67 protein-coding genes and 2 pseudogenes (2 of these 69 running past the window's edge) are annotated in these 53,802 nt (G+C 62.3%); 39 read left to right on the plus strand and 30 right to left on the minus strand.

Going from position 1 to position 53,802, the window contains the following annotated elements; genetic code table 11:
* Both BMX07_RS21025 and BMX07_RS21030 read right to left on the minus strand, forming a co-directional pair.
* Window positions 1–181 carry the start of a VOC family protein gene (locus BMX07_RS21025; protein WP_090621959.1) on the minus strand. It extends 680 nt beyond the left edge of the window, so 181 of the gene's 861 nt are visible here — the first part of the coding sequence; the start codon lies at window positions 179–181; its stop codon lies beyond the left edge, outside the window.
* Between the two features lie 99 nt (window positions 182–280).
* Entirely contained in the window at window positions 281–1,309 is a 1,029-nt protein-coding gene (locus tag BMX07_RS21030) for a Cdc6/Cdc18 family protein (protein WP_090621961.1), read from the minus strand.
* A gap of 1,186 nt (window positions 1,310–2,495) precedes the next feature.
* Between BMX07_RS21030 and BMX07_RS21040 the strand changes: the two genes are divergently transcribed.
* The 12 genes from BMX07_RS21040 (at window position 2,496) to BMX07_RS21090 (ending at window position 9,230) form a co-directional block, all read left to right on the plus strand.
* Window positions 2,496–3,356, plus strand: a complete 861-nt coding sequence (locus BMX07_RS21040; protein WP_090621967.1) for a GNAT family N-acetyltransferase — start codon at window positions 2,496–2,498, stop codon at window positions 3,354–3,356.
* Window positions 3,357–3,442: 86 nt separating this feature from the next.
* Entirely contained in the window at window positions 3,443–3,829 is a 387-nt protein-coding gene (locus tag BMX07_RS21045; protein WP_090622153.1) for a DUF7971 family protein, read from the plus strand.
* 170 nt (window positions 3,830–3,999) lie between these two features.
* The gene (locus tag BMX07_RS21050) at window positions 4,000–4,476 is read left to right on the plus strand and encodes a hypothetical protein (RefSeq protein ID WP_090621969.1); all 477 of its coding nucleotides are present in this window, start codon (window positions 4,000–4,002) and stop codon (window positions 4,474–4,476) included.
* A 64-nt stretch (window positions 4,477–4,540) separates the two neighbouring features.
* Complete coding sequence (locus BMX07_RS21055; protein WP_139210974.1) at window positions 4,541–5,650, plus strand: glycosyltransferase; 1,110 nt, start codon at window positions 4,541–4,543, stop codon at window positions 5,648–5,650.
* A 95-nt stretch (window positions 5,651–5,745) separates the two neighbouring features.
* On the plus strand, window positions 5,746–6,096 hold the full coding sequence (locus BMX07_RS23970; protein ID WP_139210975.1) for a hypothetical protein: 351 nt from the start codon (window positions 5,746–5,748) through the stop codon (window positions 6,094–6,096).
* Window positions 6,097–6,189: 93 nt separating this feature from the next.
* The gene (locus tag BMX07_RS21060; RefSeq protein ID WP_090621972.1) at window positions 6,190–6,468 is read left to right on the plus strand and encodes a ubiquitin-like small modifier protein 1; all 279 of its coding nucleotides are present in this window, start codon (window positions 6,190–6,192) and stop codon (window positions 6,466–6,468) included.
* Between the two features lie 76 nt (window positions 6,469–6,544).
* On the plus strand, window positions 6,545–6,754 hold the full coding sequence (locus BMX07_RS21065) for a hypothetical protein (protein WP_090621974.1): 210 nt from the start codon (window positions 6,545–6,547) through the stop codon (window positions 6,752–6,754).
* Window positions 6,755–6,844: 90 nt separating this feature from the next.
* Window positions 6,845–7,639, plus strand: coding sequence for an AzlC family ABC transporter permease (locus tag BMX07_RS21070; protein WP_090621976.1), 795 nt, complete (start codon window positions 6,845–6,847; stop codon window positions 7,637–7,639).
* Window positions 7,629–7,949 (plus strand): AzlD family protein, encoded by a 321-nt coding sequence (locus BMX07_RS21075; protein WP_090621979.1) that lies wholly within the window; start codon window positions 7,629–7,631, stop codon window positions 7,947–7,949. The genes BMX07_RS21070 and BMX07_RS21075 overlap by 11 nt, the downstream gene beginning before the upstream one ends.
* A 60-nt stretch (window positions 7,950–8,009) precedes the next feature.
* Window positions 8,010–8,270 carry a MoaD-like domain-containing protein gene (locus tag BMX07_RS21080; protein ID WP_090621982.1) on the plus strand — a complete coding sequence of 87 codons (261 nt, stop codon included), beginning with the start codon at window positions 8,010–8,012 and terminating at the stop codon, window positions 8,268–8,270.
* Window positions 8,271–8,681 (plus strand): DUF8048 family protein, encoded by a 411-nt coding sequence (locus BMX07_RS21085; RefSeq protein ID WP_090621985.1) that lies wholly within the window; start codon window positions 8,271–8,273, stop codon window positions 8,679–8,681.
* A gap of 96 nt (window positions 8,682–8,777) precedes the next feature.
* Window positions 8,778–9,230 (plus strand): pyridoxamine 5'-phosphate oxidase family protein, encoded by a 453-nt coding sequence (locus BMX07_RS21090; protein WP_090621988.1) that lies wholly within the window; start codon window positions 8,778–8,780, stop codon window positions 9,228–9,230.
* Window positions 9,231–9,277: 47 nt separating this feature from the next.
* On the opposite strand, the gene BMX07_RS21095 is transcribed toward BMX07_RS21090, so the two are convergent.
* The 3 genes from BMX07_RS21095 to BMX07_RS24760 all read right to left on the minus strand — a co-directional run bounded on the left by BMX07_RS21095 (window position 9,278) and on the right by BMX07_RS24760 (window position 10,410).
* Window positions 9,278–9,427, minus strand: coding sequence for a DUF7560 family zinc ribbon protein (locus BMX07_RS21095; RefSeq protein WP_090621991.1), 150 nt, complete (start codon window positions 9,425–9,427; stop codon window positions 9,278–9,280).
* Window positions 9,428–9,573: 146 nt separating this feature from the next.
* On the minus strand, window positions 9,574–10,233 hold the full coding sequence (locus BMX07_RS21100) for a helix-turn-helix domain-containing protein (protein WP_090621994.1): 660 nt from the start codon (window positions 10,231–10,233) through the stop codon (window positions 9,574–9,576).
* Between the two features lie 3 nt (window positions 10,234–10,236).
* On the minus strand, window positions 10,237–10,410 hold the full coding sequence (locus BMX07_RS24760; RefSeq protein ID WP_175480232.1) for a hypothetical protein: 174 nt from the start codon (window positions 10,408–10,410) through the stop codon (window positions 10,237–10,239).
* 67 nt (window positions 10,411–10,477) lie between these two features.
* Between BMX07_RS24760 and BMX07_RS21105 the strand changes: the two genes are divergently transcribed.
* On the plus strand, window positions 10,478–10,864 hold the full coding sequence (locus BMX07_RS21105; RefSeq protein ID WP_090621997.1) for an ArsR/SmtB family transcription factor: 387 nt from the start codon (window positions 10,478–10,480) through the stop codon (window positions 10,862–10,864).
* A 208-nt stretch (window positions 10,865–11,072) separates the two neighbouring features.
* On the opposite strand, the gene BMX07_RS21110 is transcribed toward BMX07_RS21105, so the two are convergent.
* The 4 genes from BMX07_RS21110 to BMX07_RS21125 form a co-directional block, all read right to left on the minus strand.
* The gene (locus BMX07_RS21110; protein WP_090622000.1) at window positions 11,073–11,663 is read right to left on the minus strand and encodes a YIP1 family protein; all 591 of its coding nucleotides are present in this window, start codon (window positions 11,661–11,663) and stop codon (window positions 11,073–11,075) included.
* A 253-nt stretch (window positions 11,664–11,916) separates the two neighbouring features.
* A complete protein-coding gene (locus BMX07_RS21115; protein WP_090622003.1) occupies window positions 11,917–13,842 on the minus strand; it encodes an aldehyde ferredoxin oxidoreductase family protein in 1,926 nt (641 codons plus the stop codon).
* A gap of 225 nt (window positions 13,843–14,067) precedes the next feature.
* Window positions 14,068–14,256: a DUF1328 family protein gene (locus BMX07_RS21120; RefSeq protein ID WP_090622006.1), complete on the minus strand. Its 189-nt coding sequence runs from the start codon at window positions 14,254–14,256 to the stop codon at window positions 14,068–14,070.
* A 110-nt stretch (window positions 14,257–14,366) separates the two neighbouring features.
* Window positions 14,367–16,265, minus strand: coding sequence for a bacterio-opsin activator domain-containing protein (locus BMX07_RS21125; protein ID WP_090622010.1), 1,899 nt, complete (start codon window positions 16,263–16,265; stop codon window positions 14,367–14,369).
* Window positions 16,266–16,372: 107 nt separating this feature from the next.
* Between BMX07_RS21125 and BMX07_RS21130 the strand changes: the two genes are divergently transcribed.
* On the plus strand, window positions 16,373–16,564 hold the full coding sequence (locus tag BMX07_RS21130; RefSeq protein ID WP_090622012.1) for an HVO_0649 family zinc finger protein: 192 nt from the start codon (window positions 16,373–16,375) through the stop codon (window positions 16,562–16,564).
* A gap of 443 nt (window positions 16,565–17,007) precedes the next feature.
* Window positions 17,008–18,120 carry a hypothetical protein gene (locus BMX07_RS21135; RefSeq protein ID WP_090622015.1) on the plus strand — a complete coding sequence of 371 codons (1,113 nt, stop codon included), beginning with the start codon at window positions 17,008–17,010 and terminating at the stop codon, window positions 18,118–18,120.
* A 66-nt stretch (window positions 18,121–18,186) separates the two neighbouring features.
* Here the strand turns inward: BMX07_RS21135 and BMX07_RS21140 are convergent, their stop codons facing one another.
* Window positions 18,187–18,756, minus strand: coding sequence for an NUDIX hydrolase (locus BMX07_RS21140; RefSeq protein ID WP_090622017.1), 570 nt, complete (start codon window positions 18,754–18,756; stop codon window positions 18,187–18,189).
* A gap of 197 nt (window positions 18,757–18,953) precedes the next feature.
* Here BMX07_RS21140 and BMX07_RS21145 point away from each other — a divergent pair, with 197 nt between their 5' ends.
* Entirely contained in the window at window positions 18,954–19,229 is a 276-nt protein-coding gene (locus tag BMX07_RS21145) for a PadR family transcriptional regulator (protein WP_090622019.1), read from the plus strand.
* Window positions 19,230–19,323: 94 nt separating this feature from the next.
* On the opposite strand, the gene BMX07_RS21150 is transcribed toward BMX07_RS21145, so the two are convergent.
* From BMX07_RS21150 to BMX07_RS21160, 3 genes are all read right to left on the minus strand, one after another.
* Window positions 19,324–19,554: a DUF7511 domain-containing protein gene (locus BMX07_RS21150; protein WP_245742183.1), complete on the minus strand. Its 231-nt coding sequence runs from the start codon at window positions 19,552–19,554 to the stop codon at window positions 19,324–19,326.
* A gap of 240 nt (window positions 19,555–19,794) precedes the next feature.
* Window positions 19,795–20,523, minus strand: coding sequence for a profilin-fold protein (locus BMX07_RS21155; RefSeq protein WP_090622025.1), 729 nt, complete (start codon window positions 20,521–20,523; stop codon window positions 19,795–19,797).
* Between the two features lie 173 nt (window positions 20,524–20,696).
* Window positions 20,697–20,993, minus strand: coding sequence for a hypothetical protein (locus tag BMX07_RS21160; RefSeq protein ID WP_090622028.1), 297 nt, complete (start codon window positions 20,991–20,993; stop codon window positions 20,697–20,699).
* Between the two features lie 176 nt (window positions 20,994–21,169).
* Here BMX07_RS21160 and BMX07_RS21165 point away from each other — a divergent pair, with 176 nt between their 5' ends.
* Together BMX07_RS21165 and BMX07_RS21170 are read left to right on the plus strand one after the other, a co-directional pair.
* Entirely contained in the window at window positions 21,170–21,559 is a 390-nt protein-coding gene (locus BMX07_RS21165; RefSeq protein WP_090622032.1) for a PPOX class F420-dependent oxidoreductase, read from the plus strand.
* A gap of 333 nt (window positions 21,560–21,892) precedes the next feature.
* Window positions 21,893–23,473, plus strand: coding sequence for an acetolactate synthase large subunit (locus BMX07_RS21170; protein WP_090622155.1), 1,581 nt, complete (start codon window positions 21,893–21,895; stop codon window positions 23,471–23,473).
* A 66-nt stretch (window positions 23,474–23,539) separates the two neighbouring features.
* On the opposite strand, the gene BMX07_RS21175 is transcribed toward BMX07_RS21170, so the two are convergent.
* The gene (locus BMX07_RS21175) at window positions 23,540–23,785 is read right to left on the minus strand and encodes a hypothetical protein (RefSeq protein ID WP_090622035.1); all 246 of its coding nucleotides are present in this window, start codon (window positions 23,783–23,785) and stop codon (window positions 23,540–23,542) included.
* Window positions 23,786–24,101: 316 nt separating this feature from the next.
* Here BMX07_RS21175 and BMX07_RS21180 point away from each other — a divergent pair, with 316 nt between their 5' ends.
* The 7 genes from BMX07_RS21180 to BMX07_RS21210 all read left to right on the plus strand — a co-directional run bounded on the left by BMX07_RS21180 (window position 24,102) and on the right by BMX07_RS21210 (window position 34,238).
* The gene (locus tag BMX07_RS21180) at window positions 24,102–27,968 is read left to right on the plus strand and encodes an Eco57I restriction-modification methylase domain-containing protein (protein WP_090622038.1); all 3,867 of its coding nucleotides are present in this window, start codon (window positions 24,102–24,104) and stop codon (window positions 27,966–27,968) included.
* A 165-nt stretch (window positions 27,969–28,133) separates the two neighbouring features.
* Window positions 28,134–30,221, plus strand: coding sequence for a hypothetical protein (locus BMX07_RS21185; protein WP_090622041.1), 2,088 nt, complete (start codon window positions 28,134–28,136; stop codon window positions 30,219–30,221).
* Window positions 30,222–30,539: 318 nt separating this feature from the next.
* On the plus strand, window positions 30,540–30,719 hold the full coding sequence (locus tag BMX07_RS21190; protein ID WP_090622043.1) for a hypothetical protein: 180 nt from the start codon (window positions 30,540–30,542) through the stop codon (window positions 30,717–30,719).
* 327 nt (window positions 30,720–31,046) lie between these two features.
* A complete protein-coding gene (locus BMX07_RS21195) occupies window positions 31,047–31,721 on the plus strand; it encodes a helix-turn-helix domain-containing protein (RefSeq protein ID WP_090622045.1) in 675 nt (224 codons plus the stop codon).
* A gap of 38 nt (window positions 31,722–31,759) precedes the next feature.
* The gene (locus BMX07_RS21200) at window positions 31,760–32,542 is read left to right on the plus strand and encodes an SDR family oxidoreductase (RefSeq protein WP_090622047.1); all 783 of its coding nucleotides are present in this window, start codon (window positions 31,760–31,762) and stop codon (window positions 32,540–32,542) included.
* Between the two features lie 315 nt (window positions 32,543–32,857).
* Window positions 32,858–33,241, plus strand: coding sequence for a PD-(D/E)XK family putative nuclease (locus BMX07_RS21205; RefSeq protein ID WP_090622158.1), 384 nt, complete (start codon window positions 32,858–32,860; stop codon window positions 33,239–33,241).
* A 109-nt stretch (window positions 33,242–33,350) separates the two neighbouring features.
* Entirely contained in the window at window positions 33,351–34,238 is an 888-nt protein-coding gene (locus tag BMX07_RS21210) for a hypothetical protein (protein ID WP_139210976.1), read from the plus strand.
* A gap of 35 nt (window positions 34,239–34,273) precedes the next feature.
* On the opposite strand, the gene BMX07_RS25330 is transcribed toward BMX07_RS21210, so the two are convergent.
* The 4 genes from BMX07_RS25330 to BMX07_RS21230 form a co-directional block, all read right to left on the minus strand.
* Window positions 34,274–34,546, minus strand: coding sequence for a DUF7563 family protein (locus tag BMX07_RS25330; protein ID WP_090622051.1), 273 nt, complete (start codon window positions 34,544–34,546; stop codon window positions 34,274–34,276).
* 135 nt (window positions 34,547–34,681) lie between these two features.
* Complete coding sequence (locus tag BMX07_RS21220) at window positions 34,682–35,758, minus strand: tyrosine-type recombinase/integrase (protein WP_090622057.1); 1,077 nt, start codon at window positions 35,756–35,758, stop codon at window positions 34,682–34,684.
* Window positions 35,751–36,086: a hypothetical protein gene (locus tag BMX07_RS21225; protein WP_090622060.1), complete on the minus strand. Its 336-nt coding sequence runs from the start codon at window positions 36,084–36,086 to the stop codon at window positions 35,751–35,753. Before BMX07_RS21225 ends, BMX07_RS21220 begins: the two co-directional genes overlap by 8 nt.
* Window positions 36,079–36,492, minus strand: coding sequence for a PadR family transcriptional regulator (locus tag BMX07_RS21230; RefSeq protein ID WP_175480233.1), 414 nt, complete (start codon window positions 36,490–36,492; stop codon window positions 36,079–36,081). Before BMX07_RS21230 ends, BMX07_RS21225 begins: the two co-directional genes overlap by 8 nt.
* 234 nt (window positions 36,493–36,726) lie before the next feature.
* On the opposite strand from BMX07_RS21230, the gene BMX07_RS21235 reads away from it, so the two are divergent.
* The 3 genes from BMX07_RS21235 to BMX07_RS21245 are packed head-to-tail and all read left to right on the plus strand — an operon-like array spanning window position 36,727 to window position 37,557.
* A complete protein-coding gene (locus tag BMX07_RS21235; protein ID WP_090622070.1) occupies window positions 36,727–36,993 on the plus strand; it encodes a winged helix-turn-helix domain-containing protein in 267 nt (88 codons plus the stop codon).
* A gap of 54 nt (window positions 36,994–37,047) precedes the next feature.
* Complete coding sequence (locus tag BMX07_RS21240) at window positions 37,048–37,305, plus strand: type II toxin-antitoxin system HicB family antitoxin (RefSeq protein ID WP_090622073.1); 258 nt, start codon at window positions 37,048–37,050, stop codon at window positions 37,303–37,305.
* Window positions 37,306–37,557, plus strand: coding sequence for a type II toxin-antitoxin system HicA family toxin (locus BMX07_RS21245; RefSeq protein WP_090622076.1), 252 nt, complete (start codon window positions 37,306–37,308; stop codon window positions 37,555–37,557).
* Between the two features lie 2 nt (window positions 37,558–37,559).
* Here BMX07_RS21245 and BMX07_RS21250 read toward each other — a convergent pair whose 3' ends face one another.
* The 4 genes from BMX07_RS21250 to BMX07_RS21260 all read right to left on the minus strand — a co-directional run bounded on the left by BMX07_RS21250 (window position 37,560) and on the right by BMX07_RS21260 (window position 39,440).
* Window positions 37,560–37,841 carry a hypothetical protein gene (locus BMX07_RS21250; protein WP_090622079.1) on the minus strand — a complete coding sequence of 94 codons (282 nt, stop codon included), beginning with the start codon at window positions 37,839–37,841 and terminating at the stop codon, window positions 37,560–37,562.
* 141 nt (window positions 37,842–37,982) lie between these two features.
* Window positions 37,983–38,720, minus strand: a complete 738-nt coding sequence (locus tag BMX07_RS21255; RefSeq protein ID WP_245742184.1) for a Cdc6/Cdc18 family protein — start codon at window positions 38,718–38,720, stop codon at window positions 37,983–37,985.
* Window positions 38,713–38,991 carry an AAA family ATPase gene (locus tag BMX07_RS25335; RefSeq protein ID WP_245742185.1) on the minus strand — a complete coding sequence of 93 codons (279 nt, stop codon included), beginning with the start codon at window positions 38,989–38,991 and terminating at the stop codon, window positions 38,713–38,715. Before BMX07_RS25335 ends, BMX07_RS21255 begins: the two co-directional genes overlap by 8 nt.
* Window positions 38,992–39,188: 197 nt before the next feature.
* Window positions 39,189–39,440 carry a matrixin family metalloprotease gene (locus tag BMX07_RS21260; protein WP_090622081.1) on the minus strand — a complete coding sequence of 84 codons (252 nt, stop codon included), beginning with the start codon at window positions 39,438–39,440 and terminating at the stop codon, window positions 39,189–39,191.
* A 524-nt stretch (window positions 39,441–39,964) separates the two neighbouring features.
* Here BMX07_RS21260 and BMX07_RS23975 point away from each other — a divergent pair.
* The gene (locus BMX07_RS23975; RefSeq protein WP_139210978.1) at window positions 39,965–40,783 is read left to right on the plus strand and encodes a hypothetical protein; all 819 of its coding nucleotides are present in this window, start codon (window positions 39,965–39,967) and stop codon (window positions 40,781–40,783) included.
* A 279-nt stretch (window positions 40,784–41,062) separates the two neighbouring features.
* Entirely contained in the window at window positions 41,063–41,335 is a 273-nt protein-coding gene (locus tag BMX07_RS21270; protein ID WP_175480234.1) for a hypothetical protein, read from the plus strand.
* 166 nt (window positions 41,336–41,501) lie between these two features.
* On the opposite strand, the gene BMX07_RS23980 is transcribed toward BMX07_RS21270, so the two are convergent.
* From BMX07_RS23980 to BMX07_RS23990, 3 genes and pseudogenes are all read right to left on the minus strand, one after another.
* Complete coding sequence (locus tag BMX07_RS23980) at window positions 41,502–42,401, minus strand: hypothetical protein (protein ID WP_139210979.1); 900 nt, start codon at window positions 42,399–42,401, stop codon at window positions 41,502–41,504.
* Between the two features lie 152 nt (window positions 42,402–42,553).
* Window positions 42,554–42,715: pseudogene (locus BMX07_RS23985) on the minus strand (ISH3 family transposase); the annotation flags it as partial.
* A gap of 89 nt (window positions 42,716–42,804) precedes the next feature.
* Window positions 42,805–43,536, minus strand: a complete 732-nt coding sequence (locus BMX07_RS23990) for a hypothetical protein (RefSeq protein WP_139210980.1) — start codon at window positions 43,534–43,536, stop codon at window positions 42,805–42,807.
* Window positions 43,537–43,640: 104 nt separating this feature from the next.
* Here BMX07_RS23990 and BMX07_RS21280 point away from each other — a divergent pair.
* Window positions 43,641–44,009 (plus strand): annotated as a pseudogene (locus BMX07_RS21280) (IS5/IS1182 family transposase); the annotation flags it as partial.
* Between the two features lie 74 nt (window positions 44,010–44,083).
* Here BMX07_RS21280 and BMX07_RS21285 read toward each other — a convergent pair.
* Window positions 44,084–44,344: a DUF7386 family protein gene (locus BMX07_RS21285; protein ID WP_090622091.1), complete on the minus strand. Its 261-nt coding sequence runs from the start codon at window positions 44,342–44,344 to the stop codon at window positions 44,084–44,086.
* Window positions 44,345–44,589: 245 nt separating this feature from the next.
* The gene (locus BMX07_RS21290) at window positions 44,590–44,778 is read right to left on the minus strand and encodes a DUF8053 family protein (protein WP_090622093.1); all 189 of its coding nucleotides are present in this window, start codon (window positions 44,776–44,778) and stop codon (window positions 44,590–44,592) included.
* 86 nt (window positions 44,779–44,864) lie between these two features.
* Here BMX07_RS21290 and BMX07_RS21295 point away from each other — a divergent pair, with 86 nt between their 5' ends.
* The 8 genes from BMX07_RS21295 to BMX07_RS21330 all read left to right on the plus strand — a co-directional run bounded on the left by BMX07_RS21295 (window position 44,865) and on the right by BMX07_RS21330 (window position 50,917).
* On the plus strand, window positions 44,865–45,299 hold the full coding sequence (locus tag BMX07_RS21295) for a DUF8023 family protein (RefSeq protein ID WP_090622096.1): 435 nt from the start codon (window positions 44,865–44,867) through the stop codon (window positions 45,297–45,299).
* A gap of 12 nt (window positions 45,300–45,311) precedes the next feature.
* The gene (locus BMX07_RS21300) at window positions 45,312–45,842 is read left to right on the plus strand and encodes a hypothetical protein (RefSeq protein ID WP_090622160.1); all 531 of its coding nucleotides are present in this window, start codon (window positions 45,312–45,314) and stop codon (window positions 45,840–45,842) included.
* Window positions 45,843–45,929: 87 nt separating this feature from the next.
* Window positions 45,930–47,636: an Env/VP5 family phage fusion protein gene (locus tag BMX07_RS21305; protein WP_090622099.1), complete on the plus strand. Its 1,707-nt coding sequence runs from the start codon at window positions 45,930–45,932 to the stop codon at window positions 47,634–47,636.
* A 3-nt stretch (window positions 47,637–47,639) separates the two neighbouring features.
* On the plus strand, window positions 47,640–48,182 hold the full coding sequence (locus BMX07_RS21310; protein WP_090622102.1) for a DUF8063 family protein: 543 nt from the start codon (window positions 47,640–47,642) through the stop codon (window positions 48,180–48,182).
* Window positions 48,179–48,385, plus strand: coding sequence for a hypothetical protein (locus BMX07_RS21315; protein WP_090622105.1), 207 nt, complete (start codon window positions 48,179–48,181; stop codon window positions 48,383–48,385). The genes BMX07_RS21310 and BMX07_RS21315 overlap by 4 nt, the downstream gene beginning before the upstream one ends.
* Complete coding sequence (locus BMX07_RS21320) at window positions 48,382–49,185, plus strand: hypothetical protein (RefSeq protein WP_090622107.1); 804 nt, start codon at window positions 48,382–48,384, stop codon at window positions 49,183–49,185. Before BMX07_RS21315 ends, BMX07_RS21320 begins: the two co-directional genes overlap by 4 nt.
* Window positions 49,182–50,357 (plus strand): hypothetical protein, encoded by a 1,176-nt coding sequence (locus BMX07_RS21325; protein WP_090622109.1) that lies wholly within the window; start codon window positions 49,182–49,184, stop codon window positions 50,355–50,357. The genes BMX07_RS21320 and BMX07_RS21325 overlap by 4 nt, the downstream gene beginning before the upstream one ends.
* Window positions 50,358–50,524: 167 nt before the next feature.
* Window positions 50,525–50,917, plus strand: coding sequence for a PD-(D/E)XK family putative nuclease (locus BMX07_RS21330; RefSeq protein ID WP_090622163.1), 393 nt, complete (start codon window positions 50,525–50,527; stop codon window positions 50,915–50,917).
* A gap of 128 nt (window positions 50,918–51,045) precedes the next feature.
* Here BMX07_RS21330 and BMX07_RS21335 read toward each other — a convergent pair whose 3' ends face one another.
* The 3 genes from BMX07_RS21335 to BMX07_RS23995 form a co-directional block, all read right to left on the minus strand.
* Window positions 51,046–52,542: a carboxypeptidase M32 gene (locus BMX07_RS21335; RefSeq protein WP_245742186.1), complete on the minus strand. Its 1,497-nt coding sequence runs from the start codon at window positions 52,540–52,542 to the stop codon at window positions 51,046–51,048.
* A 274-nt stretch (window positions 52,543–52,816) separates the two neighbouring features.
* A complete protein-coding gene (locus tag BMX07_RS21340; RefSeq protein WP_090622115.1) occupies window positions 52,817–53,098 on the minus strand; it encodes a DUF7692 domain-containing protein in 282 nt (93 codons plus the stop codon).
* Between the two features lie 290 nt (window positions 53,099–53,388).
* Window positions 53,389–53,802 carry the 3' end of a hypothetical protein gene (locus BMX07_RS23995; RefSeq protein ID WP_139210981.1) on the minus strand. The gene runs 567 nt beyond the window's last position, so 414 of the gene's 981 nt are visible here — the last part of the coding sequence; the start codon falls outside the window, past its right edge; it ends in the stop codon at window positions 53,389–53,391.

Below are 53,802 nucleotides of genomic sequence, written 5' to 3' on the forward strand. Positions count from 1 at the left end.
CCTCGAGCGCCACGAGTAACGGGGTTTCGCCGGCCCCGAGCGTCGCGCTCGCCCCGTCGCGGTCCAGTACGCGGAGACCGACGACGTCGCGATAGAAGGCGATCGTCGCCGCGGAATCGGCGACGCGAAGCGCGGTCCGACCGGGGCGAGTGTCGTCCGGGAGCGCCGGCGCTCGGCTCATACGTCCCGTATGGGGGCGAGCCGGGTAAGTGGCTCTTTCGGCCGGCGCGGGACGTGACCGACGGCGGTCCGTGGTCGGAGGTCGGAGACCGCAGACCGCTTAGCGGTCGTCGCCGGCCTCGTCGTCGCCGTCGACGAGCCGATAGGTCCGACCCCGACGCTCGCCGACGGCCTCGATCAGGTCGTAGTGGACCATCTTCGTCAGGTAGTTGCGCAGCGTGCGGTTCGTCTTCGGCTCCTCGACCCGGCGCTCGTACTCCGCGTAGAGGTCCCCCGGCTCGATCTCGCCGGCGTCGGCGATCACGTCGTACAGCACCCGCTGGTGTTCGATCAGCCCCTCGACGGTCTTCCGACGGATCGCCGTCCGCGCGTCCGGAATCGCCGCCTCGAGCGCGCTGTCGGTGATCGCACCCAGCCCCTCTCGCTCCGCGCGGCGGGCGGCCGACCGGAGGATGCCGATGCCCACGCGGGCGTCCCCCGACGCGGCGTCGGCGATCGTCCGCAGCTGCGAGTCGGTCACGACGCCCGGCTCGAGGGCCTTCGACGCGCGCTCGGCGAGGATCGCCGCGAGCTCGTCGGTGCCGTAGCGGTCGAACCGGACGCGGGTGCCGGCGTGGAGCCGCGAGCGTACCCGGTCGTCGAAGCTGGCGAACAGCTCCTCCTCGCGATTGGCGATCAACACCGGCGAGACGTGTGACAGCCGGTGGAGGTCGTACAGCGCGGCCGTCTCCTCCAGCTGGTCGACCTCGTCCAGAATGACGACGATCGGCCCCCCGTCAGCCCGGGAGAGCCGCTCGAACAGCTCGTCTTTCGGCGTCGACCGGTGGACGTCGACCGTCCGATCGACCGCCTCGAGAACGCTGTAGAGCACGCGAAACCGCGTGTACTCCTGCCAGCAGTTCACGTACGCGACGCGAACCGTCGGCTCCTGTTCGCGCAGCTGGCCGAGCGTGTACCGGGCGATGCAGGTCTTCCCGACCCCGGTCGGCCCGAACAGGAAGGCCGGGTCCGGCCGCCCCTCGTACAGCAGCGGCTCGAGGCTCTCCGAGAGGAGGTTCACCTCGTCGTGGCGGTGGACCACCTCGCCGGGGACGAAATCCTCGCGCAGGACGCGGCCGTCGACGATCACACCGGACCGGTTCGTCCTCGACGCTAATAAACGACGCCGGGCCGGTTCCGAAACTTCCGAAACGCGACCGGACTCGAGTTCGAACGCGAACCCGACGATACCAGCGACGGCTCGTCGCCGACGATTTAGTATCGCTGTATTTGGTTTATTGTGCCGTTCAGGCGGTTTCAGTCGGGCCACAGACGACGAGACGAACGGCACGTTCTCGGAGCGAACGCCACGGCAACCCGCCCGAACGGAATCGAAGCACCGGCGACCGTCGTGGACCGGGACGCCGACACGTCGGTTGGACGACGAATTTCGGGCGTCGCTCCCGACCCCTCGAGCGGTCGGTCACCGCCACGGTCGGCCGCACACTGACTCGAGCCCGGCCGGCCGCGAGGGCAGCCCGTCGGTCCTCGAATTGCCAGTCGTGGCCGTCGGCCGACCTGTCGATCGTCGTCGACCCAGTACAGAGTCGACGCGTCACGCCCGGACGACCGGCTCGGAGTCTGCTGCCGGCGAGGTGGACCCGCGATGGCTTCCTCCGGGTGCGTCGCTCCAGGAATCGACCGATCCGGTACGGCGAGCTCGTCGTTCACCGGTGATTCCATCGCGATCATCTCGAGGGGGCAAGTACCGGCCATCACCCCGGGTTCGCGGGAGGGAATCCACCGTTCGCCGACCCGTGTGCGCCTCCTCGAGCGACCGAACTGCCGACCGCGGGTACGGACCCGATGGGAGATACCGAGAAATCGTAGACGAGAGCGGACGAACGGGGAATGCCAGCGTTGCGAGGGTCGCCGTCGCGGGTAGCCGTTACTCCCGGCCCATCGTGTCACGGTTCGGACGACGGCCAGCGAGGCCGGCCGAGTGGTGCTCGTCGTGAGACCGAACGCGCTCGTGATTCCGCGGATGGGTGACGCCGGGAATCGACGGCTTCCGTCCCGACCGGTTCGAGTCGTCGGTCGATCGTCGAACCGACTCAATGAACCACATACCGATATACCAATCCCGTTTCGGTGCGCCGCTCCCGTCCGACGGGAGCGGGCCGCGGCGCTAAGCGGATATTGGCCCGACGGACCGGGTGTCACCGCTGCTCGAAACGGTTCGGGGCTGCAGCTAATCGGTCGCTTCGCTGCGGCCGGCGACGGCCGGTGGGCGATACGGGTCGCATACTAATGGCGGCAGTCGGTGGGCTGTGCGTATGCGCATGTATCCGCGGGGGTCGTTCGAAGACGATCTGCAGCGGCGCGTCTACGAGTACGTCGAGCGTAACGGTGCCGTCACGCCGGCCGAACTGGCGCAGGCGATCGAGATCGACGGCGGCCGGGCCCACTCCAAACCCGCCCGGTCGGGGACCTACACCGAAACCGTCCCGCCCGCTCCGGACGAGCTCCGGTCGTGTATCGAGGCGCTGCAAGCCGACGGCTACCTGACCGAGGTCGACGGCAAGCTCCGGGTCGCGCTCTCGGCGACGACCACCGACCTCGAGTGCGAGGACGGCGTCGTCACCATCCGGCCGGCACGCGAGGAAGACCGACCGGGCGTCGTCGAGACGATGCGCCGGGTCGCCGACGGCGGAACCTACGTCGTCGCCGAGAACGTCGCGACGCAACTCGAGCGCGAGTCGGCACTGGTCCGGGCCAACGAGGAGCGCTCGCGGATCTTCTTCGTCGCGGTCCGCGACGACGAGGCGGCGACCGAGGCTGCCGACGAGCGCGAGTCGACCGAACCCAGCGGTGATTCGAGGGGAACGGGCGACGTCGTCGGCTGGCTCCACATCGACGCACCGACGCTCCCGTCGCTTCGCCACACTGCCGAACTGACCGTCGGCGTCGATCCCGACGTTCGACGACAGGGCGTCGGCTCGTCGTTGCTCGAGTACGGCCTCGAGTGGGCCGCCGACGCGGGGTATCGGAAGCTGTACCAGAACGTGCCGGCGACAAACGAGGCCGCGATCGAGTTCCTCGAGGCGAACGGCTGGCAGCGCGAGGGCGAACACGAGGAGCAGTACTGTCTCGACGGCGAGTTCGTCGACGAGATCATGCTGGCGACGTGGCCCTGATCAGCGAACGGGCGTCGAAGACCCGCCGCAGTCCGGCCGAGCGAATCGGGAACATTTTCTTGCCAGTCGATCGCATATCGAGTCGCATGGAGGAACTCTCACTCGGCGTTCCGGAACCGATCCTCGAGCGACTGCCCGACGGCGACGAGAACGTGGCCGCGGACATGCAGAAGGCGGTCGCGGGCTGGGAGAGCCAGCTCAATCGGGTCCTCGAGGAGTCCGACGACGAGCGCGAGGCCGCCGGCCGCGTGCTCGAGGCGATCGACCGATTCGAGGAACGGTACCGGACGTACGACGAGTTAGTGCCGGAGCTGCGGGCGTGGGGCCAGTCCCCGATCTACGCGATCGCGTGGCGGACGCTGTACGCTGACGTGATCGCCCAACTCCACGACCACGACGAACTGGGCGAGCACCTCGATCGGGAGCGAAACGCACGGCTCGTCGAGGACGGAATTCGGCTGAGCGACCTGTAGCGGTTCCGTACGGGCGTATCGATCCGCACCGGACGGACCACGTTTCCGATCGGCACCCACTCGATCGGGCAGCCCTGCCGTGGTCACCGTCCCGCGGGAGCGACGGACGTGCCGTCGGGTTTCGCGACGGAACCCACAACGGTTTTGCGTTCGTCCTCGATAGGCACACCGTGGCGACGACTGACGACCGCGACGAGCCACCCGAACTCGACCTGACGACGCGCGTGCGCCGTCGCGTACTTCCGACCGTCCATCGGATCAAGGAACCCCTCGGCGGCTTCGCACAGTGCATCCAACACCCCGACGAGTACGTCGGCACCGTCCAGCGGGACCGCCGCGCGTTCCGGGCGGATCTCGAGGCGATGGCCTTTGCGCCGGAGCCGATCGCCGCCCTGAAAGTCCACGAGGACGGCCGACGGTCCGCCGGGAGCTGGGTCCGCCGGCGGTCACCGCTCGCGAGCTGGCAGCTCCACGTCGCCCTGTTCGACGGCGGGACCGACGCCGTCGAGGTGTTCGCCCACCGTGAGTACTCGTGGCTTCGGCACCCGTACAGACACTACACCGGCGAGGGGTGGGATACGACCGGCGGCGTCGAGCGGATGCGATCGCTGCTGTCGGCCCACGGCGTGCCGTTTCGGACGGAGTGACCGCCCTGCGCCGACCGCGTCGCCGGCAAAACCGATTTGATCGATGCCGACGGATGATCGATCGATGGTCACCACGGAGACCGTCGCCGCGTTTACCGATCTCTACCTGCCGACGGTCAACGGCGTCACCTATACGGTCTCCCTCTGGCGCGACCGCTGGTCACGTCACCGCGGATCGATGCCCGTCGTCTTTCCCGAAACCGACGGCTACGAACCCGGAGACGGGGAGTACGCCCTGCCGAGCGTCGACGCGCCGCTGTTCCCGCAGTATAGACTCGCCCTGCCGACGATCCCCGACGGACTCGAGGTGCCGGACGTCGTCCACGCACACACGCCCTTCACCGTCGGCGTCGCGGGCCTGCGTTTCGCCCGGAAACACGGCGTTCCCGCCGTCGCGTCGTACCACACGCTCCTCGACGACCGGGCGGAACACTGGGTCCCGGAGCCGCTCGTCGACGGCGTCGAACACGCCTGTCGTGCCTACGAACGGTCGTTCTTCGATCGGGTCGACCGCGTCGTCGCGCCAACGTCGTTCGCCCGACGACACCTCACGGAGCACGTCGGCGCGGACGTCGACGTGACCGTCGTGTCGAACGGTATCGACACCGAGTTCTTTCGCCCGATCGACTCGACGGCCTTTCGCGACCGTTACGATCTGCCCGACGGCCCGCTGCTCGGCTACACGGGCAGACACGGCCCCGAGAAGAACCTCGCGGAAGCGATCGACGCCGTCGCTGGAACCGACTGGACGCTCGTTCTGGCCGGTGATGGCCCCGACCGCGAGGCGCTCGAGGAGCGCGCCACGGCGACGGACGCCGACGTTCGCTTCCTGGGGTTTCTCGACCGCCCGGACCTCCCGGCGTTTTACTCGGCGCTCGACGCCTTCGTCTTCCCGAGCCCGGTCGAGACCCAGGGACTGGTCGCGCTCGAGGCCACGGCCTGCGGGACGCCCGTGGTCGCCGTCGACGCGGGCGCACTCACCGACAGCGTGATCGAGGGAGAGACCGGCTACCGGTACGCTCTCGGCGACCTCGACTCGTTTCGCCGGGCGATTCGTCGCACGCTCGCCGAAGCCGATCGGCTCTCGGATCTCTGTCGCAGACGTCGGGCGATGCTCTCGGTCGAACACTCGCTCGAGCAACTGGCGGGCGTGTACGACGCGCTCGGTCCGTGACGAGACGCCAGGTCGAGCCACCGATGCGATCCACACGACTGTGCGGCGCACGTTCCAGCCCAAGCGTTCAAATTCCGGGACTGGGTAGAGACGGTATGGAGTTCGCTGTCTCCCGTGCAGGAACGACGCTCGTCACCCTTCACGGCGGATCCGACACGACCGCCTGCGACGAGGCAACGACGATGCTTGCCGAGACTCTCGAGTCCCCCGCGGCCGACGGGGCGATCACCGACTGGGACATCACGGACGCGGACATCTACGAGCACCCGACTGCACCCTTCGATCCGTATACGATCGCGCTCGAGTTCGCGGTGACGGTGACCGTCGAGGCCGAGAGCGCCGACGAGGCGGCCGAAATCGGCGCGGCCGCGATCGACGACGCGCTCGACGCCGCCGGCGTCGAGTCCGTCTCGTACACGTCCTCGCCTGCGGCGTCGGCGGCCTGAGACGATACGCTCACGCCGGTCGGCCGCCGCTCGGCCCGCAATAGCGGGCGGCCTATCGGCCGGACTTATGTCGCCCGAAGCCGATTGGACGGTATGGAAATCGATCTCCGGTTCTTCGCCACGTACCGGGAAGCCGTCGGGGAGAAAGAGCGAACGCGCACGGTCGACGACGACGCGACCGTCGGCGACGTTCTCACCGCCCTCGAGGCCGAGTACGACGAACTCGACGGACGGTTGCTCGAGGACGGGACGATCCGACCGCAGCTGAGCGTCCTGAAAAACGGCCGTAACGTGGTGCACATGGCGGGTGTCGACACGTCCCTCGAGGCGGGCGACGTGGTATCGGTCTTCCCGCCGGTCGCCGGCGGATAACGGTGTGTCGACGGCCAGTCGAACGGTGCGGGGACACCCACTATCTTTTTTACCGACAGGATCGCAAGCAGTCTCTATGCTCGATGATCTCCTTCTCGTTCCGTTCGAACTCGGGGTCGACTGGCTCATCGATCGGAACGACGATCGAACGCCGGTACAGCGGATCTGTCTGTTCGTCGGCGTCGTATTCGTGCTGCTCGGAATCGCCCTCGCGGCCGTCAGCGGCCTGTGGTACGGCCTCGCAGTGGGGATCGTCGGGCTGGCGCTGCTTCTCTACGGAGCGTGATCGGCCCCCGCAGACGCGAGCGAGTCAGTCGAGCCCGCGGCTGCGGCAGACTTCGAGAACGCTTTACGCGTCGTTCGACTCGAGACGAACGTGACCGAAATCGACGGGGGTGACGCCGATCGGAGCCCCACCGGGAACACCGACCGGACGGCGGACGGGCCGGCCGACGAGACGCCGATCCCCGACGCCGACGGACGCGCGCCGATCACGTTCGGTTGGGACGGGGTCCGCGCCGGCTTCCTCACCTGCGTTCCCGTGGCGCTCGGCGTCGGCGGGTACGGGATCGCCTTCGGGATGCTCGCTCGTCGGGCCGGGCTGAGCGTCGCCGAGGCGGCGCTGATGAGCGCGACCGTCATCGCCGGTGCCGCTCAGATCGTCGCCGTCGAGCTCTGGGCGGAGCCGCTCCCCGTCGCGACGATCGTCCTCACGACGCTGGCGATCAACCTGCGCTACTCGCTGATGGGCGCGGCGTTGGGACCGTGGCTCGAGCGACTCTCGCCGATCCGGAGTTACGGGAGCCTCCTGCTCATGGCCGACGAGAACTGGGCGTTGACGATGCGCGAGCTCAAGTCCGGGAGCCGTCGCGGTGCGTTCCTCCTCGGCACCGGGATCGCGATCTGGGTCTTCTGGGTCGCGTCGACGGTCGTCGGGGCGGCCGCCGGCGGTTCGATCGGCGACCCGGCTCAGTACGGCATCGACTTCGTCCTCGCGGCGGTCTTCGTCGCGCTCGCTGCCGAACTCTGGGAGGGACGCTCGACACTCGTGCCGTGGCTCGTCGCGCTCGCGACCGCCGTCGCCGCCGCGGAACTCGTTCCGGGCCAGTGGTACATCCTGCTGGGCGGGTCCGCGGCCGCCGCGGTGGAGGTGATCCGCCATGGTCGGTGAGGGAGCGCTGGCGCTCGACCCGCTCGTGGTCGGCGTCATCCTCGCGATGACGCTCGTGACCGCCCTCACGAAAATCGGCGGCCTCTGGCTCCTGCGCCGGATCGAGGTGAGCGAGCGACTCGAGGCCGGACTGTCCGTCCTGCCGGGCGCGATCGTGATCGCCATCCTCGGGCCCGAACTGGCGGCCGGCGGGCCGGCGGAGTGGGGCGCGGCCGGCGTCGTCCTGCTGATCATGTGGCGAACGGAAAGCATTCTGCTCTCGCTGTGTGGCGGAGTGGGAACCGTCGTCCTGTTTCGGGCACACCTGTAGCTTCGCTTCCGCGGTTACCGGCGAACGCGAATTTATCCGTCCGGCCGTCGAACCAGCGGTATGGCAACGCGTCTCGAGCGCTCCTTTCGCGGCATCTCCGAACGGCTCGTGATCCGCTATCTGACGAATCTGGGCGGCGAACAGGTCGACGAGGAGACCGTCGAGGGCGACGACTGGACGGCCACGCTCTCCTCGGAGACGGTCGGGATCGGCCCCTCGCTGACACTGACCGAGGTGACGATCGTCTTCGAGGGCGAGGCAGAGACCCTCGACCCGCTCGTCGAGCAGTTCGCACAGAAGGCGATGCGCGCGGGTGGGTGAATGGCGGGCGAACCGATCGAGGGGCAGGTGCTGGTGCTCACGGCCGCCAAGGCGAGCGTTCCGGGAACCCGGCTCCCCGATCTGATCGAGCGCGCACAGGCGATCCTGGGGCCGGCCCTCGAGCGGTACCGCCGGGAGTACGAGCGCCTCTACGCCGACGACGACCTCGAGGTGTTCCTCGTCGACTGGGGTCACTGGGAGGAACTCGGCGAGCGACTCGGCGTGACCGACCGCGAACTGTCGGCGATCCGCCGCGCGCACGAGGAGCAACTGGTGCGGATCGGCCGACGAACGGACCGCGAAGCCGAGTTCGAGACGGCGCTCGAGATCCGAGAACCGGTCGTCGTCGGGACGGACGGGGCCGAAGCCGCCGGTGACGACGAGGGCGATCTCGGGCCGGCGGACCGGTAGCGACCGACGATCCGTCTCGCGGTCGCATCGCCGTCCCTCTCGCGGTGGATGGCAACTATAAAGATCGTCTTTCACCTTTGGCAAACCACTGAGACGATGGCAATCGACCAGGAGACCGAGATGACCGACGCGGAGATCGACGACTTCCTCAGTCGTCACGAGACGGGGGTGCTGTCGCTCGCGCGCTCGGACGAACCCTACGCGATTCCGATCTCGTACGGCTACGACGAGGCAGATCAGGCGTTCTACATGCGGATGGTATCGACGCCCGAGAGCGAAAAGCGGCAGTTCCTCGAGTCCGCGCCCGCCGCGCGACTCGTCGTCTACGACGAAGCGGACTCGACCTACCAGAGCGTCATCGCCACGGGTGACCTCGAGACCATCGAGCCCGCGGCGCTGACGCCGGAACAGATCGCCCAGTACGGTGAGGCGAAACGACCGCTGTTCGAGATCTGGGCGGAAGGGAAGGACACGCTGAACATCGAACTCTACCGTCTCACGCCGGCGACGCTCGCCGGCCGGCGAACCGAGATCGATCGCGAGAAGTAAGAACGGACGATCGGGCCGACGGCGGACGCGATGGCGAGGGGCCGGATTCAGTTCGTCTGCTGTTCCGCGACAAAATTCGACGGCGCGACCGACGCGCCACAGACCGGGCAGCCGTGGGTTAACGTGGCCTCACGCATCGATTCGTTGACCTCGATCTCCTGCCCGCATTCCGGGCACGTAAACTCGTATCTACTCATATCAGGTGGTGAGTCGTGCGAAATTTCGATTGTCTACCGTATAGCTGTACGTCCAGTATATATAGGATTGCGGTTCAGTACCGTCGGTCTGTAGGACCCGATACGTTCTTGAGGCTCGAGTCATCGCTCTCCCGTTCGGGCGCAAGTCAACGATGTTCGAGAATCGCGTCCAGCAGTTTCGTCTGGGCTGCCGCGAGGTGTTCGGTGAACGTCGACCCGGTGATCTCGAGTTCCGCGGCGACCTCGCCGGCGTTGGCCCGTTTCGGGTGTTCGAAGTAGCCCATTCGATGGGCCGTCTCGAGGACCTCCGTCTGGCGATCGGTCAGCGTGCTCCGATCGACGAAGACGAGGTTTCGTTCCTCGTGGTCCTGCTGGGACTGGAGCAGCCGCTGGACGTCGAGCGTCGCATACCGGTCGCGCAACTCGCCGATGATGGCCTGTAACCCCTCCATATCCGGCGCGTGGAAGGTCAGGTACAGCGACGCACCCTGCGTGCGGATGTCGACGACCGGACAGTCGTGCTTCTCGATACACTCGCAGGGGCAGCCACGGCCGAGTTCGCGCTCGAACCGGTAGACCGAACTCGAGCCGTACGAGAAGATCGACGACAGCTCCGCGTCGACGTCGAACGCGTCGGGATAGCGCTCGGCCTTGAGCATGAACTCCTCGGTCACGCGCTCGGGCGCGGACGGGTTGGCGCCCCTCGAGACGGAGTCGACCCGGCCACTCGTCTCGGCCGAGGCCTGCGCGACGACACAGTCGGGCGGGTCGTCGATCTTCACCTCCGCGCGGATCCCCGAAGACATTACTCACTGCTGGGGTGGCGGGCCTCCTAAACCCTGTGTCTGCGGCTGGGGATCGGACCGTGCGGCGATCACGGCGGTGCCAGTACTCGAGACGCGGTCCCGCGAGACGGTCGCGACGAGCGCACCGCCCGTTCGCGCCTCGAGGATCGGCTCGCGACCGACATTTTGGGACCCCATATAAAGGGCCCTGTATTTATTGGGACTCATTTGGAGGGAGTTGGGTCGGTAGTATGAGGTGTAACAGATGTCCGCTACGAACTCCGACGCCCGAAAACGAGGCTGGCAGCGCGACGACCCGATCGACCCGCAGGCCGTGCTCGCCGCGCTGGACGACGACGCCTGTCGAGCCATCCTTGAGGCGACGACCGAGGAGCCCCTGACCGCGACCGAACTCTCCGAGCGGTGCAACATCCCGATGTCGACGGCCTATCGAAAGGTCGAGATGCTGACCAAGGCGGAGCTAGTCGAGGAACGGGTCCGGATCAACACCTCCGGCAAACACGCGACCGAGTATCGCAAGAGCTTCGACGACGTGCTCGTCTCCGTCGCCGGCGGCGGGATCGAAATCGAGATGACGAAACCGGACGGCGAAATCGACTCGAGCGCCACCTACGCCGTCGCCGACGACTGAGACGGTCGTCCGTAACTGAGTACCGGCGTACCTGCGAAACGGGTCACGGGCGCACCGCAACCGACTTGCAACCGACCGTCCGACGGCCCGACGCGAGTTCTCGAGCGGTCCACGCGGACGCCGTCCGTTCCGTCATCGAACGGGACGCGACGAGTTCGATTTTCTCGAGCGATACTACTCGATTCCGACCAGCGATGGCTGCCGTCGGCTAGGCGAGCTCGAGCAGGAGCATCGCCGGCTGCGTCTCGGGCGGATTACCGAGATCGAGGACGAAGGCGGCGATCACGGCGGCGAGGACGACGATGGACGCGATGTACAACAGGAGCGGGAACAGCGCGGCCACGAAGGCCTTCCCGGTCGAAATATCGTGGAACGCGGCCAGCCCCCTGATCTGAAGGTACCAGCCGTATAGTGCGGGAATCCAGCCGATAACCGGGAGCCACCACAGGCCGCTCCGGATGAGCGTCGGGAAGGCGTACGCCTCGAGCGTCACGGCCACGCCCCTGCCGCCGAACAGGGAGGCGATGATGTGGACGAGCAGGGCCTCGATAACCCCGAGCACCCAGGAGACGACGGCGAAAAACAACGCAACGACGACGCCGATCACCGCATCCTCGGGCGACGTGATGTTGAAGACCACCATGAGCGCCGCCAGCGGCACCATAGTGGCGAGAAACGAGAGGAACATGAAGGCGAGCGGATAGCCCGCTCCGTGTGTCTCGTCGTACTCCGAGAAGAACGTTCCCGGATCCTTGATCATGTATCCGTTTACCCCCTTCCATTGATTCAGCAGACTCATACAACCAGACTTGGGTAGGATTACAATAATTTAACGGAATCTGTAACATCTTGCTCATCGGGTTGTCGAGGGCTGAGCAGCAGTGATTCGAACACAACGGGTTCGAATTGACAATCACCGATACTTGTGTGGTGAGAGATAGGTATCTCGAGCCGGGCGGACGGTCCTCGGTCACGGGGCGCTACGCATCGGCCGTCGGTACCGGTAGCGGCGAAAAAACGGACGGCGGAACCCGAGAGCGGCGAAATCGAGGTTAGTCGTCGCTCGGCGCTGCTGCACTGCCTTCGCTGCTGACGCCCGTTCCCGGACCGAGATCGATCCCGAGTTCGTCGAGTTTCTCGTCGGGGACGACGCCGTCGACCCAGCCGCGGTAGTCGTAGTACTCCACTTTCATCTCGTCGAGTTCACAGTACTCGCCCTCGCTGGCACCCTGGCCGCGGATGCCGTCCTCGAGGAAGCGTTCCGGCAGCGAGTCGTCGCTCCCGTCGAAGCCGTTGAGGTTGTTGTAGTAGCGCTCGAGGTTGTAGACCCGCTCGCCGGCCTCGAGGAGTTCCTCCTCGCTGACGTCGCGGCCGGTCATTCCGTTGTACTGCAGGACGTACTCCTCGATGCCCTCCGCGAAGGCGTTGAACTTGCAGATGTCGAACGAGTCGCTGATGGCGTGGAGGTCCTGGAACTGGGCGGTGAGTTCGCCCTTCCCCTCGTACTCGTAGGGGTCCACCTTCTCGGGGACTCCCAGGATCTCCGCTGCGGGGGTGTAGCCCCGCAGGTGGCAGGCCCCGCGGTTCGAGGTGGCGTAGCCGATTCCCATCCCCTTCATACAGCGGGGGTCGTAGGCGGCGATCGTCTGGCCTTTGACCGCCAGCGAGTTCTCGTGGGCGTCCTTCCGGTCGGCGACCCGACGCGGCCCTTCGGCCAGCAGATCGGCGAACTCGTCCTCGCGGCGGGCGATCCGCTCGATCATGTCGATCATCGTCTCGGTGTCGCCCCACTCGAGTTCGCCGACGCCCTCGAGTTTGCCCTCCTCGGTCATCTCCATGGCCATCGCCATCATGTTGCCCGCGTCGATAGTGTCGACGCCCATGTCGTTACAGCGGTCGAGCATGAGCGCGATCTTGTCGCGGTCGGTGTGGCCGGAGTTGGGGCCGAGAGCGTAGGCCGATTCGTACTCGTAGGATTCGGTGCGGACGTTCATCTCCTCGCCCTTGTGCATCGCCGTCACCTCGACTTCCTTCTTGCAGGCGACGGGACAGGAGTGACAGGTGGGTTCGTCGACGAGGATGTTCTCGCGGACGTTCTCGCCGGAGACCCGCTCGGCGTCGATGTCGACGCCCTCGGCGTCGCGCATGCTTTCCGTCGACGTGTATCGGCCGTTCTTCGTCGGGAGCCCGTCCATCTCCTCGCCGATGTTCATCAGGACGTTCGTCCCGTACATCGAGAGGCCGCCCTCGTTGGGCGCGGTGACCTCCGACTCCTGGATGGCCTGCATCGCCTGCTGGTGGCCCTCCTTGAACGTCTCCGGGTCGGCCGGTTGGGGCATCCGCGTGGTGGATTTGACGACGACGGCCTTGAGGTTCTTCGAACCCATCACACAGCCCGTGCCGCCGCGGCCCGAGGCCCGATCGTCCTCGTTCATGATGGAGGCGTACTTGACCTCGTTTTCGCCGCCGGGGCCGATCCCCATGATGCTCAGGTTCTTTCCGTAGGAGCCCTCGACTTCCTCCTCGATGGCGTCCCGCGTCTCGTGGAAGCCGTTCCCCCAGAGGTGGGACGCGTCTCGGAGTTCGACCTCGCCGTCCTCCACCAAGGCGTACACCGGTTCGTCGGCCTCGCCCTCGAAGCACAGGCCGTCGAAGCCGGCCCACTTGAGTCGAGCGCCGGACCAGCCGCCGTGGTGGCTGTCGGTGACGGTACCGGTCAGCGGCGATTTCGTACAGACGGCGATCCGGCCGCTCATCGTGACCTGCGTGCCCGACAGCGGGCCGTTCATAAACGCCAGCAGATTGTCTGGTCCGAGCGGATCGACGTCCGGCCCCTGTTCGAAAACGTACTTTACCCCGAGCCCCCGCGCACCGATATACTTCTTCGCGTCCTCGTCGTCGATCGACTCGTACGCGACCTCCCCGTCCGAGAGATCGATGCGGGCGACCCTGTCTTGAAATCCGCCGAGTTCAGTCATGGTAAACGCTCCGTGTTATCTACGACCTCCATCGTGTTAGGCGTTCCCAGACAGATGTAACCAAAGTCGGTTACAGCAGATCGAGCAGAACCGCCCGATCGATCGGTCGACAGCGACGATGGTAATTCGGTTCGGAGGGTCGCGCAGTCCGGCACGAGCCGCGGAAACGTAACCACCCGCAATCACACTGATCTGTCGATACGTTCGGAGCCGTCCTCCGCGAGGCTACAGGAGGAGCGCGACCACCGCGAGGATGATGAAGATCAGGACGAAGATCCGCGCGATCTCCATCGAGACTCCGGCGACGCCGCGGGCACCGACGGCGGCGGCGACGATCGCGAGGATGAAGAAAATTACCGCCCAGTACAGGAATCCGCCGCCGCCCATCTGAAGCGGCGTTGCGAGCGTGAGCATAGCACCCACTCCCACAACGGCCCACATAAATATCAGCGACCGTCCGCGCCCGTTCTGGTGGCTAAGCCCGGGCTACAGGTCCCGTCCCGAGACTGTCACCGGAAGGGGAACTAGGCGTCCCCGAAGAACGCTCGACACAGTTTCGCCTCGGCCGTCCGCAGGTGCTCGTGGAAGGTCGGCCGCGAGACGCCCATCGACTGGGCGAGTTCCTCACCGGTCGTCGGCCGCGGCCACTCGAAGTAACCACCGAGGTAGGCCCGCTGTAACGCACCGAACTGGCGGTCCGTCAGCGCCTCCTCGAGTCGGGCGGCGAACTCCTGGCGGGTCTCGGCGTCGCGGTCCCGCTGCTGGAACGAGACGACGTCGGTCCCGGCGTAGCGGTCTTCGACGGCCTCGACGATCGAGCGGACGTTTGCCGACCGGGGTATCTCGAGGGTCACGCGCGCTCGACCGTCCTCGGTCTCGACGGCTTCCGTGCGGACACCGCGTTCGGAGAGCCAGGCGACGAGGTCGTCGGACCCGGTGAGTTCGATCAGGCACTCCTCGTCGCGCTCGACGACGACGCGACAGTCGACGTCGGACAGTTCCTCGGCGGCGGCGAGGAGTTCGTCGGCGTCCGCCCCGGTGACGGTAAACAGCGACGCCGTCTCGTCGTCGGTTCGGTGGACCGATCGACGATACTCGAGTCGACAGTCGGCCGCCGCGGAGAGGGCGACGGGTGCGAAGACCTGGTCGGTCAGCTCGAGTTCGACGGCGACGACGGCGTCGGTCGCAAGCATACGACTGGTTTCGCGGGCGTTGACCCCGCTCGCGACCGCGCGTGCGAGCGCGGAGAGGATAACCGTCTCGCGGTCGTCGACGGTGCGGTCCGTCCGGACCGTCAGCACGCCGTACTCGATGTCGTTGTACGACAGCGGAAACGCGGCGCGGGTCGTCCCGTCGACGGTCTCGACGGCGGGGTCGTTCGTCGCGAGCGTTTCGGCGGCGGGATGGTCGTCGTCGATCGCGATGGTATCCCGCTCCGGGTCGACGCCCGCGCTCGAGCGGACGTCGATCGTCCCCGTCGCGGGATTCCGTTCGCCGATCCAGGCGCCCTCGTAGGCGTCCTCGTCGGCGACCCGCGAGCAAACTTCGGCCTCGAGCTCCGTGCGGTCGGTCGAGCCAGCGACGACGGCCGTGACGTCCTGGATCAGTCCCTCGACGCGGTCGAGGATGTACTCGAGTTCCGCGGTCCGCCGCTCGAGTGCGAGTTCGGCCTCCTTGCGCGCGGTGATGTCGTTCTGGAAGCCGACGTAGTTGGTCACGCGGCCGTTCTCGTCCCGAACCGGGGCGATCGTCACCTCGTTCCAGAACTCGGTGCCGTCCTTGCGGTAGTTTTTCAGTTCGACGGTGACCGGTCGGTCGGCGTCGATCGCCGCCGCCATCTCGGCGATCGCGTCCGGGTCCGACTCCTCGCCCTGCAGGAACCGACAGTTCCGACCGACGACGTCGTCGAATTCGTACCCGGTGATCGCCTCGTACGCCTCGTTGACGTAGACGAGCGGATTGTCCTCGCGGTCGGGGTCGGAGATCGTGACCCCGACGGGTGCTTCCTCGAGCGCGCGGTCTTTGACCAGCCGGTCGCTCTCATCTGCCGGGGTGCCGTCGGTGTCCGCGGCCGCGACGTCGGTTCCGCGACCGGCGTCGTCGCCGTCGAACGTAATCGTCGCACCGTCGGCCCCGCGGTGAACGCGGGCACTGCCCGGCTCACCCGCGACGTCGATCCGCCGGGCGGTGCCGACCGTCGTCTCGTCGATCGCGGCTGCGAGCCGATCCCAGTACGCGTCGAGTGCCGACGCCGGATCGCGCTCACCGTCGCCGAGTTCGAACGTCTCCCGGGCGGCCGCGTTCGCGTACGTTATCGTTCCGTCCGCGACGGCCACGACCGGATCGACCACGTGCTCGAGCGCACGGGCCGCCCCTGTCGCGTCGTCGACGGTGCCACCGCGGTCCGCGTCGACATCGGTCATGAGTTACCCTACGACGGGACGCCTAAGAACCGTTATGATCGGGAGACGATTCAGCCGGCGGACGAGTGGGCTAGAATGATATACGTTAACACTGCGTATGGACACGTATGCCAGTACACCGATCACCGTTCGAGCGGCTCCGGGAGAAGTTCGACGAGTCGGAACTGCGCTGTCCGGCGTGTGGCTACGTCGACACCGAGGGCGGCTGGCGCGTCACCACCTCGGGCGGGCGAGTCCGCTACCAGTTCGTCTGTCCGACCTGCGACGCCGTCGAGACCAGAGAGCTCCGGCTCGACTGATTGCTCGCGCGGATTCGGTCGCGGGCGTTCGCGATACCACCGTCACGGACGGCACGATCGGCCGACTCGAGCGGACGGCGTTCGGTGCCGGTCGCCGCAAGCGGCGACCGGCGTCCACTCTCACAGCGCCGCCGCCGGTGAGAGTCCCGTTTCGTCGCGGAAATCAACGATTTTCGACGCCGGTGGCCGGTAACGCCTCGCTGTGGCGGCCGGGTCGGCTATCGATACCGGTTCGACACGGTCGCACTGCCGGGACGTACCCAGCGATCGCGACGATCCATCCTGGCGATATCGGCTCGGAGCACGGTCCGAACGCGGCGCAGAACGGCAGTCGTGACTCCGTCGTAAATGGTCGACGGCACGTTCACAACAGGGGTTTTCTCCGACACAATCTCGTAACAGTCGGCCCGTTTTAGCTCGGCGACGGTCCTACGTCGGCCCGTATGGTTTCACGACCGCGAACGATCGGTGTCGCGTTCGTCGCGCTGTTGGTCGTGCTGTCGGGGGGTCCCGCCCTCGTCGGCGGAGCGACAACGGACGCGGACGCGAACGGCGACGCCGGAGACATGGGCGACACGAGCGCAACGCTGAAGAACGTACAGGTCGGTACACTCGAGCTCGAGAACCTCACGGTTCAGAACGCGACGATCGAGGAACTCACCGTCCAGCAACTGGACGTACAGGACAACCAAGAACTCCAAGAACAACTGAACGAGAGCGACGGGAATCAGTCCGTGGGCAATCAGTCCTCGGACGAGGTGATGATCACGAACGTCGTCTTCGAATCGCTCGCGCTCCAGAACGTCTCGATCGACGACCTCGGCGAGGAAACGAACGAGACGAACGCGACCGACGGTCTGGACGCGACCGAGGCAAACGAGACGAACGAGACGAACGCGACCGGTATGGAGAGCGCCGACGGGAACGAGTCGGGTCTGCAAGGAGTGATCGACGAGGACGCGGACGAGGTGCAGATCCAGAACCTGACTATCGAGTCGATGAACGTCGATCGAATGGCGATCAACGACCTGACCGTCGAGGAGGATCGAGGCGGAATCCTCTCGGGCATCTCCGACTTCGTCGGCGGGCTGTTCGGCGGCGGAGACGGCGGGAACCAATCGAACGCCACGAACGCCAGCACCCAGCAGATCGACGATCTGACCATCGAGGAGTTCAACCTCAGCGAACTCACCTTCGAGTCGATGACCGTCGGGTCCCTCGAGGCCGGAGCCGAGGGTACGGCTGGCAACGAGACGACCGACAACGAAACGACTGCCAACGAGACGGCCGATAACGAGACGACCGCCGGCAACGTCAGCGAGATGGGCACGGGCGAGACGGTCTCGTCGGCCTCCGCGGGATCGATGGTCGTCGAGAACAGTTCCGCACAGAGCCTCACTCTCGGCGAAACGGAGGGACTGGAAGAATCGCTGCAACAGCCGTCGGCGAACGAAACGACGAACGAGACGGGCGGAATGAACGAGACGAACGAAACGAACGAGACGAACCAGACGGGTGTCGCAAACGAAACGAACGAGACGAACGAAACGGGATAGCGAGGGAGCGATCCGAGCAACACCGCGTGACCGCTCGCGATCGACGATCGGATCGCCGTCGCGACGCTATTTTTCTGTCGACCCTCGGCGATCACCGAACAGCCGGTAGTACGAGATCGCGAGGACCGTCCGGCCGTCGCGGATCTCGCCGTCGGCAACCGCGTCGGTCACCTCCTCGAGCGAGCGTTCTCGGACCCGAATGCTCTCGTTGTGATCGAGTCGCTGTTCGGCGGTCGGCCGGCAGCCCCGAGCGACGAAGAAGTGCAAGACGGCGTCCGCGATCCCGTTGGCCGGCTCGACGGTCACCAGCGGTTCGAGGGTCTCGGCCTCGTAGCCGGTTTCCTCGGCGAGTTCCCGGCGTGCCGATACCTCGAGATCGGCGTCCTCGGGTTCGGTACCGCCGACGGGAAGCCCGCGGCTGATCCGCGAGACGGCCTGTCGCCACTCCTCGATACAGACGACGTCGCCGTCGGGCGTGAACGGCAGGACACAGACGCTCGCGGGTTCCGACAGGTAGTCGAACTCGGTCTCGGCCCCGTCGGGCAGTCGAACGGACTCGTTAACGATGTCGAACCCCGGACAGGAGTAGGCTACCCGTCGCTCGCGCGTCTCCCAGGCGAGTGGATCGGTCGGCATAGCCGTCGCTACGGCGGTGACTGTCAAAAACGCGGCGTCACGCGTGCGACCTCGAGTGCGGTCGGTCGGATCGGCCCGGCGTCGTTTGCTCGGACTCGAGCACGGTCATACGCGCCCCGTTCCGGTTCGGTCGTAGTCCGTACCCGCTCTATAACAAAGCCACAGAGCGGTGAACGTCGTCACTCAGAGGGTGATCCATGGACCAGCTAACTGGCTTCCAACGCGACCTGTTGTACGTGATCGCAGGGAAAGACCGGCCGTCCGGGCAGGAGATTCTCGACGACATCAATAGCTACATCGATCAACCGGTCACGCACGGCCGATTGTATCCGAACCTCGATACGCTCGTCGAGAAGGAGCTCGTCGAAAAAGGCGAACTCGACCGACGGACGAACTACTACGCGCTGACGCCGAAGGGCCGACGCGCGTTGCAGCGACGCCAGGAGTGGGTCGACCAGTACGTCGACGTCTGACTCCCGGCCTCTGCTTTGCGACCGCTTTCGACCGTGACCGATAGCGCCCCGCCTCGCATCGGTGACCCGCCGGAGCCGCAGTCCTCAGGCCCTTTCAGCGAGCGTCGTCGAGATCGACGACCGTCTCCAGATCCGCCGTCAGCCAGCTGTTCAGTTTCTCTTCGGTGGTGCCGTCGTGAGGGACGAGCGTACACCGGTCACTGGCGGACCGGTAGCGGACGACGATGGCATCGAACAGTACCGCACCCGCGGTCTCGCTCTCGTCGGTGTCGGCCGCGTACTCGTGAGTAGTTCCCTCGTCGCTCCCGTGGGCAGAGCCGTCCATGGTAGTTCTGGCGACCGCCGTCGCCACCGTATCGTAGGCGCAGACGGTACAAAACGGCTACTAATTCCGGTATAGAGCGTTTGGGTCCGCTCGGTATCGCTCCGCATCGCCTCGAGAAGTCGATTCGCGGTCCAACGCACGCTCCGCCGCCACCGCGTCCGTGTGTACGGACCGCTGGACGGCAGAAGGGACACCGTACTCGGCGTTCGATGCCACGAGGCGCGATCGTGCGGATTCGCTCTATCCGTCCTCGAGGCGAACGCCCTCGAGATCCGCCTCGAGTTCGTCGACGTGCTCGTTGAAGTCGGCGACGAATTTCGGGACGTCCTCGGCCAGCCGGCGAACCTCGGGGGCCGACGGCGGCCCGTACTGCGAGAGGAGGTAGGTGCCGTCGGAGCCGCCGACGCGGAGGTAGGACGCGACGTCGCCCTCCCACTTCAGCTCCCAGCGGGTGCCCGAGAGCGTCGCGGCGTAGGTGCCGTACTCGCCGTCGTACCGGTGCAGCTGGCTCGCCATCGCGTTGCCGACGTCGCGGATTCGGTCGACGATCCGGTCCCGTTCGGCGACCAGCTCCGCCGTCGATTCGACCTCGGGGAACTCGTCGGGGACGTCCGCGAGCAGGCCGTCGAACGAGCGGACGTATTCGTTGTAGGCCGCCACGAACGCGCCGTAGTCGGCCATCGCCGTCTCGAGGGGCTCGGGTTCGGGCGGCTGCTTGCTCGAGACGACGTAGGTCTCGGACCCGGAGTTCGGGTCGAATCGCAGGTACTGTACGTCGCCGGCCTCGTACTTGAGCGTCCAGCTTCCGCCGTCGGTGTCGAACGTCTCCTGTCCGTAATCACCGCCCTGCAAGACCGCGAGTTCGCGCGCGATCTCGCCGGCGTGCGTCCGGACGCGGGCCGCCAGTTCGTCCCGTCGCTCGGCGATCCCGTCCATCCCCTCGACGTCCGCCTCGAGTCCGTCAGTCATCACTCGTGGGAAGAGCCGACAGGCAGTAACGGTTGTGGATCGGAGCCCGCGTCGGGGGAAACTGCCTCGGGGGCACGCGGTTCGCGGGAGCGCCGCTCTCCGTCGTCCCGCGTCTGTGGCTCTACACCAGCGGCTCGTCGGCTCCCGATCGCCTCGAAAACAGTCGACGCGGATTATTCGGATTCGTTCGTCTCGTTGGTCTCGTTCATCCCGGTCTCGTTGGTCTCGTTCATCCCAGTCTCGTTGGTCTCGTTCATCCCAGTCTCGTTGGTCTCGTTCATCCCGGTCTCGTTGGTCTCGTTCATCCCGGTCTCGTTGCCCGTTCCTTCCTCCGTTTCGGTTTCGGTTTCGTTGTCTTCGGTTTCGTTCCCGCCGCCCGGTCCGCCGCAACCGGCGACGAGGGCGGTCGAGGCTGCTGCACCAGTTAGCTTCAGTACTCGTCGGCGAGTCGACGGCTGTTGATCAGTCATACGGAAGTAATCAGTAGCGACATCCATAAGCCGTCAGCCGTCACTTGCGTGGTCCCTATCGCCTCATATCGAGCGGTCGGCCGCCGACGACCGGTCCGGTCTATCGGTTTCGGCGACCGTTCGATCGCAGTAGACGTAGGCAGCACACACAAGAACGTCACCGGTGTACGACTCCCGTGGCTTCGATACCCGACGACTTCCACGACCTGTTCGAAAAGAAAACGTTCGCCCACGTCGCGACGCTGACCAGCGACGGACTCCCGCACGTCACCCCGGTGTGGATCGACTACGACGCGGACGACGACCACCTGCTGGTCAATACCGAACGCGGCCGGCAAAAAGAACGGAACGTCCAGAACAATCCCGGCGTCGGCGTCAGCATGACCGACCCCGACGACCCCTACCGGTTCGTCTCGGTAATCGGCGAAGTCGACGAGATCACGACCGACGGCGCTCGAGCGCACATCGACGAACTAGCTCGGCGATACATGGACGTCGACGAGTATCCGAATCCGATCGAAACCGAGCGCGTGCTGTTGCGGATTCGAGCGGATCGCGTGCTGTAGGTCGGCCCGGCGAGACATCGCCGTCGACCGCCGCGAGGGGGTCCAGACCGTTCCCGCCGAGCGCCGTTTCGGCGACGACCACCGCAGTCGTCGGTCCGTCACGTTTTCTCCGCCGTCAGGGGGACAACCCGAGATAAACGAAAGAGCGCGATACGAAATGCAGATCCGAGCCCCCAGTTCACTGCCGGGAATGCACGGTACAGCGCCGTTGCGTCCCGTACGTCCGCGTTCGACCGGAACCAGCACAGCGCCGTGTCGACGAACCAGCACAGCGCCGTGTCGACGCTCCTGACGGGTGGACGATTAATGACCGGCGACGTGGACGGGACGACCATGCAGACGGCATCCGACCTGCTCGTTACCTGTCTCGAGACCGAGGGCGTCGACCGCGTCTTCGGCGTCCCCGGCGAGGAGATCGAGGACCTGCTGTTCTCGCTGCGAGCGTCCTCGATTCGGTTCGTTCCGACTCGACACGAACAGGGGGCGGCGTTCATGGCCGACGTCCACGGCCGGCTGACCGGCGAGGCGGGCGTCTGCTGCTCGACGCTCGGTCCCGGCGCGACGAATCTCATGACCGGCGTCGCCGACGCCCAACTCGACAAGAGCCCGGTCGTCGCGATCACCGGCCAGGGTGGTCGCGAGCGACTGCACAAGGAGAGCCACCAGGCGCTGGACGTGGTCGACATCTTCGAGCCGATCGTGGCGTGGAACTCCCAGATCGCCGAACCAGAGATCGTGCCCGAATCGGTCCGGAAAGCGTTCAAGCTCGCCGAGTACGAGAAGCCGGGGGCGACCCACCTCGAGTTCCCCGAGGACGTCGCGGCCGAAGCGGTCGAGGGCGAGCCGATCGAGCGCCGCGATCCGGTTCGGCGGCCGGACCCGGACGACGAGTCGGCCGAGCGAGCGGCGCGGTTGATCACCGAGGCCGAGCGCCCGATCCTGCTCGCGGGCAACGGCGCGGTCCGGACCCGCGCGTCGGAACACATTCGCGCGATCGTCGACCGCGTCGGGCTCCCCGTCGTCGAGACGTACATGGGGAAGGGGGCGATCTCGGACCGCGAGCAGGCCTCGCTGATGACGCTCGACTCGGGACCGGCCGGGGAAGCCGCGCGGGCGATCGAGCGAGCGGACTGCGTCGTCGCAGTGGGCTACGACATCGCCGAGCACGATCCGCAGGGGTGGAACCCCGACCTCGAGAAGACCGTCGTCCACGTCGATTACGAACCCGCGGAGGTCTACCGACACTACAACCCCGACGTGGAGATCGTCGCGGACGTGGGCGCGGCGCTCGAGGCGATCGACGAGCGGCTCGCAGACGGGGCGTGTTCGCTGTGGTGTGACGACCTCCACGACAGGCTGCTCGAGGGGGTGACGGAGCCGCCGGCGGAAGACGATCCGATCACCGTCAGGAACGCCCTGCCGCTGCTGCGGGAGGCGATGGCGGATGCGGACGTGCTCGTTTCGGACGTCGGCAGTCACAAGATGGCGATCGCTCAGTCGTTTCCGACCTACGAGCCGAACACGTGCGTGATCTCGAACGGGCTGGCGAGCATGGGGATCGCCGTGCCGGGCGCGCTGGCAGCCGATCTGGCGATCGACGCGAACGTCGTCGCGGGGACCGGTGACGGCGGCTTCATGATGAACGCGGCCGAACTCGAGACGGCGACGCGGCTGGACTGTGGCTTTACGACCGTCGTGTTCGACGACGAGGACTACGGCCTGATCTCCGAGAAACAGGTAGCCCACCGGAACGAACACACCGGAACCGAGCTGACGACGCCGGACCTGGTGACGTTCGCCGAGAGCTTCGGGATCGAGGCGTACCGCCCCGAGACCTGGGCCGAGATCGAGGCCGCATTTTCGGCGGCCGTCCCGTCCGACGAACTGGCGTTGATCCAGCTCCGCCTCGAGTGACCATCCGACCCCATTACCCGTCGCGAACGCCGACGAACGAACGTCTGACGCGTGCTCGACGGCGGTTCAGACCGTCCGTCGATAGGAACACTGCGGACAGTACAGCGACTGGTTCGAGAGGATCAACAGGCTCTGGCCACACCGGCAGGGGCCGCCGATGGTCACGTCGTCCGTGGTCCGAACGATGTGTCGCAGCGTGTTCTCCAGTTGGACGAGATGCCGCGAGCACTCCTCGAGATCCGCTTCGAGGTCACGGAGCCGCCTGTGCAGCTGGCGCCGTCTCGCGCTATCCGGGCGAATTCGTCGACCCATACGTGAGCCATCACGCAGTGCTGGAAGTGTCTTCGGATCGGAGAGAAATCCGGACTGTCGGGCCAGATCACGTGTCCGGTCACCGATCAGCACTGTGCATCGCGGGACCGCCGTCGCGGAGTCACCTCGAGCGGCCGGTTCCGCGCCGGCAGATCCGTCACCGCGGTCGACTACGACCCACCGCGTCGATTCGCCCCGGCAGCGCCAGGGAAAGATTATACAGTTGCGTGTATAGTTTCTACTCGTCGTTGTAGTAGAAAAACCGGGCGGACCGACGCGATCCGTCGCCCCGGACGCGGCACCACTCCGACAACGCATGCAGCGAGACCCCACGTACCGCACGAATTGCGGCCTGTTCTCGACGCGCTACCTCGAGGCGGAACTGCCCGAGACGGACGCGTGGAACGCGGTCGACCGCGACGAGCTTCGAGCAGCGTACGACGAGATCGACGACCGCTGGGAGCGCCTGCGTGAGGGGCCGGCGACCGAAACCGCGGCGCGGCTCGAGGCGGCGTTCGTTCGGCCGGTGTTTCGAACGCTCGGTATTCCGTTCGAGGCCGACGGCCGGACCGACCGACCGCGGCAGCGGCCCGACTACGCCTTCTTCGACGCCACAGCGACGGCTCGCGACGCGGTCGATCGACGGGACGGCGGCGGGGACTTCTACGCGGATGCGGTCGCCGTCGCCGACGTCAGGCGGTGGGATCGACCGCTCGATACTCGCGGGAGCGGCGAGTTCGAGCGCGACTGGGAGCGTCCCGGACACCGGATGCGCGTCTCGCTCCGGGAAACGCCCACCCGATGGGGCGTGCTGACGAACGGTCGGATGTGGCGACTCTATCGCGCGTCGACGGGCCATCGACCGGACTCGTACTACGAGATCGATCTACCGACGGCGCTCCAGACCGGCGACCTCGAGGCGTTCAAGTACTTCTACTGTGTGTTCCGCCACGAGGCGTTCGTCGAGGACGCGGACGGCGACTGTTTCCTCGACGACGTGTACAGCGAGAGCGAGGCCGCCGTACGGACGCGCTCGTCCGACCTCGCGGAGAACGCCCGGGAAGCACTCGAGACGCTCGTCGCGGGGTTCCGGAACCACCCCGACAACGACATCGACGAGCGCGACCTCGAGTCGGTCCGTGACGCCGCGCTCGTCTACCTGTTCCGGCTCCTCGTCGTCTGCTACGCCGACAGCGGGGGCCGCGGGCCGCTCGAGGCGGCCGCCGGCAGTGGCGGGCGGGCGAGCGGGCTGCGATCGATCGAACGGGCGGTCGCCGCCGAGTTCGATGAGACGGGCCGCGCCGCACAGGATCGCCGACCCACACTCCAGTCGCGGCTGGACGACGTGTTCGAGCGGTTCGACGAGCGAACCGCGTTGACCGAGGGCTCCAAAGCCCGAGCCGCGGATTCCGCCGAGCGGTGCTGGCTGTTCCGCACCGATCCCGGCGAGAGCGGGCGGCGGGAGACGCGGTTTCTCGCCACGCACGCAGTCGGCGATACGTGCCTGCGGCGCGTGATCGAGCTACTGACGCGACGGCCGGGTCCGAGCGGCGACGGCCAGACGGCCATCGACTACGGGTCGCTCGACGCGGACCGCCTCGGCTGTCTCTACGAGGGGCTGCTCGAGTACGAGCCGGGCGTTGCCACGGAGCCGCTGGCGCTCGAGGACGGCGAGTACGTGAGTGCCGCCGACGCCGACGCGGTCGCGGTGGAGCCGGGCGAGGTGTACCTCGCGACCGACAGCGGCGAACGGAAGGCGACGGGGTCGTACTACACGCCCGAGTACCTCGTCGAATACATCGTCGAACGCACGCTCGAGCCGCTCGTCGCGGCCGTTCGCGAGCAGGTACTGGCGCGACACGCCCCGGATTCGCCCGGCTTCGCCGACGCGTTCGCCGACCGGATATTCGACCTGAACGTGCTCGATCCCGCGATGGGCTGCGGACGGTTCCTCGCGCGCACCGTCGACTATCTCGCTCGCGAGGTCGCCGACGCGTACGCGACGCAGGCGGCGGCTGCGGGCGTCGAGACGGTTCCCGACGGACGCGATAGCCGCTGGGCGCGTCGGCGGGTCGCTCGGCAGTGCGTCTACGGCGTCGACTGCGATCCGCTCGCTGTCGAACTGGCGCGGCTGTCGCTGTGGCTTCGCACGGGAGTCGACGACGCGCCGCTCGGACGCCCCGGTCGGCACCTGCGGGCCGGAAACGCGCTCGTGGGCGGATCGCTCGCGGAGATCGAGGACCTGACGGCGGCGGTCGACGGCTGGGCCGAGGACGTCCAGCAGCCGCGGTTCCGGCGGCGACTCGAGGCCGTGGCGAACGTCCGGACGGCCCGCGAGTTCGGCTCGGTGGACGTCCCGGCCGATGCGGTCGACCGGCTGACCGCCGCGACGGGCGACGGGACGTGCGCGGGAGACGACGAGACGTGGGCGCGGCTCGCTCGAGCCGAGTGGTTCGAGACCGCGCAGGCGCGGGCCGACGCCGAGGGCTACGTTCACTGGCCCCTGGCGTTCCCCGACGTGTTCTACGAGGACGACGGGACCGAGCGGGAGCGGCCGGGGTTCGATGCGGTCGTCGGAAACCCGCCGTGGGTCGCGACGGCCGGCCGGAGCGATATCAGCGCGGCGATCGAGCCGGCCCTGTGGTCCTACCTGGAGGACGCGTTCGAGGCGACCGAGAATCAGTTCGACCTCGCGGTCGCCCTCTACGAACGGGCGGTTCGGCTGTCTCGTGACGGCCGCGTCGGACTCGTCGTCCCCGATTCGATCCTCACTCGCGAGGGGAACGAGCCGATCCGGACGTTCCTTCTCGAGAAGACGTCGCTGTCGCGGATCGTTCGGGTCGGAACCGCGTTCGAAGGCGTCGAAACGGGTGCCGTCGTCTGCATCAGCGGCGACGGCGAGGACGGCGTTCGCTGTGCCGATGCGGCCGAGCGGACGACGTTGACGTCGCTCTCGTACGACGCGATCCCCCAGCGGGTGTTCGAACGGCAGGACGCGAACCGGTTCCTGATCCACCTCGACGACGAGGCGCGCTCGATACTGGAAACGATCGACCGCCACACCCCGCTCGAGGAGTACGCGACCCTCTCGCGCGGCGAGGAGTGCGGAAAGCGGGCCGACCATCTGGCGTCGAGTCGGCAGGCGGACGGGCGGCCGATCGTCCCCGGCGGCGCGGTGCAACGCTACGGATTCGACGACGACGCGATTCGGTACGTCGAACCGGACGACATCGCGAAAGACGAGGCGTACTATCGGAGCCCGAAGCTGGTGTTCAGACAGACCAGCGAGTCGCTCGTCGGGACCTACGACGCCGCCGGTCGCGTCACGATCAAGTCGGCGTACGGGATCCACGCCGCGTCGGACTCGAGCGACGAACTCAAACACCTGCTCGGCGCGCTGAACTCGCCGCTGTTGAACTTCTACCACCACTACAGGCACGCCGCGTACCGCTCGGTCTTCCCGCAGATCAATCAGTCGACGTTCGAGGCAGTTCCCATCGCGATGGACGACGGCCCCGACTCGAGGCTCGTCGAGGCGGTCGACGAGCGACTCGCGGCCACGGCCGAGCGATCGCGGCTCTCGCCGGACGTCCACGACCACCTCGGGCGGTACGAGGACGGCGAGTCGCTGGGTGCGGTCGCCGACTGCCGGCCCGTCGACGGCGTCGAAGCGACGAAGCTCGCGGCGACGACCGAGACGTGGCCGAACCTCCTGCTCGGGACCGTCGATATCGCGGCCGGGGAGCGACCGCTCGTCCTGCGGGCGACCGTTCGATACAAACCGGACGCGGACGCCCCCGAGACCGACCAGTGGGGGTACGCCGAGACCGAGCCGATCCCGGCGCTGGAGTGGCACGATATCGACGCGGGCCACGCGGCGCTCGTCGAGGCCTTCGTTCCCGCCGCCGTCGACGCCGGCCGGGGGTTCGCCGGGTTCAGGAAACGGGCGACGAAGACGACCTCGCCGCTCGATCGCCTGCGGTCGGTGACGCTGCCTCGGCTCGCAGACGTTACGGACGGGCTGGACGCGTATCTCGACGACCGCGCTCGCACCGCGGAACTGGACGAGCGAATCGCGGCCCTCGACCGGCGGATCGCCGACCGCGTGTTCGATCTGTACGGCCTCCCGTCCGACGAGCGGACGCGAGTCCGCAGCGAATTCGGCGGCGATTCGGGCGGCTAATCGGTCGTCTCCGGCGCTCTCGGGACGGCCTTCCGTGCCCGACGAACGGACCGTACGCGAGGGACAGAAGGCTTATTGATGGAATGCCCAATCGGGGGGTATGTCCATGACGGGATCGATCGGGCGCGTCCCGACGTCGTTCGCTCGGACGAGTCGTGATCACACGTGAGCGACGGAACCGAGTCCCCGAGCGGCGTCGATCGGCGAACCCTCCTCGGGACGCTCGCCGGCATCGGCGGGGCCGCCGTCGCCGGCTGTTCGGCGCTCGAACGCGACCGCGACGGCGAGACGAACGTACTCGACGAAGAGAGGGCCCGGGAGTTGGCGACGCGGTTCGCGCCGACGCTGTACTTCGACGCGCGCGAGCCGTGGTTTCCGACGGACCCGCGGCCGTACGCGAGCGAGCGCGACGGCGAGACCGTCGTCAGCGGGTTCGACGCGTTCGACGGCTATCACGAACGGCAGAGCGACGGAGAGCCGCCGGACCCGACGGTGTTCTACCGTGCCGTCGAGTACGCGGACTCGCCGCTCGCCGCGGTGCAGTTCTGGTGCTACTCCGTGTTCGACCAGTTCACGACCAACTTCCACTGGCACGACTGGGAGGTGTTGCACGTCTTCGTGGACACGGAGACCGGCGACCCGCAGCTGTACGTCGCCAGCTCCCACTCCCGGTCCGTTCCCAACAACGAGTTCCTGGACCCGGATCCCGCCACGCCGCCCCGCATCCTCGCAGAGCTCGGCTCCCACTCGAGCACCCTCTCGGTCAACGACGTTCCCGACCGCTTCCAGCGGTTCGCCGTCGAGGATCTGCTGGCGGACATCACGAACACGGCGATCGAGGGCGTCGACGACCTCGCCGCGATCCCGCTGGCGTACGGACTGCCGCGCGACGAGGGATCGCGGCTCCCCTATCTCGTCCCGGAGTACGAGGGCGCGCCGATATACGAGCACGAGGCCTTGCCCGCCGTCACCCGCGACTCGCTGATCGACGCCGACCTCACCGTCCGGTCGCTCGACGCGCTGACGTCGCCGCCGACGGACCTCCCGGAACGGGAGCCCGGACTCACGTTCCGCCACCGCGAGCGGGAGGACGAGGCCGACGTCGAGTACGATCTCCTCCCGATCGACGACGTCGCGCACATCGCGGCGTTTCTCGGTCCGCAGTTGAGCTTCGAGTTCGCGGTTCCGAAGGCGGTCGAAGACGCGGTCGCCGGCCACATCACGACGACCGGGACGCCGTGGAGCCAGCCCCGCTACGAGAACCCGGCCGCGGACATCACCGCGCCCAACCACCGGGCCGCGCTGGCCGACCGCTACGACGCCATCGGCGACCCGGCGCCGATCAACACCGTCGTCACCCGCGTCACGGAGGCCGTCGCGACCGACGACGCGCCGGCCGACGAAGGGCTGACCACCACCGAGACGAGCCTCGAGTCGGTCGTCCTGCTCGAGAGCGACCCCGAGGCGATCCCGACGTTCGGCGGCGTCGCCGTCGCTCGGGACGTCCCGGCGGGCGACCACCGGCTGACGGTCAACGGGGCCGGGCGAGCGCCACACAGCGAGCGCGTCACCGTCGCTGACGACGGGACCGCGACGGCGGCCGGCGTCGGCGGCGAGATTCCGCTGGTCGCCCACGACCGCGCGACGAAGCTGGAAGTCGGCGGCGGGGACGCCGAGACCGATCTCTCGAGGGTGGCCGTCGAAGACGACTTCGCCGGCCGGCTGTACGAATCGTCGGTCGACGGGAGCGATGCGGTCTACGTCCACACCGGCGGCGCGTACACGACCGAGGTCCGGGACGGCGACGACGCCGTCGGTGCCTACCGGGTCAACCCGGACCCCGCGAGCGAGTCGCCGGTCCGCATCGAGCGGCCGGAGACCGGGACGGCGTCGCTTTCGGAGTTCGTAGCGGATATCGCCGAAGAGACGCAGGCGGCGGTCGCGGCGCTCGCGGACGAAGACGGAGACACCGCCGACGATGACGACGGCTCGTCGAACGGCGTCACCGGGCTCGAGCGGGCGCTCGCGGCCGTGGCCGAGTCCGCACAGCGGGCCGCCGAGCGGGCGCGCGACGGCGAGCGAGGAAACACCGAGAACCAGCTCGAGGCCGTCCGCGAGCGCCTCGATCGGGCGGCGAACCGGCTCGAGGATGCGCGCGGGGAGCTGCCGGCGTCGCTCTCGAACGCGACGGAGAAGCGGCTGGCGCAGGCCGACCGGCGCGCCGAACAGGCGCGAAACGCCGAAACGCTCTGATCGATGGCGGGCAGGCGGACGACGCCGATCGGGGATACTGTCGGATTACCATCGGGGGCGCGCCTCTCCCGAGGGTGAACTCAGTGCCGAAGATACAGAAGCATCGCTTTCGGCCCTGTTGGCCCCCTCAAACGGCGGTTGGTTTTGGCGAGCGTGCTGAACACATAGCGCAAACTCGGCACGGAATTCCCTCGAGATGGATGGGGTTCGGGTCGCGTGGTACAGGTGACGCGTTCAGCGCGTCGGCATCGGTTATTGCAGCGGTTCCGCGCGTGAGTCGCACCCCGGTTATATGTTGTTGGCACGGGAACCATCTCCATGGCTCACGCCCCAGAACTCCCGGAAAAGTACGTTTGCACGGCCTGCCAGACGATGCACGCCGGCACGGTCTCCGCACGAACCGATAGCGGTCACCAGTACGATGCACCTGCGAAGTGTGGCTGCTGCGGCGAGACGGAGCTGGTCGCCGAGAAAAACTGGCCGCACTTCAAGCAATAGCGACTCGAGACAGTTCTCGAGACGAGTCGGTACCGACGATTGATAGTTGATGGAGATGCTGTCGAGCAGTTCGTATCTGCAGATAGCTGCTGGCACGTCCCTCTTGTGCGGGCAGTCACGAACGCGCCGGATTTCTCCTTGATAGCGGCGTTCGCCACCTCGTTCATGTTCCGCTGCTGGTAACGGTCGTTGTCCAATCGCGCATTCCGTGCTCCGTGGAGTGGACTGCCCGTGGAGAGATATCGTATCGAATCACTGCTGCGGACAATTACGGCCCCGCGATCCGTTCTGCAGGGACTTATATGTTCGAACGCCAACAACCATACTATGGCTATCGTTGCAGAGATCCTCCTTTCGGAGAGGTCGCTCCCGCTCGTTGGTCTCGCGAGATCGATTCCGAGCGGTGAGATTTCGCTACCCCATTCGATTCCGCTGGAGAGCTGGAACTGCCTCATGGTCAGTGTCGACGCCGATTCACGGGAGGCGTTCGAACGTGAACTCGACGCCCAAGACGAGATCCGTGAGACGACGACGATCGGGAAGACCGGCGACGGCTGGTTCTACCAGGTGTTCATCGACGGCGATTCGTTACGGGTCGACGGCTGTGATCCCGATGCGTTCGAGGGCGCACTCCTCGAGGCGACGATTACCGGCGACGGCTGGCGAGAACGGAAGGTTTTCGCCGACTACGACGCGTTCACGATCTTTCGCGACCGATGCGAACTGAACGACCTGCCGGTGGAACTGCTGAGCATCGATTCGGACCCCGACGACCCGGACGAACGCACTCAGTTCGGCCTCACCGACAGACAGTACACCGCGCTGACGCTCGCGTTCTCTCGTGGATACTACGACTCGCCACGGCGCACGTCGACCGCCCAACTCGCCGACGAACTCGACATTTCCGCGGCATCGGTGTCGAATCTCCTCCGCCGAGCCGAACACCAACTCGTGAAACAGACGCTCGGACCGGACCCCTATATAAACGGGCTTACTGCCTAGCATAACAGCCACCTCTATCCCGCGAAAACGAACAGGTGATGTCACAAACCGACGATTCGACGAGCGACGAGCAGGGCACGATGCCACTCACTGAATCGGTTGCGATCGTCACTGGCGCGTCCTCAGGAATCGGAGCAGCGACCGCAACGGCGCTCGCTGCCGAAGGTGCAACAGTCGTCCTCGCGGCCCGTCGCGTCGACAAACTCGAAGCGCTCGCCGACCGAATCGAGACGGACGGTGGCGACGCCCTCGTCGTTCAGACAGACGTCACCGACGAGGACGATATCGACTCGCTCGTCCAGACGGTCACTGACGAGTACGAACGGATCGATATCCTCGTCAACAACGCCGGCGTCATGCTCCTCGAACCACTCGAGCGCGCCGACCGGTCGAACTTCAGACAGATGGTCGAGGTCAATCTCATCGGTCTCATGAACCTCACGCACGCCGTGGTGCCGATCATGCGGGAGCAAGGCGAAGGCCACGTCGTCAACGTCTCCTCAGTCGCCGGTCGGATGACAAACGCGTTCTCGAGCGGATACAACGCCACGAAGTTCGGCGTCAACGGCTTCACCGACGCTGTGCGCAAGGAGGTCTCGGCCGACGGCGTCCGGACCACGATCATCGAACCAGGTGCAGTCGATACGGAACTCCCGACACACATTCCGGACGACCAAGTCCTCGAACAATTCAGCGAGATGGATCTGCCGACCCTCGAGGCCGACGATATCGCCCGTGCGATCACCTACGCCACCACGCAACCACAACACGTGGACATCAACGAAATGCTAATTCGGCCAACCGGCCAGACGAGCCTCTGATACTCGTCGTTCCTCCCCGGTGAGAGCGACCGTCCCGGCGCTGCTCGAGCGCGAACCCATCCCGCTCGAGGACGTGGCGGGACGCTCGACTATGAACGGATTTCGGGGACGTCATCGCAGGCGCTCATCGCCGGGGTCGCTTTGGTACACCCATTTTCGAAACTAAAAAGCGCCGTTGCTCGATCTAACTCGTAGAAAACAGCGGAAACGAGAGTGGTGCCGCGATGGAACCAGCGAAGGGATCGCGACCGGTGGGCGCGCGCCGCAAAGCCAGCGGAGGAGGATATACAACAGTGCGCGATGCGCGTGGTCCGCGTGAACCGCTCGACGCGGGCGAATCACTTCGGGACCGCCGTCGAGAAACGGATGGCCGAAAAGCGTCGGTTCGATCTCGAGCGGGCGAGCTGGCACGACGCGAGATTCGGGAACGGCACGCCCGTCGAGATCAAGTCGACGATGCACGAGCACGCTGACGGTCAGCCGGGCAACTGGAAGGTCTACCGAGAGTACCACAAGAAGCTCCAGCGTCGCGACGGCTGGTATTGTTTCGTCGTCTACCGACCACATGGGCGCTCTGGCTGTACGGTTCTTCGTGATAAGATGGTCCGCTCGAGCGATCTCCCGCTACTCCGGTGGCACGGCAGCGGTGATCACCGTGGGACCCAGCAGACGACGATCTCGATTGGTGCCGTTCTCTAACGAAGGTGTGCACTCCATATTTATATAATTAACTAGGCAAGTATATAGTTCATAATCATCCACAATAGATCGAGGCCCCTTCGTATAAAATATCTCCCCGGACATTCTGGTGAAGAAGACAGTAACAAAATATAATGAAAACCAACTACCATTTCTGAGCGCAATGTCCGGAAACAATGGTCGTGGTCGACGGAACGTACTCAAGAAAATTGGTGGAACAACTATCGCGGGAAGCCTACTCTTCGCAGGAACGGGAGCGGCTGAGAATGGCGACAATGAACCAGTTAACAGGAATATTTCGGAAGGTGAGTTAGATACTGGTGTGGCAACTGCAACGCTCAGCAGTAACTCGCTGACGACGCAATCCAACGGCACGCAACCGGTCACGATCCAGTCTAACGATGTTAACACATCGAACGTGACCGACGTTGCGCATTTCAGCACCGATCTTGACCTGACGAACGGGTCTGGGACTGTTGACTACGGTACTGCGGAAGGCCATTTGACGCTCTACCGTGCAGTGGATCAGATCGATGATGAGTACGTGTACTTCATCTGGCACCACCTGACGGCTTATCCCGAGGGGGGAACCGGATATACGGTGTCAATCCAGGAGATGGAAGCTCACGTCGACGTAACGGACGACGATTTCCGAGTCATTGACTTTGATCCGAAGTCTTCAGAATCGATTGATGAAAAAGAGCACACGTTTAGTGCTAGCGTGACGCTCCCGAACGGATCCGGTGCTAGCGTCGGCGGCAATTATTATGTCAAGGATGGCACAGTATATCCAAAGAATTTCGACCAAGGCTCTGGAGGCGAATTCGGTGTGTACTTTGATGGCGACGGTGATAACGCCCAAAGCGTCACATCGATGAATGGTGTTTGCGAAATCCGGTCCGAGACAGAAATTACCGACGATACCTACGCATGGCCGGCTTATGCGATGGACCCAAAACTCCGTGTTGCGGCCGACGGACACGTCGATCCGTGGTAGTTCAGTAATCTATCGTTTTTTATCGCAACCAAAGCTCACAATTCGTCGTACGTACGTATCTGAGACGGTTTTGTTCGAGCGGTCACAGTATCCCATAGAGGGGACGCTGGCCTCGAGACACGAATCCCACCGCCGAGGCCAGCGTCGGAGCCGCGACTCAGTCGGATGTCGGAATCACAGTCGCCGCAGCGATGGGCTTGGTCGTCGTCACCGAAGACGCGACGGAACCGATCAGTGACGTGAGTACCACAGTGGAGACACGTCGATCGATCGACCGTTGACCACGGGGCGATCGTCACGCAGACCACCCCGTAGAGCGGCCGCTACATGTGAGGAAAGGTGGGAAAAAGGATATGTATCCAGTGGGCCGGCGCAGCGCGGAGATGCCGCTATTATCGATACCCTCGGTGGCTTCTATACGCCGATTTCGATTTTTGTATGATTCAGTTGTCATTGGCAGATAGGGAGAGTTGATTCACGAGCGGGCGACGGCGCTCTTCCATCCGATCTCGGAGGCGTCGACGCCGCTCGTGTGGGTCGGCTTTGTCGTAGTGTTGTTCGATCGTCTTCACGCTCGCATTGACCCGCTCGGCAACGTCTTCCGGCGGCCATCCGCGGTTTAGAAACCACGTGATCGAACCAGTCCGTATCTGGTGCGGTGACCGAGAACTCGGGCACTTACTACAGTGACCGTACTCTGTGTACTGGCACGCGTCCCGCTCCCGCCCGTGTGGACACGGCTCGAAATTACAGGGGAGAGTCGCAAGGTAACTCCAAACCCGGAGCGTGTTACTATTCGGGCGACCCTGGGCGCTCGCGAGGAACGGCTGTCGACCGTGGTCGTCGTGGACATCGTATCGGTCGTTCTGCAGATACTCCCGAAGGACAGCCGCGGTTTCGTCCGTAAGCGCAACCGGACGCTCACCGCCGAGTTTGTTCTTCAGCGCCGTCCCGGTATCGGGGCGGTGGCGGAAGTCGACGTACGGATTCTCGCCGAGTTCGACATCACGGAGATCGAGCGCCCGGAGGCCACCCTGTCTCGCGCCGGTGAACCAAGCTAGCTCGAGAAACGCGTGAGCGCGCGTCCCGTACTTCGTCTCGCTGTTCCGGTAGAACTCGAGCAACGCGGCCGCGTCCTCAGTGTGGAGCTTCGTATCGTTCGATCGATCCTCCGGGTCGAGATCAGGAATTCGGACCGCGTCGGCCAGCCCATCCTCGACGGCACCGAGGTCCTCGAGAAACTCGGCGAGTTGCGTCAGCGTCCACATCTCGCCCTCGAGGGTGGCCGGGGCGACATCCGACGCCCGGATTTCGTAGTACTCGTCCATATCGTACGGGCGCAACTCACCCACGGTCTCGATGCCGATCGACTCGCACCACTCGATCCAGAGCTTGAGTCGGTACTCCCATCCGTGAAGGCTCCCCTCGGTCGAATCGGGTTCCCGTCGGCGAAGATACCGGCGGACCGCCTCGCGAGGGGTGAAGTCCTCGGGTTCGGGCCGGCGGCGGTCCCTACTCATCACGATCACCACCGTTCCAGTTCTCCGGGCTGCCCCAGCGGAACTGCGGGTGATCGTCCTCGAGCTGGTCGCGCTCGAAAAGCCGATCCTGAATCCACGTCTGCAGCGCGGGTCCGGACCGATCGTGCGGCTGGTGGTCCGGCATGTGATGTTCGTCGACGCGAGCCGAGAGGTCGTCGAGACAGGCGACCATCTCGACGAGGACCGCGTTCTGGTAGCGCATCTCCGTCGCGATCGCCTCGAGGGCCTCGGTCTGTCGTTCGACCGCATCGGCTTGCCGCTCGAGGACTTCGAGTTGCGCCTCCAGGGCGAGGAACTCGTCACTCATTCCGACCACCGTCGGTCACACCAATTTCGATCTCGAAGGTATCTGCGAGGCGCTCGACGCGCTGGCGTAGCAGCCTCCGGCCATCGCCCGTGAGCGTGTACTCGTTCGTTCGCTTGTCGAATGCGGACTTCTCGACGAGCCCGCGCTCCACGAGCGTATCGAGGTTCGAATACAGCCGTCCGTGGTTCACCTCACCGTATTGGGGCTCGAGGTGACGCTTGATCGCGAGCCCGTAACTGGTCTCGTCATCGTGCTCGAGGCGAGCGATTGCCTCCAGGGTGTCACGCTGGAACCCGGTGAGATCACCCCACGTCGTGCCGCCGTCGGCCACAAGTCGCTGGTCAGAAACGGTCGATGCGTCTGTCGTGTCGGGGCTTTCAAGACCCCGCGAACTGTCGTCGTACATGGCTTGCGTGCCTGGTTTACGCGAGCCGCGCGGACCCGGTGCCATCAACACCGGCCCGCATTTTCCGAACGGACCCAACGGACAGTCGGGTCCACGTGAAACTCGCGTTACCAAACCAGTCTCTACCCTATGGTAATAAAACCATTCACTGATTAGTTTCACTTTTGAGCGTGTTTGGATGTGCCAGCAACGCACACCGGGGCATGTAAACGGTAAGTCTTCGATTCGCCGGTAATGAGACACCGGGGGGAGTGGATGCAGTTGCCAACCGATGACTACATCCTCGAAACTCTCGACACCGGACTCGGACTTACTCCTGCAGTAATTGCCTGGAACATCGACAAGGGAAGAACGACAGTCCAAAAGCGGCTCAACCCGCTCGCTTCTGCAGGGCTTATCGAACGAGTTGACGAGAAAGGTTACTACAGAATCACTGACGACGGTCACGCCTATCTCGAGGGGGATCTCGACGCGAGCGAACTCGAGCCTGCCGAGGACTGACGCGTTCGATGCGGAGCGAACGCTTATCACCGTCTTTGCCCTACGGGAAACTATATGGCGAGTGCAACGCGCAACGACCGCACTGAGGGCGTCGAGTTCGTCCACGAGGACGACGGGAGTATCACCGCCGTCGACCTCGAGAGCGGTGTTGCATCGTTCGGAGATACCAAGTCCGAAGCGCTGGCGATGCTCGCGGAAGCCCTCGAGTTGCACGAGGGCGGTGGTGAGCCGGTCACCGACGAAGACCTCGAGGAGTGGGGACTCGATCCCGATGCGAGCGGTGACAAGGAGCTCCCCGAATTCATGCAGTAGATGGTTCGGACGACGTTTTCCGGACAGGAAATCGCGAAAGTCCTGCAGGATCACGGCTACAGACCGGTCGACCGAAAGGGGAGTCACCTGAAGCTTCGGTACGACCACCCCGAAACAGACGAGGTCCGGATCGTCACTGTGCCGATGCACTCGGAAGACAAGATCCCGACTGGAACGATGCAGTCGATCGCTAACCAGTGCGGCGCGAAGGACTTTCACGCCTGGTGCGAGTGGATCGCCGAGAACCTGTAGCCTCATTGTTCCATCCCCTCGAGTCCGATCCGTCGGAGTAGCGGCTCGAGCCAGCTGGGAATCTCGTCATCGACGCGCTGGCCGTCCGCGTTTAGCGTCATGATCAGACCAGCCGTCTGATCCTGGACGGCGAAAACCCAGTGCCGCCCACGCTCGACCCGAACGTCGATTCGCTTCTTGTTGTCCGGCGAGCCGGTGATCTCGACGTCGACGGAACGTCCGTCGTCAAGTTCCTGGCGTAACCGCGATTCGCTCGATCTCGAGTGGTCTGTTCTGACAGACATGAGCGAGTGAAAGTCACAGATACGAATAAGACCAGAGCGGGGCTGAACGGAAAATAGGCGAAAACGGCTCTCGATGTCGATATCAGAGCATAGAACGGTTCTATTCCGGTGAGCGGAAAACGGACGGAATGAACGGAAAACTCAGAAGTCGGGGACGGCGTAGACTTTTCCTTTCCCGTTTCCGTTCGATTCGATCAGCCCGTACTTCTCCTCGAGGTTCGCGAGGTACCGGCGGCGGGTGCTCTTCGCCTTCGGATTGTGCGCGCGCTGTTCGTAGGTCTCGTGCAACTGCGAGCCGGAAACTTCCCTCGCCGATTCGATGATATCGTAGAGCAACCGCTTGTGCGTCCCGAGATCTTCGACGCGCTCGAGGTGGATTTCTTCCAGAGCGGCGGTGCGAACTTCGCCGACGGTGCTGGTCGTGATCTGCGAGCGATCGCTGTTCCTTGAGACGGCCTTCGCGGCGCTACGGAGGATGCCGATCGCCTCGCGAGCATCTCCTGCAGCAACGTCAGCAATGTGGTCGATTGCGTCAGTAGAGATCGTTCCCGGCCGTAGTCCGGCACGGATACGAGCTTGCAGAATATCGACCAACTGCGTGTGCGTAAACCGGTCAAGTGTGATCGTCTCCGCGCTTCGGAGTCGACTCCGAACGCGAGAATCAAGGTGTGCGAAAAGGTCGTCCTCGTCGATGGTGATCGCGACGATCGTCACATTCGGAATGTCGATGAGCGCCTGGAGTGTCGTGTCGTCCTCGAGCACGTCGACCTCGTCGACGATCGCGACGACGCGCTTGTCGCTCTCGCGAAGTCGATCGACGAACGCGCTCGTCGGCGAGCCCAACTTCTTGAGGTTCGCACCGAGGTCCGCGTCACGCATGATCCCGTGGAGGACCTCGGCTTTCGACGACCCGGATACAGTTGTGGTATCCCCAGCGGAAATCGAGTGTCTCGCGCTCGAGTTCGCGAACAACGAACCTCGCAAGTGTGGTCTTTCCCGTCCCACTCGGGCCGAAGATCAGCACATTCTGACCTATATCTCCGTCTGCGATTGGCCGAAGTGCGTCAGCCAACTGTTCAATCTTCGCATCTCGATGATAGAGGTCACTCGGGATATGAGAGGGTCTGAGGGCTCGAGCGTCTGAGATCATAGTTCCTAAGAATTACTTTTTCTATTAACATCTATCGGATACGATTATTATTACTGGGTGAACTATCCGTGCCTATTTCAGTGATTTATATGGCTGATAACGGATGCTGTTTCGAGCAGAAATCATGATGGTTCAAGCACCGCTGATCACAGGCAATGTGCGGTGTGAGAACAGATCAATGGCGAGGCACACCTCACCTAGCTGTCAGTGCTGTGTTCCTCGACGGCCATCACGTCCTGCGGCTCATCGTCGTGTTCCAGTCCGAGCGTATGGCCAATTTCGTGTTTTATTATTTCTCTGGTCGCCGAGTCCGAATGTCCGGTTTCGACTCGGATGATGACCCGGTCGGATGATGTCGTGGAATCAGTGATGATCGGAGCGCAGCCAGCAATCTCCGTCTCCGTGGTTTCGCCGCAGTGCTCGATCTCGTCAACCCATCTGATTACCACGTCTGGATTCTCCGCTGTAGGTTCGAGTTCGTACTCGATCGGGTACCTGCATACTCGTCGCTGGTATTGCCTTCCCAGTAGGCGAGTGCAGCCTCACTCACGGGTTGGTGATCTGTTCCCGGTGACCCCTCCGTCGCAACCACGAGCGTTGATTGGACGACGGTATTGGCGACAGCAATGATCATCAAGCTCACCCACTGCCACCTTTCAAGTCCCAAGTAACGCCCTGACAAACATGATAATTCAACTTGAGTTGGATAACGGATAGTATTCACAATAAAACATTTCAACTGCTTCGGTATTTTTTGCCGTCTCAGGTAGTATACTGAAAGACCCAGAACAAATACCAACCCCGGTCGATAGCCGACTCTCACGATTCATGTGGGGTATTCTGACACACTAGGATAATAATAGCTATGTTTTTGAATTGTTATTTTAATACCATGGAAAAATACTGTGCATTTTCTTTATAAAATAATTAAATATTCCTAAGAACTGTATTGAGCGCCATGGTGACAAGCCATATGGATATTCTGACAATACTTATTGAATCGCTTTTTGCTCTTAGCATTCTTTGGTTAGTCGGATTATTTGCTGTCTTTCGCGAATATCATAACCTGCATACTGAACAAACATCATATCACAAAAATATTCCTGAGAGAAAGATAGAAATAACAATGCTGACTGATGCTATGGATCAGCTTGGTGTTGAGACAGTAGAAGAGATTGAGAATTTAGCAGAAAGTATGAAACAGGCTAACACAGAGAAATTAGCTCATGCTATGAACCGAACCGATATTAGAGGACTAACTGAATCCATGGAGCAAGCTAATATCGAGTCAATAGCTAAGATTGAGAAATTATCTAAATCTATGGATAAAACAGGAATTGATAGCATATCAAACATCAATGGGTGGCAGATATATAAACTAGCGTCATCTGAGAATACACCCGATCCAAAGCTTGTAGATTCATATGAGAATATCCTAATGTTCACAACTACGGGTCTTATTCTCCTTGGCATCAGTAGCCCCTTCGTGCATTTTGCCGCAGTCTTGTCAATGCTAGACCTCTATAATATCTCCCATGCATCATCTAAAATCATACTACTAATATTGATCGCTATGGCTACAATATTTCATCTATTCGGTATTATACTCATACTGGTGACCCTTCTGTACGATGCGCCCATTCTACTAAAATGGATTTCTCAAGCCGAGACTTTCTTTGCTGTAGACAGATACAAGAAGTTCCTCAAGATTATGTCTTACACAATATTTACCCTTAGTTTTATAGATTATGCTGCGATTGCACTTCTTATCAGTGGAGTGTTTTCAATTTAAACCATATATTTTGGCTTTGTTACCAGTCATTGGAATCCTCGCAAGAAGATATGCAACGATGTATAACTTAAAATTCTTCAAGGGGTCGCACGTCGACAAAATCCGATTCCCGATTTTGCACATCGATCTCGAGTCTGGGTGTGCAAGATCAACCGCGAGCCGGGACGATCGTCGCGACGATCACGCCGGCCACCGGCCCCGATCGGGCGCTCTTTATATGGGCTCGTGATTTGAGTCACCGGAAAATCCTAGGATTTCGAAGGGGTTGTGCAAATCGCGATGCGAATCCAGAAAACCGAGGCTCGAGAACGAAAGTGGACGTACTTGAAGGAAGCGACGGGTGAGAGTACGGTTTCGGGCGCGCTCGACGCGGCTGCGGACTACTACCTCAAGATGCGGGGAGATACGACCGCGCAGCCGAACGGGTGTGTCCCCGAGCTGATCCGCCGTGCCGACCAGGAGGGTTCACTCACCGCCGCGGAGATCGCGGAGATTCTCGACGTCGACGAGCTGCCCCTCGAGTACCAGTCGACGTGGACCATCGGTGAGTAACAAATCGTCGAGGGTGTCATAGAACTCTTCTCATATCGTGATGATCGTGCTTCCCGGATTGTCTCCGCGTTCGTAGTTTGTGATAGCGACGACGAGGCGAAAGCACAGGGCAAGAAGACGCTCCGTGAGGCAGGGTTATCACACTATGGGACGAATCTGTGTCACCTTATTCTCGTCTATCAAGGTATCCTTCGAGATTGTTGATGATTTCTTCGTCATCAAACCGGAGATCGTTTCGATCGAATCGAATACTCGGTAAAAGACCTGATCGATGTAATATTACATCATTCTTCGATACTGTAACATATTTCATCTGTGACTTTGGTATAAATTGGTGCCAGGTTACCAACTTTCCACTTCCACTCCGACGCTGCTCTAACCCAGCCGGAGTAAGCTTATACGCTCTATCAGATAGCAGTGTGTTTGTTGTACCAACAAGTATGACGACAACGAGAGCATTTAACACAGTCAGATGTGGAGGAAGCCAAAATGAAAGTAGCCCAACTGGGACCAATCCAGTGACCATGGTGAATATCTGCACTTTTATTCTGTGAGCCCGTGGCCACCTGGAAGTCCATTCTATCAGGACGTTCTCGGATGCGATAGCGGAAGACGCAACCCGATTACGAGCCGTGAGTATGGCAATCTCACCTGCCACTGCTGCGACAATCCCGAGTAGGAACCCAGTCGCGCCGACGAGACTTGACACGGGGATGGCAGCCGGGTCGATGAGATAGACAGCGACCACCTCGAGGACACTAAAATGGTAAGCCATCATTGGAACGAGACCGAAAAGCGGGAAGAGCCAGGCTACCCAACCAGAGTTCAGCCAAGAGGCTATTTGTCCGTTGTCGGTTATTAGGAATGCCGTCCCGGAACCGATAGTAATACCAATCGTTCCTAGAACGGCGAATGCAAGCACTTTGCTGCGCAAGCCCAAATACTCCACAGTGAACAGAGTAAGCGTCGGCGCAATCAGCGCGGCTACGTAGCTGCCGACGAGCACGCTGAATCGAGGACCCAATCCATCCGGTGAAACTACTGAGTTTTCGGTATTATATTTCATATCTGATTTTGATGTGGTGCGTATAAAGTATTTAGGTACGCTGAAAACTGAGTGTTGACCTCAGCGTGAAGGAGGGAGTTGAAGCGGTTTCTGACGAGTGCTGTTACTGAAGACTCGCCGGCCCAAGGTCGCGGGCTGACGGCCAGCCCGTGACCGGAGCGTACGCATCGGGACGCCGATACGTTCGTCTCGATCTTCCACCGCCGCGCTACCTCTGCTTCTAGCTCGTGGCGAATCCAGCCACAGAACGTCTGGAATGTGAACTGTTCGGGCAGGTCGCGCCCACCCTTTCGCGGTCGGACGACGGCTGTAAACGGATGCTGAACACATCCAGACGCAGACTTTCTCATGATCAACTCGTCGATACGATTCAGCTGATTACGTCGGTTGGGAAGTACCAGTCTTAGCAGTCACAATGCTGTGAAGATACGATTTCTGAATCAGTCCCGATTTTAATGCCACATCCTTCATTAGTCAAACTGATATAGACCGCAGTCACCGTCGCGAGGACGGCCGCCGCTGCCATCACAATCGGCGCCAATGCAGTTGCTGCAAAATAGCCGGCGATCGCAGTAGCGATAGTGAAGGTGCCGGCAGTTAACACGCTTCCCCACTGAATACTATCAGTGGCGTCGTCATCAAGATAGGCCACGTCGCCGCTAATCTCTGATTTCCCATCACAGTGGCTTTGGGCCTGGAACCGACGTCTTCGATTGTTGTCACTCTTAAAAAATCGACTACGCCCTTTTTCGGTTAGATCAACGTCAAGTTCGCCGGCACTCTCTTTTATTTTCCAGTATCCTTTTTCTACACCTTCATTCATTTGTTTAGCAATTTTTTGGGCAGTGAATGTGAGCGAGTTCCCGTTTGCAGAGATCTCAACTTTTTCCTTCCCAGATGTCCGACGTTTCGCTTTTTCCTTCCCGAGTGCGTTCACCTGACCTTTCACTTTTGCCTTACCGTTGGCGACCGTGATCGAATCTGTGAGTTTTTCGAACTTGTTGGCTTTCTGATTGCCAATCGCTTTCTTGTCCTTTGCCGCAGCGGCGGAGCCAGCCATGAGACTGCCACCAATAAGACCGCTAGTTGATTTGAGAACACTACGCCTATTGATATCATTATAGCCTTCTTTCATGACTCAGTCAACATTTTATCTCTTACTGTATATAAAATTTATCTTTCTCCCACTGGAGCGTATCATGGAAAGCCTCCCGTGGGAGGCCGCAGGGTTTGGAAACTGTGTCCAGCAGTACCAACGCCCTGCAAGACGTAGCATCGGTAGACGACTTCTTGGATGCGGCGGCTACCGAGACAGTACCGCTGTTTGATCATCTTGCGTTCGAGTTTCTGCTGGAGTACGACGTGTTCGCCCCCGCTCGCCGGGGGCGAACACGAGTGCGTCAGTCACCAGATCTCTTTCGTGGCTTTCTGCACTGCTACTACGAGGATGTCTACGGTACGCGCCCAGTTACAGGAGAACTTCAGAACGGCCTTGTCTGGTATTACTGCGGACTCGACAAACCGCCATCTAGAGACAGGATTGGTCGCTTTCTCACCGACCTCGAACACATTGTTGACGCTGTCTTCGACAGGCTCGTCGGGCAGGCTACTGAACTCGTTGAAGATATTGACGAATTCGGTATAGATGATCAGGAAGTCATAGATTCCGCACTTGGTATTGACTAACGATATCGGCTTTCAACACAAGTCCGATATTGAAGTCCGATTACTGGTGTGTTTGCGATTGTCTGTATCATTTCAGGATTAAACTCATTTCGAGCGCTGTCGAGATTCTCCTTCGACTCAAGCAGATGAGTGAGCGCAGCGTCGATCACGACAGACATTGGAGGGTCGTCGTACTCGTCTTCGGCGATGATCGCGCTCGCACGGTCGAGTTTTCGTTGCCGTTCGTCAGTGAGCTTCAGGCTGGTTCGTTTAGCCATGGTTTAAGCGAAGGTATGTACGGGGGGTCGATTCGCGTCGCTCGCAGGTGAGCGACTGGGCGGTTCTTTATGAATGGGGGCGAGGAGTTCAGCGTGATCACGGCGGGGGCCAGCCGGATCGGCCCCGATTCTATGCACCCCGCGAGCCCATCGCCCACGGCAGGGTGCATACATCAAGGCCTCTGTATACATTCGCGAGCAACCCCAGGGGGTCAGTCTCAAGGACCCGGTTTCAGTGGATTCTCTCATTCGTCGGTATCAAACTCGATTAGCTTCAGCGTCCACTCTCCTTCGCCCTCGTAGTTGACATGGGCATGATAGTCTCCGTCGAGTTGCCCGTCCTTGTCGAGTATCTCCTCGAGGACGAGGTCGTCTTTCGGGATGGTTACACCAGTCGACCCGCCACCGACTTCCTGCAGTTTTCGAATCGCCATATCCGGCGGGCAACTCGTTACCTATTATACTTAATGACTAGCCAAATAGCTGAGATATTAGACGGGTGGGGTTGACGATCGGCCGTATGGCACTTAGCCTCCCACAGAACGCTGTGCCGAGCGCGGTACGGCGTGAAGACGGAGTTGACCTGATTGACAGCGTGCTCGCGCCGCTGTTCGTGCTCGCGACGTTCTCCGTCGCGGCGGTCGGCACGTTCAGTCTGAACGAGCCGTTCAACACGGGCTTTGCCGGGGTTCTCTACTCGTCGCACGGCACCGAGATCACCTACGGCTTCGTCGTCTCGATCGTCACGGTCGTCACGGCCTGGGTGACGAACGGCCAGACGACCATCGACGATTACACCGACATGGAGACGGTCGTCCTGCTGCTGATGTTCATCCTAAACATCCTCTCGGCGCTCGTGCCGGCCGTCGCCGTCACTCTCGAGTCGACGTGGCCGCTGGGCTGGTTCATGGTGTTTCTGAACGGAGCCGGCTTCTACCTCATCGCCTACAAGTAGGTGGTTCGGGATATGAACGACCACTCGTCGTCGACGAAACGAATCGGGATTCTACTACTGCTCGCTGCGGTCGTGACCGCGGGACTCGCAGGAATTAGCGGTGCACAGACTGGCAAGTACAGTACGAACGAGACGGTTAAGCTCACCAACGACACCGAGCCGATCACCGTCTCGGTCGACTGGAACGAATCGATCACGGACCCCGCGAATACCTCCGCGGCGGTCGTGTTCTACAACGAAACCGAGTACGCGGCTGATCCCGCGAACGCGACAGTCGCCCTTGAGGGCGTCATACCGTCTGATCCGGGCAACACGACCGAGGCCGAGTTCAACCAAACGGACTCTCTAGAGTTGGGTAACGAGTACCGAGTGACCGTCACCGGACCCGCGACTGTCGACACCGCATCGATCGATGACAGTTCTGGCTTCCTTGGCGGCGTGATCGGCAGCGGAGGCGGCCTCGAAGGCAACGGGATGCTCGTCGGCATCGGGGTGATCAGCCTTGCGGTGATCGGGGCGGCTGTGTACACGATGCGGGACTAACGAGGTGAGACCCATGAATTTAGGAATTTTCGACAGTACGAACGCTGAGTTGTACAGGGACGCGGCGATCGCTTCGGGGGTGCTCTAATGGCAGCCCAAAGCCCACAGCCCACCGAGTTAGACGCGGCCGGCTCGAGCATGACTCGGCGCGGGCTGTTCAAGCGCGCGGCGATCGCAGGCGGGACGATGGTCTCGGCTCCGGCGGCCGTCGACCAGTTCGCTCCGCGATACTCGCCAATCGGGCGTGCTGCTGCGTTCCCCCATCTGTTGGTAGCTGTCGCTGCGGTCGCTGCTGCTAGCTACATCGCTGGTCGCTACGATGGTAGTGACGTTGATGGCGTCGAAGAAGCCCTGGAGTTCGAGGATCACCTCGAGATCTACAACGAGGCGCGCGAAATCTACGAGGTGAGCGACGAGCAGCTTCTGGCGTCGCTTGAGCGCGACGGTCGCAACCTGCAGGATGCCGCTCGCGAGGCGGCTATTATGTCCATGTATGAGGTCGTTGCAACCGGCGGAACTCGGGAAGATGCCCGGAATGCAGCGGAGGATGCTATTGCGGAGAGGTTCGCGATTCCCCAGGAGTCGATCGCAACCCGTGTTAATTCGATTTCGGAGGAGATCATCCAGCCTGCGATCGATTTGAATGTGCTGTACACTCGGAACCCGTACACCGGCAAAACGTACGACAATCCCGAGACGCACGGTGATCTCGAAGAGAGAGAGGTGGAACTACATGATGGGTCGACTGTGCCGGTCATGTACAAAAACGAGACTGGTGGTACCACTGACGGTGAAATTGAGTGGGACGTGTTCAATACTCCTGGTACCGATAACTATGAGGGAAACTCGTATGACTTCGTCATCGTCGGGATCGAAGAGCCGGACCCAGCCGCCTACGACGGCGTGAACGCGGAGGACTACGATCTTGACCACTTGAGTGGTAGGCAGCCGATCGCGAATGCTGATGAGTACGCTGACGTGCTCGCCGAGATCGAGGACGGCTACACCACGGTCATGAACGAGATTGAGGCTCTGCTTGAGACGCATTACGACGGTATTGAGGCTGGTGATTTGTCTGTGACTGATATGTTGTCTACTGGTGCCATGCTCGATACGGTCGCCGAGGCTGATAGCTGGCAAGAGGCAGCGCTGTATTTCAGGTCGCTCGGGTTGTCTGAAGCCGTCGAACCGGCACGTGTCTCGTTCGACGTGTCCGCCGCTGACACTGTAGACGGCGGTGACGGCAACACGACGGACAACACTACTGCCAACAACACCACCGACTCCGGTAGTGAACTTGCTGGTGACGGGACGACGTCGTTCGACGGCAAACTCGGTTGGTCGATCACTGGCGATGTGGCCGATACCGAGCTTCCTGTCGGCACTGAGATTGACCCGTCTGTCTACCCTGGTAGCATCTACATGGCACTGGAGTATGAGGACGCTGATGGCAACACGATCGGTGACGTTGTCGAACTCACTGGGCCGTTCACGATTGAAGGAATCAACAGCGGTGGTAGTGTTCTGCAGTTCGACTCGAGAGCGGTTGTCACTGGTGACACGAGTCCGAGCGAAGCTCGGGACATCTTCCGAGAGAATCGAGAGAGTGAGAAACAGGCTCGCGAACAGACGATCGAGGTAGTTATCGATGAGAGCGGAGGCGGCGGCCCGCTGTTCCCCGACGGATTCGGACTCGAGGGGGGCGGTCAGTGGCTCGGACTCAGTATCATCGGTGTCGTCGTTCTGGCCGTCGTCGGGTTCGTGACCGACCTCATTCCGGGGGTGGGGAACTGACCGATGAGACGGGTTTGCATTTTCGCCACCGTCGTGGCAGTGGCGCTCGCGATGGGCATGGGCGTTGGGCCAGTCGCCGCGCAGGACGGCAACGTCACCAACGAAACGGTCGCACAGGCCCCGGACGACTCAGTGCAGACGATCGACAATCAGACGAGGGTTATCGATTGGAGTTACTCACCGGGCCGGTTCTCCCTCGAGATCGAGGCCGACGAACCGACTACGATCTCGCTCACCGAGGCCGGTGCCTTCGAGGAGGGAACGACGAGCTTCAACTACGCCGAACGTGAGCTCGAGCAGGGCACCCAGACAGTCACCTTCGTCGTCGCCGATCGGGACGGGGCCGCCGTCGCGATCTCCACCCGACAGTCCCTCGAGCAGGGAACCGGCGCGATCGTCTCGACCGGGACGACCGAGTCGAACCCGTTCCGTCACTTCGGCGGTGAAACGGGGCTGTTCTCCGGTGTCGTCATGACCGTCGGATGTGCAGCACTCGGAGCCTGGTACGTCGTTCACTCCGAAGAAACCGGGGTGATCGAGGCATGAACCCGAAAACACTGTATCTCCACTGGGACGACGCCGTACAGGATCTGAACGGCCGACTCTACGAGTCAATCGCGAAAGCGAACGACGAGCGATACCGACTCCTGGAGTCAGAACTGTGGGACGAAGTGCGAGACGCACAGCAGCGTCGAAACAGCTACCTCGCGGCGTGTATCGTCCTCAGAAACCGAGGTGGTGAGGCATGAGCGACACGAGCGGGACGTTCGCGAACTGGAAGGATCGGATCACCTACATCGTCGCCGAGGCCCAGCTACTCGTCTTCGCCGTGCTGTTCTCGGTCGGCATCGCGATCCTCTGGATTCGGCCGTCGGTTCCCGGTATCCCGCCGATCGTTTTCGGCTGGTTCGCCGCGGCGATCCTCCTGGGACCGCCGCTGATCGCGATCTTCGTTACCGGCGCTCGAAAGCTCCGAAACCGACGAATGGAAACCGTCTACCACATCAACGGTGTCGACGACACACGGCGGAAACTCTACGTCGCGCCTGAAGTCTGGAAGGAGAAGACCGTCGAGGGGCCATCCCCGTACCACTGCAACGACGGCGACGCCTTCGAAGTCCGCGAGTTCACCTATCACGAGGACACCGACCAACTCGTCGTCCGAGGCTGCTATTTCAGCCAACTCGCGGACTCCAAACTTGTCACGATCAAGGCCATGCTCGAGGACGTCCACGGCGATCTCGTCGACGCCTTCCTCGAGTACAACCGACTCCGTGGACGGATCTCGAAGATGGGTCTCGAGATCCAGCGCGACGTGATCAACGAGGAAGCCGAGGCCGACGAGCGAGGGCTGATGAATCCACGGACAGCTGTCAAGGATCGCTTCGAAGCGGCGAAAGACGATGCCGAGGCTCGAGACGTAGACGAGATCAAGGACATCACCCAGTACGTCGACGACTATACCGATGATCACGGTCCGCGGACACCCGTCGAGGCGGACGAATCGAGAGCGAACCAGCCAGCTACCGACGGAGGAACTGACCGATGAGCGACGAACAGGACAACTACACGGTCGGCGGTTTCCGAGAGTACCAGGACGACAACCACGGGCGCGCTCCCGACGAAGTCCTCCCGCACTCAGGATTCGTCCGCGATGAACAGATCGACCGGCAGATGACCGTCCGTGCGCTCCACCACGATCCCGACCGGTGGGAGGGAAAAGCAGCAGCGACGTACATGGACGTACAGAAGAACCGTGATATCCTCCGCGGCGAGGGAAGCCACACCGCCCGTGACGCCCTCGAGAACGGGGACACGCTCACGCTGAAACACTATATCGGCGACCCGAGCCAACAGGCCGACCTCTCGGGTATCAAAGCGATCACTCGCCTCCAGGAGATCGTCGCCGGGCCCGCGCCCGTGATCGTCGTGCTCGGCGAAATGGGTGCTGGCAAAACGAACCTCGCGTGCCTCCTCCTACAGCTGCGCGATCGCTGGGTCGACGGCAATCTCCTCGTCGGATCGAATATCCGCACGCTTGAGCGCAACGACGACTGGGTCCGTGACGACGGCACCGTCGAAGACGGCTGGATTCCCAATTTCCCGCTGCTTGAGGAGTGGGTCGGCCAGGACGGCGATCCGGTCGAAAACTCACAACGACCGAAAGCGTTCGTCGGTGACGAGTTCTCGACGAACGCCTCTGGCGCGGGCGAAGACGGCCAGAAGGTCCGGAAATTGATGGGGCCGCTCGTGTTCAAGATCCGGAAGTACAACGGGATGCTGATCTACATCGGTCACGACGAATCGTCGATTCACCCGATGCTCTGGCGCGTCGGCACCATCATCAAGAAGCCCGACCGCAACCAGAAGGGGAAGGCGATCGTCGCAGATCGGATCTCCGGCGGGAAACTGCAGGACGTAGACCCGCGGCCGTTCACGGGTATTCCGCCCGCTGACTTCGAACCCCACACGAACGACGAGGCCGACTGGTCCTGGTCGGCTCCCTCGAGCGAGGACGACGGCCCGGCGATCGCGGAAGATGAAGTGAAACGGGTCGCCGCCTGGACGATGGAAGAGTGTCGTCAACAGGGAATGTCTGCCCGCGAAACCGCTGAATTCGTCCCGTACAGTCATGCTACCGTCTCGAACTGGTGGAACGACATCGATGAGGGCGGCGAGAAGCGAGACTGGGTTGACACCGTCGAGCGGGTGATTGCATGACTGCGTCGGGGTGGAAAGCTGTAAAGCGTAACCTGCCCCCCCTTAGAGAGAGGCCCACCGCCCACGGCCCACCGCGCACGCTCCCGATCGGGAGCAAAGCGAACGATGGGCGCACCTCGAGGCCAGCGGAGGAATATATATAACAGCGCGCGATGCGCGTGGTCCGTGTGAATCGCTCGAAGCGAGCGAACCACTTCGGGACCGCTGTCGAGAAACGGATGGCCGAAAAGCGTCGCTTCGAACTCAAGCGGGCCAGCTGGCGTGACGCAAGATTCGGGAACGGCACACCCGTCGAAATCAAGTCGACGATGCACGAACACGCGGACGGCCAGCCCGGCAACTGGAAGGTCTACCGCGAGTATCACGAGAAACTCCGGCGGCACGACGGCTGGTACTGTTTCGTCGTTTACCGGCCACATGGGTCCTCCGGTTGCACGATCCTCCGCGATAAGATGGTCAACTCGAGCGATCTCCCGCTACTCCGGTGGCACGGCGGCGGCGATCATCGTGGAACCGAACAGGCGAAAATTTCGATCGACTCGATTTTCGACTCCGGATAATAAAGAATGGTTCTGGATCTCATACATGATCCACTGAATCGCGAAGTATAGGTGAAGCACGTATCGTTCAGTACAGCGGATATATTCAGCACGATAGCTGGCACGAACGACGTGGACAGTAGATCCCCCTACAGGTCGTAGAGTTTAGAATATTTTCTAGTCGTATAGTCTATGAAATCATCTGCGGAGAGAGACTCACCGGTTACCCGCCGGATAAGCGTCGGAGTCGTGTATCGTCGTCCATGTCGATGGATATGTTCCTGGGTCCACTCTAGAATGCGGTCAATTTCGTCGTCTCTGATCAGATCTCCGATGTCTCCCAGTTCTCGTTCGAGAGCGGCAGTGAACTGTGCTGCCAGTGCGTTACCGAGTGTATACGTTGGGAAGTAACCGATATTTCCCTGTACCCAATGGATGTCCTGTAAACAGCCCTTGGCCACCGTGTCAGGACGAACGCCGAAGTATTCCTCCGTTTTCTCGTTCCACACCGCTGGCACTTCCTCAACGTTGATGTTCCCATTGATCAGGTCGCGTTCAATCTCGAAGCGGAGTAACACGTGGATCTGCCCAGTGAGTTCGTCGGCCTCAACCCAGACCGGATTTCGCTCTCTCACGTAGTTCACGCTCTCATAGGCTTCTTGCGCCGGTGCATCTATATCCGGGAACCGCTCCTTGAGGGTTGGCAAAAAGGTGTCCCAGAATGTCCGGTGAGCGAACACTCGGTTCTCCCATAATGCTGCCTGAGATTCGTGGACCAAGGTGCCTCGGTCCTGTCCTAGCGGGGTTCCATATTTCTCTTCGGGGAGTCCTTGCGCATAGAGACCGTGACCGGCCTCGTGAGCAGTTGTATAGAGCGTCTGGTAGAGGCTTCGATCAGTCCACGTGCAGACTCGGGCATCAGATGGGAACCCGAACGTCCCAGGCTGATCGAACGTGTCAAGACGTCCACGATCCCAATCGAAGCCTATCAGGTCCAATAAGTCACGCCCCGCCGCAAACTGCTCTTTTTCATCGTAGTCGCCGTGAACGGCGTTCGTGTTGAGGCTGACGTCTGATCGATGAATCTCCTCCAGAAGGGGAAGTAGTTCGTTCTTCACCCCAAGAATCGTCCGTTCGACCGTATCGAAGTCAAGTTGGGGCACGAACTCACCGACCAGCGTTTCGTAGGGATCTGTGTCTGGATCGACCGCGATTGCGTAGTCACGTTTCTTTTCGACGATCTTTCTCAGATACGGGGCGAATACGCTGAAATCATCCGTATTTTTGGCTTCGTTCCATGCAGGATGTGCTTCAGACGTTAGCTCAGAGAGGTCTTCCTTGATCGATGTCGGTACGCCGGTTGCCTGCTCATACTCACGTCGAATCTCCCGAACGTTCGCAGCCTCTGCATCAGTCAGTTGATCCTCGTCGACAGTGTCGAGCAGTTCCTCGATCTCGGAGTCCGTGATCTGTTTTTGGGCGAGCGTTTCGAGAGTTGCCCGTTGTTGGCTTCGTACAGCACGACCTCCCTCTGGCATCGTCACATACTCGTCCCACAGGAGAACTCCGTTTGCATCATGAATGGAGACAAATCTTCGATAACGGTCGATGAGCATCTCGTATGCTTCCTTATTGGAATCTGTCACAACAACACAGATGAGCGTCCCTCGTATGAGTTGCCGGATAAAGGATGAATTATCCGGAAATTATGGCTAATAAATACTTCTTCAGAGTCAGCCATCTTTTTCTCGTGGGTTTTCCTTGTTCGCTGCGTTCACTGCGGGACCGCTTCGTGAAAACACGTCTGGAAAGGCTAGTTCCCCGTTCACGACGGCTACAGATCGAAAAGAATCTCGTGCGGCATTCGCAGTCTTACCGAGCGGCTGTTTCAGTCATGTGGATTTCGAATACATAGCAGAGTCAATTAGTGGTGACACCGACTTCAGTCTCAACATCGAACGTGACTGCTCGAGTTGAGAGCGTCTCGGCGATCTCCCGGCGCTGCTCGAGGGTGAGATCATCACGCTCGAGGACGCGTCGCGCTGCCGAGACGAGCTGGTCGATGTCCGAGCAGGCGAACGCGACGGCGTTCGATCGGTTGCAGTCGTAGAACGTTGCGGCCTTCTGGATAGCATCGTATCGCCATTCGTTACCTTCGTCGGTCCGGATTCGAACTGATCCGGGCGTCTCATTTTGAGACATGGCCGTGAACACAACCCGCTATTCCTAGTTTTTTCGGTTCACTTGAGCGAGTCCAGTTTATAAAGAGAGGGTCAGCCCCCGACGTGATCGACGTGACGGCTGGGGCGATCTCAAGGAAAATCGATCGAATATGAACACGGGTGTACTCGACTCGTGTTCATATTCGGGAAATTGATCTTCGCGACGTACAACCCCGAGCAGTCGATCGGAAAGACACTTCACTGTCTTCTATTCACTCAGAGATAGCTGAACACCGCGAAATGTTCACAACAATGCCCAATGCAGAAGTGTCACTGAACAGGGTTCCTTTTCCTGTGAAATTCATACCAATTTCCATTATATTGAATGTATTTCGGATACGTAGATCTAAACCGGCTACTATTGCGCCTTTCCTCTTCCTTCAACACTCCAATCAACTCTTCAAATTTCTCAACGGTGGTGCGAATATCTTCTGTTTCTGTTCCAGTTACACACTCTCTGAACTCTCCGTTTATTGCCTCTTCTACTAATAATCTTACATCTTCATCCAGGTCGGTGAGCCGAGTCCAATATTTATAACTATCTTGGAACTCAGTATCAAACCCACCTCTATCTTCTGCAATTATATTTGCAGAATACTGTATTTCCTTAGTTAGTTGAGATGAGTCACCTCTCAGATCCAATTTATAGTATATCTCTGATTCTTGTTTGGTTAGAGACATATC

The organism is Natrinema salaciae (genome assembly GCF_900110865.1).
Lineage (GTDB): Archaea > Halobacteriota > Halobacteria > Halobacteriales > Natrialbaceae > Natrinema > Natrinema salaciae.

Bases quoted from the DNA above. Each gene is read 5' to 3' on its own strand.
- BMX07_RS21040 (WP_090621967.1), top strand. From the start codon at position 2,496: ATGCGCATGTATCCGCGGGGGTCGTTCGAAGACGATCTGCAGCGGCGC.
- BMX07_RS21045 (WP_090622153.1), top strand. From the start codon at position 3,443: ATGGAGGAACTCTCACTCGGCGTTCCGGAACCGATCCTCGAGCGACTG.
- BMX07_RS21055 (WP_139210974.1), top strand. From the start codon at position 4,541: ATGGTCACCACGGAGACCGTCGCCGCGTTTACCGATCTCTACCTGCCG.
- BMX07_RS23970 (WP_139210975.1), top strand. From the start codon at position 5,746: ATGGAGTTCGCTGTCTCCCGTGCAGGAACGACGCTCGTCACCCTTCAC.
- BMX07_RS21060 (WP_090621972.1), top strand. From the start codon at position 6,190: ATGGAAATCGATCTCCGGTTCTTCGCCACGTACCGGGAAGCCGTCGGG.
- BMX07_RS21065 (WP_090621974.1), top strand. From the start codon at position 6,545: ATGCTCGATGATCTCCTTCTCGTTCCGTTCGAACTCGGGGTCGACTGG.
- BMX07_RS21075 (WP_090621979.1), top strand. From the start codon at position 7,629: ATGGTCGGTGAGGGAGCGCTGGCGCTCGACCCGCTCGTGGTCGGCGTC.
- BMX07_RS21080 (WP_090621982.1), top strand. From the start codon at position 8,010: ATGGCAACGCGTCTCGAGCGCTCCTTTCGCGGCATCTCCGAACGGCTC.
- BMX07_RS21085 (WP_090621985.1), top strand. From the start codon at position 8,271: ATGGCGGGCGAACCGATCGAGGGGCAGGTGCTGGTGCTCACGGCCGCC.
- BMX07_RS21090 (WP_090621988.1), top strand. From the start codon at position 8,778: ATGGCAATCGACCAGGAGACCGAGATGACCGACGCGGAGATCGACGAC.
- BMX07_RS21095 (WP_090621991.1), bottom strand. From the start codon at position 9,427: ATGAGTAGATACGAGTTTACGTGCCCGGAATGCGGGCAGGAGATCGAG.
- BMX07_RS21100 (WP_090621994.1), bottom strand. From the start codon at position 10,233: ATGTCTTCGGGGATCCGCGCGGAGGTGAAGATCGACGACCCGCCCGAC.
- BMX07_RS24760 (WP_175480232.1), bottom strand. From the start codon at position 10,410: ATGGGGTCCCAAAATGTCGGTCGCGAGCCGATCCTCGAGGCGCGAACG.
- BMX07_RS21105 (WP_090621997.1), top strand. From the start codon at position 10,478: ATGTCCGCTACGAACTCCGACGCCCGAAAACGAGGCTGGCAGCGCGAC.
- BMX07_RS21110 (WP_090622000.1), bottom strand. From the start codon at position 11,663: ATGAGTCTGCTGAATCAATGGAAGGGGGTAAACGGATACATGATCAAG.
- BMX07_RS21115 (WP_090622003.1), bottom strand. From the start codon at position 13,842: ATGACTGAACTCGGCGGATTTCAAGACAGGGTCGCCCGCATCGATCTC.
- BMX07_RS21120 (WP_090622006.1), bottom strand. From the start codon at position 14,256: ATGCTCACGCTCGCAACGCCGCTTCAGATGGGCGGCGGCGGATTCCTG.
- BMX07_RS21125 (WP_090622010.1), bottom strand. From the start codon at position 16,265: ATGACCGATGTCGACGCGGACCGCGGTGGCACCGTCGACGACGCGACA.
- BMX07_RS21130 (WP_090622012.1), top strand. From the start codon at position 16,373: ATGCCAGTACACCGATCACCGTTCGAGCGGCTCCGGGAGAAGTTCGAC.
- BMX07_RS21135 (WP_090622015.1), top strand. From the start codon at position 17,008: ATGGTTTCACGACCGCGAACGATCGGTGTCGCGTTCGTCGCGCTGTTG.
- BMX07_RS21140 (WP_090622017.1), bottom strand. From the start codon at position 18,756: ATGCCGACCGATCCACTCGCCTGGGAGACGCGCGAGCGACGGGTAGCC.
- BMX07_RS21145 (WP_090622019.1), top strand. From the start codon at position 18,954: ATGGACCAGCTAACTGGCTTCCAACGCGACCTGTTGTACGTGATCGCA.
- BMX07_RS21150 (WP_245742183.1), bottom strand. From the start codon at position 19,554: ATGGACGGCTCTGCCCACGGGAGCGACGAGGGAACTACTCACGAGTAC.
- BMX07_RS21155 (WP_090622025.1), bottom strand. From the start codon at position 20,523: ATGACTGACGGACTCGAGGCGGACGTCGAGGGGATGGACGGGATCGCC.
- BMX07_RS21160 (WP_090622028.1), bottom strand. From the start codon at position 20,993: ATGACTGATCAACAGCCGTCGACTCGCCGACGAGTACTGAAGCTAACT.
- BMX07_RS21170 (WP_090622155.1), top strand. From the start codon at position 21,893: ATGCAGACGGCATCCGACCTGCTCGTTACCTGTCTCGAGACCGAGGGC.
- BMX07_RS21175 (WP_090622035.1), bottom strand. From the start codon at position 23,785: ATGGGTCGACGAATTCGCCCGGATAGCGCGAGACGGCGCCAGCTGCAC.
- BMX07_RS21180 (WP_090622038.1), top strand. From the start codon at position 24,102: ATGCAGCGAGACCCCACGTACCGCACGAATTGCGGCCTGTTCTCGACG.
- BMX07_RS21190 (WP_090622043.1), top strand. From the start codon at position 30,540: ATGGCTCACGCCCCAGAACTCCCGGAAAAGTACGTTTGCACGGCCTGC.
- BMX07_RS21195 (WP_090622045.1), top strand. From the start codon at position 31,047: ATGGCTATCGTTGCAGAGATCCTCCTTTCGGAGAGGTCGCTCCCGCTC.
- BMX07_RS21200 (WP_090622047.1), top strand. From the start codon at position 31,760: ATGTCACAAACCGACGATTCGACGAGCGACGAGCAGGGCACGATGCCA.
- BMX07_RS21220 (WP_090622057.1), bottom strand. From the start codon at position 35,758: ATGAGTAGGGACCGCCGCCGGCCCGAACCCGAGGACTTCACCCCTCGC.
- BMX07_RS21225 (WP_090622060.1), bottom strand. From the start codon at position 36,086: ATGAGTGACGAGTTCCTCGCCCTGGAGGCGCAACTCGAAGTCCTCGAG.
- BMX07_RS21230 (WP_175480233.1), bottom strand. From the start codon at position 36,492: ATGTACGACGACAGTTCGCGGGGTCTTGAAAGCCCCGACACGACAGAC.
- BMX07_RS21235 (WP_090622070.1), top strand. From the start codon at position 36,727: ATGAGACACCGGGGGGAGTGGATGCAGTTGCCAACCGATGACTACATC.
- BMX07_RS21240 (WP_090622073.1), top strand. From the start codon at position 37,048: ATGGCGAGTGCAACGCGCAACGACCGCACTGAGGGCGTCGAGTTCGTC.
- BMX07_RS21245 (WP_090622076.1), top strand. From the start codon at position 37,306: ATGGTTCGGACGACGTTTTCCGGACAGGAAATCGCGAAAGTCCTGCAG.
- BMX07_RS21250 (WP_090622079.1), bottom strand. From the start codon at position 37,841: ATGTCTGTCAGAACAGACCACTCGAGATCGAGCGAATCGCGGTTACGC.
- BMX07_RS21255 (WP_245742184.1), bottom strand. From the start codon at position 38,720: ATGCGTGACGCGGACCTCGGTGCGAACCTCAAGAAGTTGGGCTCGCCG.
- BMX07_RS25335 (WP_245742185.1), bottom strand. From the start codon at position 38,991: ATGATCTCAGACGCTCGAGCCCTCAGACCCTCTCATATCCCGAGTGAC.
- BMX07_RS23975 (WP_139210978.1), top strand. From the start codon at position 39,965: ATGGATATTCTGACAATACTTATTGAATCGCTTTTTGCTCTTAGCATT.
- BMX07_RS21270 (WP_175480234.1), top strand. From the start codon at position 41,063: ATGCGAATCCAGAAAACCGAGGCTCGAGAACGAAAGTGGACGTACTTG.
- BMX07_RS23980 (WP_139210979.1), bottom strand. From the start codon at position 42,401: ATGAAATATAATACCGAAAACTCAGTAGTTTCACCGGATGGATTGGGT.
- BMX07_RS23990 (WP_139210980.1), bottom strand. From the start codon at position 43,536: ATGAAAGAAGGCTATAATGATATCAATAGGCGTAGTGTTCTCAAATCA.
- BMX07_RS21285 (WP_090622091.1), bottom strand. From the start codon at position 44,344: ATGGCTAAACGAACCAGCCTGAAGCTCACTGACGAACGGCAACGAAAA.
- BMX07_RS21290 (WP_090622093.1), bottom strand. From the start codon at position 44,778: ATGGCGATTCGAAAACTGCAGGAAGTCGGTGGCGGGTCGACTGGTGTA.
- BMX07_RS21295 (WP_090622096.1), top strand. From the start codon at position 44,865: ATGGCACTTAGCCTCCCACAGAACGCTGTGCCGAGCGCGGTACGGCGT.
- BMX07_RS21300 (WP_090622160.1), top strand. From the start codon at position 45,312: ATGAACGACCACTCGTCGTCGACGAAACGAATCGGGATTCTACTACTG.
- BMX07_RS21305 (WP_090622099.1), top strand. From the start codon at position 45,930: ATGGCAGCCCAAAGCCCACAGCCCACCGAGTTAGACGCGGCCGGCTCG.
- BMX07_RS21310 (WP_090622102.1), top strand. From the start codon at position 47,640: ATGAGACGGGTTTGCATTTTCGCCACCGTCGTGGCAGTGGCGCTCGCG.
- BMX07_RS21315 (WP_090622105.1), top strand. From the start codon at position 48,179: ATGAACCCGAAAACACTGTATCTCCACTGGGACGACGCCGTACAGGAT.
- BMX07_RS21320 (WP_090622107.1), top strand. From the start codon at position 48,382: ATGAGCGACACGAGCGGGACGTTCGCGAACTGGAAGGATCGGATCACC.
- BMX07_RS21325 (WP_090622109.1), top strand. From the start codon at position 49,182: ATGAGCGACGAACAGGACAACTACACGGTCGGCGGTTTCCGAGAGTAC.
- BMX07_RS21340 (WP_090622115.1), bottom strand. From the start codon at position 53,098: ATGTCTCAAAATGAGACGCCCGGATCAGTTCGAATCCGGACCGACGAA.